The organism is Oceanobacillus damuensis (genome assembly GCF_001618145.1).
GTDB classification, from domain to species: domain Bacteria; phylum Bacillota; class Bacilli; order Bacillales; family Amphibacillaceae; genus Oceanobacillus; species Oceanobacillus damuensis.
Map to the genome: position 1 here is coordinate 1 of NZ_LQNF01000032.1, position 53,787 is coordinate 53,787.

Annotated in this window: 55 protein-coding genes and 1 tRNA gene; 4 read left to right on the forward strand and 52 right to left on the reverse strand. The window is 40.8% G+C overall.

What is annotated here, in order from left to right:
* Positions 1-436 precede the first annotated feature (436 nt).
* The 16 genes from lysS to spoIIE form a co-directional block, all read right to left on the reverse strand.
* A complete protein-coding gene (gene lysS / locus A4245_RS15760; RefSeq protein ID WP_199860698.1) occupies positions 437-1,924 on the reverse strand; it encodes a lysine--tRNA ligase in 1,488 nt (495 codons plus the stop codon).
* 135 nt (positions 1,925-2,059) lie between these two features.
* Positions 2,060-2,215 (reverse strand): hypothetical protein, encoded by a 156-nt coding sequence (locus tag A4245_RS20215; protein ID WP_157087744.1) that lies wholly within the window; start codon positions 2,213-2,215, stop codon positions 2,060-2,062.
* Between the two features lie 84 nt (positions 2,216-2,299).
* The gene (locus A4245_RS15765) at positions 2,300-2,527 is read right to left on the reverse strand and encodes a helix-turn-helix domain-containing protein (protein ID WP_067729647.1); all 228 of its coding nucleotides are present in this window, start codon (positions 2,525-2,527) and stop codon (positions 2,300-2,302) included.
* Positions 2,497-3,009, reverse strand: a complete 513-nt coding sequence (gene folK / locus A4245_RS15770; RefSeq protein ID WP_067729649.1) for a 2-amino-4-hydroxy-6-hydroxymethyldihydropteridine diphosphokinase — start codon at positions 3,007-3,009, stop codon at positions 2,497-2,499. The genes A4245_RS15765 and folK overlap by 31 nt, the downstream gene beginning before the upstream one ends.
* On the reverse strand, positions 3,006-3,371 hold the full coding sequence (gene folB, locus A4245_RS15775) for a dihydroneopterin aldolase (RefSeq protein ID WP_067729650.1): 366 nt from the start codon (positions 3,369-3,371) through the stop codon (positions 3,006-3,008). The genes folK and folB overlap by 4 nt, the downstream gene beginning before the upstream one ends.
* Positions 3,364-4,194 carry a dihydropteroate synthase gene (gene folP / locus A4245_RS15780; RefSeq protein WP_067729652.1) on the reverse strand — a complete coding sequence of 277 codons (831 nt, stop codon included), beginning with the start codon at positions 4,192-4,194 and terminating at the stop codon, positions 3,364-3,366. Before folP ends, folB begins: the two co-directional genes overlap by 8 nt.
* 109 nt (positions 4,195-4,303) lie before the next feature.
* A complete protein-coding gene (gene cysK / locus A4245_RS15785) occupies positions 4,304-5,233 on the reverse strand; it encodes a cysteine synthase A (protein WP_067729653.1) in 930 nt (309 codons plus the stop codon).
* Positions 5,234-5,357: 124 nt separating this feature from the next.
* Complete coding sequence (locus A4245_RS15790; protein WP_067729655.1) at positions 5,358-6,260, reverse strand: peptidylprolyl isomerase; 903 nt, start codon at positions 6,258-6,260, stop codon at positions 5,358-5,360.
* Positions 6,261-6,278: 18 nt separating this feature from the next.
* Positions 6,279-7,148: an Hsp33 family molecular chaperone HslO gene (gene hslO / locus A4245_RS15795; RefSeq protein WP_067729657.1), complete on the reverse strand. Its 870-nt coding sequence runs from the start codon at positions 7,146-7,148 to the stop codon at positions 6,279-6,281.
* 17 nt (positions 7,149-7,165) lie between these two features.
* Positions 7,166-7,942, reverse strand: coding sequence for a type III pantothenate kinase (locus A4245_RS15800; RefSeq protein WP_067729659.1), 777 nt, complete (start codon positions 7,940-7,942; stop codon positions 7,166-7,168).
* A 129-nt stretch (positions 7,943-8,071) separates the two neighbouring features.
* Positions 8,072-10,078 (reverse strand): ATP-dependent zinc metalloprotease FtsH, encoded by a 2,007-nt coding sequence (ftsH, locus tag A4245_RS15805; protein ID WP_067729661.1) that lies wholly within the window; start codon positions 10,076-10,078, stop codon positions 8,072-8,074.
* A gap of 172 nt (positions 10,079-10,250) precedes the next feature.
* Complete coding sequence (hpt, locus tag A4245_RS15810; protein WP_067729749.1) at positions 10,251-10,793, reverse strand: hypoxanthine phosphoribosyltransferase; 543 nt, start codon at positions 10,791-10,793, stop codon at positions 10,251-10,253.
* 26 nt (positions 10,794-10,819) lie between these two features.
* A complete protein-coding gene (tilS, locus tag A4245_RS15815) occupies positions 10,820-12,217 on the reverse strand; it encodes a tRNA lysidine(34) synthetase TilS (protein ID WP_067729663.1) in 1,398 nt (465 codons plus the stop codon).
* A 57-nt stretch (positions 12,218-12,274) separates the two neighbouring features.
* The gene (locus A4245_RS15820; protein WP_067729665.1) at positions 12,275-13,213 is read right to left on the reverse strand and encodes a protein kinase domain-containing protein; all 939 of its coding nucleotides are present in this window, start codon (positions 13,211-13,213) and stop codon (positions 12,275-12,277) included.
* On the reverse strand, positions 13,176-13,916 hold the full coding sequence (locus tag A4245_RS15825) for a VWA domain-containing protein (protein WP_067729667.1): 741 nt from the start codon (positions 13,914-13,916) through the stop codon (positions 13,176-13,178). Before A4245_RS15825 ends, A4245_RS15820 begins: the two co-directional genes overlap by 38 nt.
* A 476-nt stretch (positions 13,917-14,392) precedes the next feature.
* The gene (gene spoIIE, locus A4245_RS15835) at positions 14,393-16,846 is read right to left on the reverse strand and encodes a stage II sporulation protein E (protein ID WP_067729670.1); all 2,454 of its coding nucleotides are present in this window, start codon (positions 16,844-16,846) and stop codon (positions 14,393-14,395) included.
* 368 nt (positions 16,847-17,214) lie between these two features.
* Here spoIIE and A4245_RS15840 point away from each other — a divergent pair, with 368 nt between their 5' ends.
* The 3 genes from A4245_RS15840 (at position 17,215) to A4245_RS15850 (ending at position 19,415) form a co-directional block, all read left to right on the forward strand.
* Positions 17,215-17,661: a MarR family winged helix-turn-helix transcriptional regulator gene (locus A4245_RS15840; RefSeq protein WP_067729672.1), complete on the forward strand. Its 447-nt coding sequence runs from the start codon at positions 17,215-17,217 to the stop codon at positions 17,659-17,661.
* A complete protein-coding gene (locus tag A4245_RS15845) occupies positions 17,658-19,199 on the forward strand; it encodes a DHA2 family efflux MFS transporter permease subunit (protein WP_067729674.1) in 1,542 nt (513 codons plus the stop codon). Before A4245_RS15840 ends, A4245_RS15845 begins: the two co-directional genes overlap by 4 nt.
* Positions 19,200-19,341: 142 nt before the next feature.
* Positions 19,342-19,415 (forward strand) — tRNA-Met (locus tag A4245_RS15850).
* Between the two features lie 778 nt (positions 19,416-20,193).
* Here A4245_RS15850 and A4245_RS15855 read toward each other — a convergent pair.
* The 25 genes from A4245_RS15855 to metG all read right to left on the reverse strand — a co-directional run bounded on the left by A4245_RS15855 (position 20,194) and on the right by metG (position 45,313).
* Entirely contained in the window at positions 20,194-20,577 is a 384-nt protein-coding gene (locus tag A4245_RS15855; RefSeq protein WP_067729676.1) for a S1 domain-containing RNA-binding protein, read from the reverse strand.
* Between the two features lie 69 nt (positions 20,578-20,646).
* Complete coding sequence (locus tag A4245_RS15860) at positions 20,647-21,027, reverse strand: FtsB family cell division protein (protein ID WP_067729679.1); 381 nt, start codon at positions 21,025-21,027, stop codon at positions 20,647-20,649.
* A 5-nt stretch (positions 21,028-21,032) separates the two neighbouring features.
* The gene (gene yabQ / locus A4245_RS15865; protein WP_067729681.1) at positions 21,033-21,632 is read right to left on the reverse strand and encodes a spore cortex biosynthesis protein YabQ; all 600 of its coding nucleotides are present in this window, start codon (positions 21,630-21,632) and stop codon (positions 21,033-21,035) included.
* Positions 21,629-21,931, reverse strand: coding sequence for a sporulation protein YabP (gene yabP, locus A4245_RS15870; RefSeq protein ID WP_067729683.1), 303 nt, complete (start codon positions 21,929-21,931; stop codon positions 21,629-21,631). Before yabP ends, yabQ begins: the two co-directional genes overlap by 4 nt.
* Before the next feature lie 56 nt (positions 21,932-21,987).
* Positions 21,988-22,245 (reverse strand): RNA-binding S4 domain-containing protein, encoded by a 258-nt coding sequence (locus A4245_RS15875; RefSeq protein ID WP_067729685.1) that lies wholly within the window; start codon positions 22,243-22,245, stop codon positions 21,988-21,990.
* Positions 22,246-22,250: 5 nt separating this feature from the next.
* Complete coding sequence (gene yabN / locus A4245_RS15880; RefSeq protein WP_067729687.1) at positions 22,251-23,702, reverse strand: bifunctional methyltransferase/pyrophosphohydrolase YabN; 1,452 nt, start codon at positions 23,700-23,702, stop codon at positions 22,251-22,253.
* Positions 23,699-25,288 carry a putative polysaccharide biosynthesis protein gene (locus A4245_RS15885; RefSeq protein ID WP_067729688.1) on the reverse strand — a complete coding sequence of 530 codons (1,590 nt, stop codon included), beginning with the start codon at positions 25,286-25,288 and terminating at the stop codon, positions 23,699-23,701. Before A4245_RS15885 ends, yabN begins: the two co-directional genes overlap by 4 nt.
* A gap of 1,148 nt (positions 25,289-26,436) precedes the next feature.
* Entirely contained in the window at positions 26,437-26,970 is a 534-nt protein-coding gene (gene spoVT, locus A4245_RS15890) for a stage V sporulation protein T (protein ID WP_067729690.1), read from the reverse strand.
* Positions 26,971-27,106: 136 nt separating this feature from the next.
* Positions 27,107-30,631, reverse strand: a complete 3,525-nt coding sequence (gene mfd, locus A4245_RS15895) for a transcription-repair coupling factor (RefSeq protein ID WP_067729692.1) — start codon at positions 30,629-30,631, stop codon at positions 27,107-27,109.
* A 77-nt stretch (positions 30,632-30,708) separates the two neighbouring features.
* Positions 30,709-30,939, reverse strand: coding sequence for an anti-sigma-F factor Fin (locus A4245_RS15900; protein ID WP_067729694.1), 231 nt, complete (start codon positions 30,937-30,939; stop codon positions 30,709-30,711).
* Between the two features lie 92 nt (positions 30,940-31,031).
* The gene (pth, locus tag A4245_RS15905) at positions 31,032-31,595 is read right to left on the reverse strand and encodes an aminoacyl-tRNA hydrolase (protein WP_067729696.1); all 564 of its coding nucleotides are present in this window, start codon (positions 31,593-31,595) and stop codon (positions 31,032-31,034) included.
* A gap of 124 nt (positions 31,596-31,719) precedes the next feature.
* Complete coding sequence (locus A4245_RS15910) at positions 31,720-32,355, reverse strand: 50S ribosomal protein L25/general stress protein Ctc (protein WP_067729698.1); 636 nt, start codon at positions 32,353-32,355, stop codon at positions 31,720-31,722.
* Between the two features lie 225 nt (positions 32,356-32,580).
* Entirely contained in the window at positions 32,581-33,534 is a 954-nt protein-coding gene (locus A4245_RS15915) for a ribose-phosphate diphosphokinase (RefSeq protein WP_067729700.1), read from the reverse strand.
* A 15-nt stretch (positions 33,535-33,549) separates the two neighbouring features.
* The gene (gene glmU, locus A4245_RS15920) at positions 33,550-34,929 is read right to left on the reverse strand and encodes a bifunctional UDP-N-acetylglucosamine diphosphorylase/glucosamine-1-phosphate N-acetyltransferase GlmU (RefSeq protein ID WP_067729702.1); all 1,380 of its coding nucleotides are present in this window, start codon (positions 34,927-34,929) and stop codon (positions 33,550-33,552) included.
* Positions 34,930-35,163: 234 nt separating this feature from the next.
* The gene (gene spoVG, locus A4245_RS15925; protein WP_067729704.1) at positions 35,164-35,454 is read right to left on the reverse strand and encodes a septation regulator SpoVG; all 291 of its coding nucleotides are present in this window, start codon (positions 35,452-35,454) and stop codon (positions 35,164-35,166) included.
* A gap of 158 nt (positions 35,455-35,612) precedes the next feature.
* Complete coding sequence (gene purR / locus A4245_RS15930; protein WP_067729706.1) at positions 35,613-36,443, reverse strand: pur operon repressor; 831 nt, start codon at positions 36,441-36,443, stop codon at positions 35,613-35,615.
* A gap of 65 nt (positions 36,444-36,508) precedes the next feature.
* Positions 36,509-37,360: a 4-(cytidine 5'-diphospho)-2-C-methyl-D-erythritol kinase gene (ispE, locus tag A4245_RS15935; RefSeq protein WP_067729708.1), complete on the reverse strand. Its 852-nt coding sequence runs from the start codon at positions 37,358-37,360 to the stop codon at positions 36,509-36,511.
* A gap of 176 nt (positions 37,361-37,536) precedes the next feature.
* Complete coding sequence (locus A4245_RS15940) at positions 37,537-37,716, reverse strand: small, acid-soluble spore protein, alpha/beta type (RefSeq protein WP_067729711.1); 180 nt, start codon at positions 37,714-37,716, stop codon at positions 37,537-37,539.
* Between the two features lie 172 nt (positions 37,717-37,888).
* Positions 37,889-38,152 (reverse strand): biofilm formation stimulator Veg, encoded by a 264-nt coding sequence (gene veg, locus A4245_RS15945; RefSeq protein ID WP_067729713.1) that lies wholly within the window; start codon positions 38,150-38,152, stop codon positions 37,889-37,891.
* Positions 38,153-38,384: 232 nt separating this feature from the next.
* Positions 38,385-39,260, reverse strand: coding sequence for a sporulation peptidase YabG (gene yabG, locus A4245_RS15950; protein WP_067729715.1), 876 nt, complete (start codon positions 39,258-39,260; stop codon positions 38,385-38,387).
* Positions 39,261-39,400: 140 nt separating this feature from the next.
* Complete coding sequence (gene rsmA / locus A4245_RS15955) at positions 39,401-40,279, reverse strand: 16S rRNA (adenine(1518)-N(6)/adenine(1519)-N(6))-dimethyltransferase RsmA (RefSeq protein WP_067729717.1); 879 nt, start codon at positions 40,277-40,279, stop codon at positions 39,401-39,403.
* On the reverse strand, positions 40,272-40,838 hold the full coding sequence (gene rnmV / locus A4245_RS15960; protein WP_067729719.1) for a ribonuclease M5: 567 nt from the start codon (positions 40,836-40,838) through the stop codon (positions 40,272-40,274). The genes rsmA and rnmV overlap by 8 nt, the downstream gene beginning before the upstream one ends.
* 115 nt (positions 40,839-40,953) lie before the next feature.
* Complete coding sequence (locus A4245_RS15965; protein ID WP_067729721.1) at positions 40,954-42,198, reverse strand: G5 and 3D domain-containing protein; 1,245 nt, start codon at positions 42,196-42,198, stop codon at positions 40,954-40,956.
* A gap of 269 nt (positions 42,199-42,467) precedes the next feature.
* Entirely contained in the window at positions 42,468-43,235 is a 768-nt protein-coding gene (locus A4245_RS15970) for a TatD family hydrolase (RefSeq protein ID WP_067729751.1), read from the reverse strand.
* A 56-nt stretch (positions 43,236-43,291) separates the two neighbouring features.
* Positions 43,292-45,313: a methionine--tRNA ligase gene (gene metG, locus A4245_RS15975; protein WP_067729723.1), complete on the reverse strand. Its 2,022-nt coding sequence runs from the start codon at positions 45,311-45,313 to the stop codon at positions 43,292-43,294.
* Positions 45,314-45,663: 350 nt separating this feature from the next.
* Here metG and A4245_RS15980 point away from each other — a divergent pair, with 350 nt between their 5' ends.
* On the forward strand, positions 45,664-45,939 hold the full coding sequence (locus A4245_RS15980) for an AbrB/MazE/SpoVT family DNA-binding domain-containing protein (protein ID WP_067729725.1): 276 nt from the start codon (positions 45,664-45,666) through the stop codon (positions 45,937-45,939).
* An 83-nt stretch (positions 45,940-46,022) separates the two neighbouring features.
* Here A4245_RS15980 and rsmI read toward each other — a convergent pair whose 3' ends face one another.
* The 11 genes from rsmI to A4245_RS16035 form a co-directional block, all read right to left on the reverse strand.
* Positions 46,023-46,898, reverse strand: a complete 876-nt coding sequence (gene rsmI / locus A4245_RS15985; RefSeq protein WP_067729727.1) for a 16S rRNA (cytidine(1402)-2'-O)-methyltransferase — start codon at positions 46,896-46,898, stop codon at positions 46,023-46,025.
* Entirely contained in the window at positions 46,876-47,166 is a 291-nt protein-coding gene (locus A4245_RS15990; RefSeq protein WP_067729729.1) for a GIY-YIG nuclease family protein, read from the reverse strand. The genes rsmI and A4245_RS15990 overlap by 23 nt, the downstream gene beginning before the upstream one ends.
* A complete protein-coding gene (locus A4245_RS15995) occupies positions 47,156-47,899 on the reverse strand; it encodes a tRNA1(Val) (adenine(37)-N6)-methyltransferase (RefSeq protein WP_067729731.1) in 744 nt (247 codons plus the stop codon). Before A4245_RS15995 ends, A4245_RS15990 begins: the two co-directional genes overlap by 11 nt.
* Before the next feature lie 128 nt (positions 47,900-48,027).
* Complete coding sequence (gene yabA / locus A4245_RS16000; protein WP_067729733.1) at positions 48,028-48,375, reverse strand: DNA replication initiation control protein YabA; 348 nt, start codon at positions 48,373-48,375, stop codon at positions 48,028-48,030.
* Between the two features lie 14 nt (positions 48,376-48,389).
* Positions 48,390-49,214 carry a PSP1 domain-containing protein gene (locus A4245_RS16005; protein WP_067729735.1) on the reverse strand — a complete coding sequence of 275 codons (825 nt, stop codon included), beginning with the start codon at positions 49,212-49,214 and terminating at the stop codon, positions 48,390-48,392.
* Positions 49,215-49,218: 4 nt separating this feature from the next.
* Entirely contained in the window at positions 49,219-50,208 is a 990-nt protein-coding gene (holB, locus tag A4245_RS16010) for a DNA polymerase III subunit delta' (RefSeq protein WP_067729737.1), read from the reverse strand.
* 65 nt (positions 50,209-50,273) lie between these two features.
* Entirely contained in the window at positions 50,274-50,705 is a 432-nt protein-coding gene (locus tag A4245_RS16015; protein ID WP_067729739.1) for a YaaR family protein, read from the reverse strand.
* Between the two features lie 33 nt (positions 50,706-50,738).
* Entirely contained in the window at positions 50,739-51,068 is a 330-nt protein-coding gene (locus A4245_RS16020) for a cyclic-di-AMP receptor (protein ID WP_067729741.1), read from the reverse strand.
* Positions 51,069-51,083: 15 nt separating this feature from the next.
* The gene (gene tmk, locus A4245_RS16025) at positions 51,084-51,710 is read right to left on the reverse strand and encodes a dTMP kinase (protein WP_067729743.1); all 627 of its coding nucleotides are present in this window, start codon (positions 51,708-51,710) and stop codon (positions 51,084-51,086) included.
* Positions 51,711-51,726: 16 nt separating this feature from the next.
* Positions 51,727-53,142: an aminotransferase class I/II-fold pyridoxal phosphate-dependent enzyme gene (locus A4245_RS16030; RefSeq protein WP_067729745.1), complete on the reverse strand. Its 1,416-nt coding sequence runs from the start codon at positions 53,140-53,142 to the stop codon at positions 51,727-51,729.
* Between the two features lie 109 nt (positions 53,143-53,251).
* Entirely contained in the window at positions 53,252-53,443 is a 192-nt protein-coding gene (locus A4245_RS16035; RefSeq protein WP_067729747.1) for a sigma factor G inhibitor Gin, read from the reverse strand.
* Between the last annotated feature and the right edge of the window lie 344 nt (positions 53,444-53,787).

Genomic DNA, 53,787 nt, shown 5'->3' on the forward strand with positions numbered 1-53,787 from the left:
TTTTCTTCCTTAACATACTGGTTGTTTTGTTCAGTTTTCAAAGAGCAAATTTGTAAGCCGCTTTTCAAATTGGCGACTTTATTAATATAACACCTAGAGTTTTGAAAGTCAACTCTTTTTTAAAATTATTTTAAACGAATATGTTTCGTTCTCAACTTGGTGTTTTGTGTGTTTCGTTAAGACAACGTTAATAAATTTAACATGTTTATAAGATGAAAGCAAGAGAAATTTACAAAGAAATAACTGGAAATTATTATTTATATAATTTAATCAATTAATACAACTGAATAGAGATAACCAACGAGAGACCTGAGCAAACATTTCAGACGTGCAGCGGCTATAAAATAATGTGGATATTACATTAAAATACCCTGCATCATTAAACAATGAACCTTTAATACAAAAGCCGCTGCAGGCTATTTTGCAGCGGCTCCCATTATTTATTACGCATTTGAGGGAAAAGCAATACATCACGGATGGAAGGCGAATTAGTCAATAACATAACAAGACGATCTATACCGATTCCAAGTCCGCCTGTTGGAGGCATCCCGTATTCAAGAGCTTCCAGGAAGTCATCATCCATCAGATGCGCTTCATCGTTTCCTGCATCTCTTTCCTTCACTTGTGCTTCAAAACGTTCACGCTGATCAATTGGATCATTTAATTCACTAAATGCATTTGCATGTTCTCTTCCTACTATAAATAACTCAAAACGATCGGTGAAACGCTCGTCTTCTTTATTTTTCTTGGCAAGTGGCGAGATTTCCACTGGATGACCATATATAAAAGTAGGCTGAATTAATGTTTCTTCTACCTTTTGCTCAAAAAATTCATTCACGACATGGCCAAAAGTCATCGTATCTTTAATCTCTACTCCGTGTTCTTTGGCAAGAGCACGTGCTTCTTCATTGGTCATTTGCTGCCAGAAGTCCACACCGGTCTTCTCTTTTACTGCATCTACCATATGAAGTCTTTTCCATTCTGGTTCTAGTTCTATCTCATATTCTCCGTATATTACGTTTGTGGAACCAAGAACGTCTTTTGCTATATGAGCTACCACATTCTCTGTAAGTGCCATGATATCATGATAGTCTGCATATGCTTCATATAATTCTATCATCGTAAATTCAGGGTTGTGACGGGTCGAAACACCTTCATTACGGAAAACACGGCCGATTTCGTATACTTTTTCCAAACCGCCGACAATTAGGCGTTTTAAGTGCAGTTCAATCGCAATACGCATATATAATTCGATATCCAGCGCATTATGGTGGGTAATAAACGGACGTGCAGATGCTCCGCCAGGAATGCTATGCATCATCGGTGTTTCCACTTCCAGAAAACCTTGTCCATTCAGATATTCCCGCATGGATTGAATAATTTTACTGCGTAAAACAAATGTTTCCCTGCTTTCCATATTTGTGATAAGGTCCAAATAACGTTGGCGATAACGTTGCTCAATGTCCTTAAGGCCGTGATATTTCTCAGGCAATGGACGAAGTGATTTTGAAAGCAGCTCAAATTCTGTAGCTTTAACAGACAGCTCCCCTACATTCGTTTTGAACATTACACCAGTGATACCGACGATATCCCCAAGATCAGTTGTTTTAAACACTTCATAGGCATCCTCACCGATTGCATCTTTACGAACATACAATTGAATCTGCCCGCTCAAATCCTGAACGTGTGCAAAGCCTGCTTTCCCTTTCCCGCGTTTCGTCATCATTCGGCCAGCGATAGTAACCTTATCTGTCATTGCTTCCAGTTCCTCTTTGGAATACTTATCATATTTCTCGATAAGTTCTTCGGCCAAATGTGTTCGTGAATATTTCCCGCCAAATGGATCAAGTCCTTTTTCCCTGTAATCATTCAGTTTGTCACGACGTACACGCATCTGTTCATTTAATTCTTCTGACACCTTCATCACTCCAGTCATTAATAATAGTAAGTATATAGTAAATTGCTAATTCTTTCACGCGGATACCCTTAACCTGCGCTTTTGATTAAAGCAGAAAAACCTGCCGGTAATAAACCGACAGATTAGAGGTACGATTAATAATTACGAAGCTTGATATTCGGCATCCAATTTGTCTGCAATTGTATATAAGATACCGAGCAATTCTTCACGTGTTTCCGCTCCATTACTGTTTTTTCCTACACTTCCGTTCCTTTTCATGCCTTTTAAGTACCAGGAAGCATGTTTGCGAATTTCCATTACCGAGCTTTTTCACCTTTAATTTGAACAGCGGGTTGAAATATATGTTTCCAATGTGAAACACCTTGATGTCATCCCTATATTTTACTCTTCCGACTGATTACCGGAGTTTTCCAACGTAATCTCTTCTCTCGGTATGGATAGCTTTTCAGCAATCTGATCAAGTAAATCATCAGAAGCTGCCTTTGTGCCCCGTTCTATATTTCCAATTAATGCGGTGGGAACATCCAGTTCCTTTGCAAAATCTATTTGTGTATATCCCTTTAGTTTACGAAAAGCCTTTACTCTTTTTCCAACCCGTTTAGTGTCCATTTTCTTACATCCTTTATGTCTGTATCAGGAAGCTCATGAATAAGTTCCACAACACTCTTGTTCCACACAGGCAGTACAAAGTCTGGTGCAATCTCCTGCAACGGGATAAGCACAAACGCTCGTTCATGCATCCTTGGGTGTGGTATTATCAATCGTTCTACTGTACTATTTTCTTGATTATATGTCAAAATGTCAAGGTCTATTGTTCGCGGGCCGTAGCGAATCTCCCTTTTACGGCCTAATTGTCGTTCCACTGACTGGCAACACTCCAGCAGTTCCATGGGGGACAAGGATGTCTCTACTAATATTACCATGTTCAGGAAATCCTCCTGATCCATGTAACCGACTGGTGCTGTTTCGTAAATGGAAGATCGCTTTAAGATGTTAATGTGGTTATTCGACTCCAGTAATTGCAATGCTTCCCTTAAATACTGGTGCCTCGTTTCAATATTGGTCCCTAAAGCCAAGAAAGCTGTATTCATACGGTTTTCTCCCTGTAAATTTCTACTGCTACCGACTGATAATGGCCGGGTATCGGCGGATCAGGTTTAACAACCTTCACTTTGCATGCTTCCAGCAGTTCAAAAGAGGAAAACAATTGTTTAGAGATCAGCTCAGCTACTGCCTCAATAAGGTTCTTCGCTTCCCCTTCCACCACTTCCTTTACAACATCGAAAACATGACCGTAGTGAACCGAATCATACATATTATCTGTATTGCCGGCGTTTTTCAGATCCAAATAAAGCTCTAAATCAACATAGAAACGCTGCCCTAGTTTGTTTTCCTCGGGAAGCAACCCATGGAATCCATAAAATTGCATGTTATTCAGTAATATCTTATCCAACTTTCGTACCTCCCGCAGCAAGAATGGCGTCTGTCATTTGAGCAATCTCTCTATTTAATTTCACATTATGCACGCGAATCAGATGGGCACCTTTTACGATGCCTAAAGCGGTAGTAGCTCCAGTACCATTGTCACGTTCCGCTGCCGGAAGATCCAGTACGCCACCGATAAATCTTTTTCGAGATGTTGCTAACAGAAACGGAAATCCCATTCCAACCAATTGCTCAAGGTTATTCATAACGACAAGATTATCCCTTGCAGACTTGGCAAAGCCTAAACCTGGATCAAGTATAATATGATCTTTCGGTACACCCGCCTGAAGGGCAATTTCGATACTTTCTTCCAGATCAGTTTTCATATCATCTATGATGGAGTGGTAATCTTCATCCGTCCGGTTATGCATCAAGATTATCGGAACACGATATTCTGCAGCAACATTGGCTATTTCCGGTTCCCTTTTGGCTCCCCACACATCATTGATAATATCCGCCCCAGCTTCTACTGCTTTTTCAGCGGTTTTCGCTTTATACGTATCAATCGAAATAGGAATATTAAGTTTTTCCTTTAATGCTTGAATTACAGGCACAACACGATGAATCTCTTCCTCCGCCGTAACTGGAGCATGACCCGGACGAGTCGACTCTCCCCCGATATCAATAATATCGGCGCCTTGCTTTTCCATCAGAACAGCCTGCTCCACAGCTTTTTCAATGGTTGTATAACTTCCACCATCTGAGAAGGAATCCGGCGTTACATTTAAAATCCCCATAATATGTGTTCTTTCAGATAAGTTTAGTGTCTTCTTATTTGTTTTTAAAATCATATGTACGAAACCTACTTTCTTTGACCGATATATACATTTATCCTACAGCATATTCACAGATAAAAAAAGACCAGCATATATATAATGCCGATCATTTCTTCTTGTTATTTTACTGATTATCTTCAAATTGATACAAAGGAGTAGATAAATATCGCTCTCCATTATCCGGGAAGATTGCAAGCACTTTTTTGCCTTTTTCTAATTGCTTTGCAACCTTTAAGGCAGCAGCAATTGCGGCACCGGCTGAAACTCCACCAAGAATTCCATTCGTTGTTGCCACTTTTCGCGCTGTATCGAAAGCTTCGTCATTTTCAACCGTTAGAATTTCATCATAGATATCATTGTTCAATACATCCGGGTTAAAACCTGCACCAATTCCCTGAATTTTATGTGGTCCTGGTGAGCCGCCTGACAATACAGGTGAAGCTGCAGGCTCTACCGCATAAATCTTAATACCCTCGAAATTTTCTTTTAACACCTTGCCCGCTCCAGTGATTGTTCCACCAGTTCCGATACCAGATACAAACGCATCCAGGCCGTCACTCATTTGCTCGACAATTTCTTTACCGGTAGCAATCTCATGGATTTCAGGGTTGGCAGGATTACTGAATTGTTGTGGCATAAAATAACCATTTTCGTTTTTTAGTTCTTCCGCTTTAGCAATGGCGCCTTTCATTCCGTCTGCCCCAGGCGTCAACACAAGCTCCGCCCCATATGCACGCAAGAGATTGCGACGCTCCTGACTCATTGTATCCGGCATTACCAAAACAGTTTTATATCCTTTAGCAGCCGCAACCATCGCAAGCCCAATTCCAGTGTTACCGCTTGTCGGTTCAATTATTGTATCGCCTTCTTTAAGGCCGCCGTCTCTTTCAGCAGCTTCTATCATCGCCACTGCTATCCGATCTTTTACGGAACTTCCAGGATTCATAAATTCAAGTTTTACATACACATCCGCACTATCTGGGTCTGTAAGATTGTTTAGTTTAACAATTGGAGTTTCACCAATCAAGCCTGTAATATTATCAGCAACTTTCACAAAAACCCCTCCTAATTCCTAGTACTTTTATATGATTTATTTATAATGTACGTTGTTTTCAAATCAATGTCAACTCATTGGTCTGAAAATTCTTAGTGATAAAGGATTGATATCTGCAGACTACTTACTCACCATATATCCATTCAACATCAACCTGTTCCCATAAAGGGTCCGCAGTTAAATTCTGTTCCAGTTCCTGCATGGCCAATTCGCTTTCCATATATGGCTTTATCTCTTCATATGTAAATTCAATTGACGGCAGATTTCGGTGAAGATAAATTACCGCAACTCCACTTTCGGCCCGAAACGGTTCACTATATGAATGGTCTTCCATTTCTAAAGCAACTTCCTCGTAACTGTTCGGAAGAAACTGACTCGATGTATAAATCGAACCAAGATAGCCACCATTGTTTTTAGTTTCCTCGTCCGTTGAATACTCCCTTGCCAGCAATTCAAATGAGGCACCCTCGTCAAGTTCAGAAACGACTTTTTCGGCGGTCTCAAAATCGTCTACAACAATATGGGAAAGCTGTACAGACGATGAGAAATTATATTGATCCCCATAACTATCATAGTAACTTTGTAATTCATCTTCAGGAATTGACATATCCGCAGTCAGTAATTGTTCCAACTGATAGCGATAAATAATATCCTCTCTCCATCCTTCTTCCTCTTTGGAGGATTCTTCTTCCGTCATGACTCCTTGCATCGTATGTAAAAAGGCAATATCACGCTGGATGATCTTTTCGTCTATTTCAATCTTTTCTTCCTCTGCCAATTGTTCGACCACTTCTTTATCAATCATTGTTTTTAATTCTTTTTCCCCATGTCCTGTCCTTAACGCATCCATCCATTGCTGGTAGGTTATTTCCTCACCGGCAATGGATGCAACAGGCTCTGTGCTATTTATTTGCGTATCTTCATCTTCGCTTATGACACGCTTTTCTTCCTGGTTCCAAAACAGCAGTGAAGCAATATTCGTGATAAGAAGTACAACAATTATCCCAAGCAGTAATTTTTTCGACATGATTGTTAACTTCCTTTCCTACTGTTTCAGTTCTTCCAGTTCTTGTTCTGTAAAGTGATATGTTTCGTTACAGAAGTGGCAGCTTGCTTCAGCACCATGATCCTCATCAATCATGCTTTGAATTTCTTCCTTGCCAAGGCCGGTAATGGCATTTGCCAATCGTTCCTTCGAACATTTGCAACGGAATTCAATTGGCATGGACTCGTGAATCTTAACCTCTTCGTCTTTAAACAATTGCTGCAATATTTGCTCAGGGGTTTTTCCTTCGCGTATAAGACTGGAGATTGACGGGAACGTTTGAATTTGCTCCTCAAGTCTTGTGATGATCTCTTCGTCAGCTCCAGGCATTACTTGAACAATGAACCCGCCTGCAGCCAGAATCGTATGATCGGGATTAACCAAAACACCAGCCCCTACTGCTGAAGGTACTTGTTCCGAGGTAGCGAAATAATAGGTGAAGTCTTCACTGATTTCTCCGGAAACAATCGGTACTTCACCTGTAAAATATTCCTTCAACCCTAAATCCTTAATAACACTTAGAGTTCCTTCCGTCCCTACAGCACGGGCTACATCCAATTTTCCTTTTTCATTTAATTCAAAATCGACATGGGGATTGTTAACATATCCACGTACATGTCCCTTTGCATTTCCATCAGCAATGATCGCACCTATTGGTCCGTTTCCCTCAACTTTTATTGTATTGGAGTCCTCGCCCTTAAGCATGGCTCCCATCATTGCTGTAATTGTTATGGTTCTGCCGAGTGCAGCAGAAGCAGTCGCCCATGTATCCTGTCTTCTTCGTGCTTCTTCCACAGTATTTGTTGAAGTTACGGCATACGCCCGAACTTTTCCATCAAATGTTGTTGCTTTAATAAGGTAATCTTTCATGTGAAGGTTCTCTCCTTTTATCGCTGGTGGTTTATTTCCTGGTAGATTAAGTGAAGTCCTTTTAGAGTCAGATGTGGGTCAACAACATCAATCGTTGTTGAATCATGCCCTATCATTTTGGCCAATCCGCCTGTAGCGATAACTTTTGGATTGGTTTTTTTCTCTTCCTTGATTCGATTAACCAGACCATCAACTTGTCCTATATATCCGTAGAAAACCCCGGATGTCATTGCTTCCACAGTAGTCCTCCCAACAATTTTATCGGGAGCCTGTATTTCTATTTTCGGAAGCTTTGAAGCCTTGCTGTACAAAGCTTCCATGGATACACTAATTCCGGGAGTAATAATGCCTCCCGAGTATTCTGCTTTCTCGTTAATATAGCAGAATGTTGTAGCTGTCCCAAAATCGATAATAATCAGTGGTGACCCATGCTCTGCGATTGCCCCTGCAGCATTGACGATGCGGTCTGCACCTATTTCCTTTGGATTCGGGTAGTTCATTTTCAGGTAGGTATGGAAATCCTCTTTGCCAACAACCATTGGGTCTAGCTCAAAATAATCTTTGCACATTTTCTCAAGTGCAAACATGATTGGAGGAACAACAGAGGATATGATGACTCCATGTATATCCGAAAAAGCGACATCCTTATGATCAAATAGAGATTTAATCAGCATTCCGAATTCATCTTCTGTCTTATAGCGGTCTGTTTTAATACGCCATTCATACTTTAAGTTATTTTTTTCAAACACTCCAAGTACGGTATTAGTATTCCCTACATCAAGTACAAATAACATGTGTCACCATGCCCTTCCTATCATCTCTATTTTTTAATATAACATACTTTGGAATCCATTAGAAATGCTAGCTTTAGGCTGTAAAACCAAAACAGAAGCAGCCCCGTAAAGTGGCTGCTTCTTAATTCCTTATTTTTTATCTTCTGGATCTGTGTCAGGATTTTTATCGTCCATAATCGGATCATTGATATATTTCTTCTCTTCAGATTCAGCTTTTTCTTTAGCTTCTTCAAAAGATAATGTTTCTGCATCGTCATCCTTTGAATTGATATTCACTTTAACATCCTCTGAATCAACAACTTCAGGATCCGGCAGCTTGCCTTCTTCAAACAAGGATTTAATCTGCTTCGCATCCAGCGTTTCCACTTTGAGAAGCGTTTGTGCTACAAGCTCAAGCTTATCTTTGTTTTCAGTAAGGATCTTCTTGGCCCGGTCATAACAATAATTAATAAAGCTTTGCATTTCTTTATCAATATCATGGGCAATCGCATCACTGTATGTTTGCTCATTTTGGATATCACGGCCTAAAAAGACATTTCCGCCTCCACCACTGCTGAATTGCAATGGACCGATTTTATCACTCATACCGTATTCCGTAATCATTTTATGGGCAATATTTGTTGCACGTTGGAAATCATTGGATGCGCCTGTGCTGACTTCACCGAAAATGATTTCCTCAGCCACTCGTCCACCGAGCAAGCCGGTTATTTTATCAAAAAGTTCCGGCTTTGTCATGAAGTAACGGTCTTCTCTCGGAAGCATTACTGCATATCCTCCAGCCTGTCCGCGCGGTACAATGGTAACTTTATGCACGACATCCGCATCGTCAAGAACCATACCAATAATGGTGTGGCCACTTTCATGATACGCAACAATATTTCTTTCTTTTTTGGATATTACCCTGCTTTTCTTAGCAGGCCCTGCAATAACACGGTCAATCGCTTCGTCAATATCCAGTTGGTTAACTGCCTTGCGGTCGTCCCTTGCAGCAATCAGAGCTGCTTCATTCAGCAGATTCTCCAGGTCTGCACCAGAGAAACCTGGCGTTCGCATTGCAATGGTTTTTAGGTCTACTGTATCATCCAGCGGTTTATTACGGGCATGAACATGCAATACCGCTTCACGTCCTTTAACATCTGGACGGTCCACCATAATCTGTCTGTCAAAACGACCAGGACGAAGCAATGCTGGATCAAGAATATCTGCACGGTTTGTTGCAGCTATAATTATAATTCCTTCATTTGCACCGAATCCATCCATTTCAACAAGCAACTGATTCAATGTTTGCTCACGTTCATCGTGACCGCCGCCGAGACCTGCACCACGTTGACGTCCAACTGCATCAATTTCATCAATGAAAATGATACATGGCGCATTCTTCTTAGCATTTTCGAACAAATCACGTACACGGGAAGCACCAACACCGACAAACATCTCAACAAAGTCTGAACCACTGATTGAGAAAAATGGTGTTCCAGCCTCACCGGCAACAGCGCGGGCAAGCAATGTTTTACCAGTACCCGGAGGTCCTACAAGCAGAACCCCTTTAGGGATACGTGCGCCGACAGCTGAGAACTTACGCGGATCCTTCAGGAATTCAACAACCTCAACCAATTCCTGCTTCTCTTCATCTGCACCGGCAACATCTTTGAAACGTACTTTTTTCTTGTCTTCCGTATACATTTTAGCCTTGCTTTTACCAAAGTTCATGACACGGCCACCGCCGCCTCCACCTTGTGCCTGACTAAGAATGAACAGGAAGAAAAGTCCAATTAATAAGAACGGAACGATTCCTGTCAGGAAGGTGAGCCATGGACTTGGCTGCTCTTCTTCGGCAACATTCAGTATGCTCTGTTCTGTTGCTGTATCTGTAATTTCTGAAATGATTTCTGCATTATCTGGTACTTGAGCAACAAATGTTGTTTCACCATCTGTAAGTGTTCCGGTAAAGCGGATGATTCCATTTGAAGGCTGGAATGTTAACTCTTCAACTTCACCATTATTTAAAGTGTCCATAAATTGCTGTACATTATACTGTTCTGTTTCTTCACCTTGTCCGTTGAATACTCCTATTACGCCAATGATGACAAAGAAAATGAGCATCCAAAACAGGACATTACGAAATATCTGACTCATTGCCAACCTCCTCCCAAGCGGGGAAAAACTATAGTACATCGTATCATATGAAAAAGTTGAAATACAACTGATATAACCTGAAATCCGGATTTATTTTCCCCCTGGCAACATATAGCCCACCCGGAAGAAGAATACTCCCTTCTTTCCATTGAATCCGCTTAAACTGCGGGTCCTATTCTCCACTGTATACTTCTGGTTTCAGCACACCGATGTATGGCAGGTTACGGTAGCGTTCTGCATAATCCAAACCATAACCAACAACAAATTCATCCGGTACTTCAAATCCAATTAAATCTGCTTTAATGGCGGCAGTCCGTCCTGACGGTTTATCAAGCAAGGTCACAATCTTGATTGACTTCGCCTTGCGGTATTTAAATAAATCTACAAGATAACTAAGTGTCAATCCGCTATCGATAATATCTTCAACAATGATCAGGTCGCGGCCTTCAACTTTTGTGTTCAAATCTTTGACGATTTTCACTTCTCCTGATGAGCTTGTTCCACTACCATAGCTCGAAACATCCATGAAGTCCATTTCAAGATGGATTTCCGTGTAGCGAAGCACATCGGACATAAACGGCATTGCACCTTTCAGTACACCAATAGCAAGCGGAAATTTACCATCGTATTCTTCCGAAAGCTGCCGTCCGATCTCCTGGCATTTCGATTTTATTTCTTCTTCTGTAACTAAAATATGGTCAATTTCACCATGCATGTTGTCCTGAAGCATCTTAAGTCCTCCTAATTTTTCCCTTTTTCATAAAGCAAATGGATGGTCGCTCCTCGTACCAGTCCTGATGTCGGCTGCCCCTTCTTCAATCCGATAAGCCAGATTATCTTTCCTTCATCATCAGTAATGACGGGCCAGCTCTCCCTTGCACTCAAGGGTATTTTAGCATCTATAAATATATCCTTCAGCTTTTTGCTTCCATTTAATCCCTTCCAGCTCATTCGATCCCCCGGTTTTCTCGTCCTGATATGTAATGGTAATTTAACCTGTTCCGAAGAGAAAATGTAGGAAAGAGTGTTTTGTTCGGTATTTTTTTCTGCGAAGTTTGCTGTAATTGTAGAGCCATCCGGCAATTTAAGTTTACCTGGGATATCCAACGTGTAGTGATAAGAAAGGTTTGGGTCCTCATGGTGTTCCGCGAAATAAAATGTCATTCTACCATAGGAATTCTCCAATTTTAAAGCAGATGGAAAATCAAGTTGGGCATTTCCTTCCTTACGCTGCAATAAAGCGAAAAACTGTTCTTCATGCCCATAGGATAAATCCTTTGGCAATACATCGTATAGATAGTTTAATATTAGATGATAGGCACGCCTTTGTAAAGCTTGGGCGCGGTTTTTAAACAATTCCGCATGAAAGGTAACCATACCGTTTTCCCCCTGGAAATCGACGAGTTCATCAACCATTTTTTCTGCTTCTTTTCTTAGGAATTCTTCATCTTCAGAAAGTGTTTCACTAAGATGTTGAACGGTCATATGTATATTGCTGTTTTTCTCCTTTATTAATGGCATGACCTTATGACGATAAAAGTTCCGTGTATATTCGGTTTCAAAATTTGTGGCATCGATTCTAGCCTCAATATGATTCTCTTTACAGTAGTTCTCCAGAATCTCTTTGGTTATACAAAGAAATGGACGAATGATGTAACCTGTTGAAAATTCCCGGTGAACGGGAATTCCATTGAAGAAGCTTGAGGAGGCAGTGCGTGACATTTTCATCAGCATCGTCTCTACCTGGTCGTCCCCATGATGGCCAAGTGCCAGAAAATCTGCCTGATAAAGTTCCATCTGCTGTTCGAAAAAACGGTAGCGTAGTTCCCTGCCGGCCAGCTCCGTCCCAATTCCATGCTTTTTCCTGTAGGAAGCTACATCCAATGAAGCTCCGACAAACTCTGCTCCCCACTCATTGCAAATCCTTTCGACATACCGCAAATCTTCAAGGGATTCTTCTCCTCTCAGTTGATGGTCAACAGAAACGGCAACAATGTTCAAATTCCATTCATGCTCCAATGAAAGCAGAAAATGCAGTAATGCCATAGAATCCGGTCCACCTGATACTCCTACAAGAACGGTTGCATTTTTCCTGAGCAGCTGATGTTTTTTTATGAATGTAAGTACTTCCTGTTTCATCGATTGCCAACTCCAGCACTGATTTCAATTCGTATCTCTATCCTATCATAAGTGAAACTACTGAAAAAGCAGAGAGAAAAGGTAAAATAGCAATGCAAGTACTCCAATTCCTCCGGGTTCCACCAAATGCTGGTGCAAAGACAGCTTTGATTTTTTTCGATGATAGGACTGTCGCCTTTTCACTTCATTTATGGCAGTAATGATTTCTCTTTTCATATCTGCACTTGAATGATAGCTTCCCTTTACTGCTCTTTTCAAGATATTTCTATAAGGGTGGAGGTCTTTAACATGATCGATTTTCTTAAAAAGCAGCTTTTCGGACTGATCGCCTGTCTTAACAAATCTATTTGGATAATATATATTTAAGAATACCATAACAAATGCAAAAAGGTCATAGCTCGGTTCAGCACGCCTCGTACCCATTCCCCAATAACCACGGTCATAAAACTCGGTATACTCCTTAATTGCCCTTCCGGCACGGGTTGTTCCGCCCACATCGACCCACCGTATTCTCGGGGGTGATGAAACAACAATTAAGTTCTCTGCTTTCAAATCTCCAAAGATCCACCCAGTCCGATGCAACCTTTCCAGATCCTCAAGTAATTGAACCATAAAAACACCGATCCAGTCCTTCCCATGGGTTCCGATAAAATGTGCCAGTGTCTCACCTTGAAGGTACTCCATGACATAAAATGATAATACGTTCCCTGCAGGTGTAACCCAGTCATCTACATCAAGCAAAGAAGGTCCAAGCCGATTTCCTTGGACCTTCTCCAATGACTTTAATACGTTAACCTCCACAGTCATCGAAGTGCCTTTTTCACTGATTTTCAGAGCAGCAGGCTTCCCTTCGAATTCACATAGATAAACAGCCCCAATTGCACCAGCACCAAGTTTCTTTTGAATGGTATATTTATTGAGATGCCATTTCCCCGTGATTCGGGTACCTGGTCTGAGTTCAATAACCTGCTTCTTCCATGCCGGATTCATCATCATGCCTGAAGCTCCTTAATAAGCTTTTTTTGCCAAATTGATACATTGCCTCCCGAATCGCAGGTCCTGTAGGTGTAATGCCCCCGCTCGTCAGTTTAGGAAAAACGGCTGAAATGGAGTCAAGCTTTGGTGACCAATCAAACACTTTTTGAATAGCTTTACGTTTTCCAGGAAAACTATATATACAAAAACGATTTCTGCCAATCCTTGAGTTAAGACTGATGGAAAGGTCAATTAATGCCTCTTTAACTGTAGGAAGCTTCCCGTGCATACTTGCACTTGTATCGACAAGTACCAGAACCTCCAGATCACTCGTTTCACCAAGATCCTCAACGACCTCCATAATCTCACCGCGTTTTTCCGGTTCCAGATCTTCAAGACTCTGATCGGAACCAAGAATTTGTCTAAGTTCTTTATTTACAAAACCTTGCAGTGTTTGTGTCATCGCTTGTCTTGTCACCATTTGTACCGTTTGTGATAATGACTCACTGTACACAATTTGGCTGACACCCCCGCCTGATAAAGCAATATCTTCCACTTCCTGTAATCCATCCGGACTCTCTGTCTGATCATCATCGAGAATTCCAATCACATTCACTGTTATACCTTGCTGATATGCAAGTGCTGCAGTGGCAGAAGGATCTTCTCCCTTATTTGAGCAGCCATCCGTCAACAATAAAATTTGCTTCAAAGTCCCATTTTTCAACGCCCAAACCTCCCTATCTATTCCACTACCAATCATCACCAAAAAACAATAAAAATATACACAGAAAGGTGGAGGCGACTGGGCAGAAACGCAGGCATAAGCAAGGGACCGGAAAACGCTTGCCCTTTAGCGTTTGGAGTGTCCATTGCTTATATCCGGAGTTTCTAGGAGCCGCAACCGGACACAGAAAGGTGGAGGCGACTGGGCAGAAACGCAGGCATAAGCAAGGGACCGGAAAACGCTTGCCCTTTAGCGTTTGGAGTGTCCATTGCTTATATCCGGAGTTTCTAGGAGCCGCAACCGGACACAGAAAGGTGGAGGCGACTGGGCAGAAACGCAGGCATAAGCAAGGGACCGGAAAACGCTTGCCCTTTAGCGTTTGGAGTGTCCATTGCTTATATCCGGAGTTTCTAGGAGCCGCAACCGGACATAGAAAGGTGGAGGCGACTGGGCAGGGGGCGTGAGCCGGACTTCCTCTACAATGCCTTGTTCGCATATACCGGAACTGCTGCCCACTCCGGAGTGTTCTTGGCAATTTTGGCAACAAGTACTGTCATATCATCTTTTATTTCTCCGGATCTTGTTCGTATCACTTCCTCAAGCAGAAGATCGGCCACTTCCTGTGGGTCGTCAGTTGCCATTTCCCTAATTTTCCTCTTTAGCCAAAGATCAATATTTTCCACATGTTTCGGCCCTTCGAATATTCCATCGCTCATCATAATAAGTAAATCATCGGAACTTAACTGGTCACTTACTATCTCCACATCGAATTCTTGAATGATTCCCATAGGCAAATTACTTGCCTCAACCTTCATCATTTTATTTCCTCTTTTAATGAAGCTCGGTGTTGACCCTATTTTTAAAAAGCGGACAGAGGCATCATGCAAATCAATGACGGCCAAATCAAGCGTCGCAAAAATCTCATCAGTCGTCCGCAAAGACAGAATAGAATTGATCGACTTGATTGCCACTTTTTCAGGGATTCCAGTCTGGAGTATTTGCTGCAATAACCGCAGTGTCTCTACGCTTTCTTCCCTTGCTCTTTTACCATTTCCCATCCCATCACTAATTGCCATTGCAAATTTACCTGCTCCCAGTTCTATCGTTGTAAAACTATCTCCAGAAACCAAGCCACCTCCTTTTGCGGCACTGGCTGCTCCTGTTTTAATCGTGAATTCTTTAGCAGAACCGAAAGCCAAGTAACTGTATCCATTCGGAAATGGTGAAATTTCCTCCTGTTTGACAATAATCATTTCACCAAGGATATCTGAGAGAACCGGGGCAATTAATTTGGCTCCTTCGCCGCGATAGTCATAAAACGTTGCTGTCATCTCAATATCGACACTCCCCTTTTCCAATTGATAAATATCCAGCTTTTCCAGATCAATCCCGATATGCTTTAAGGCCTCGATAATCTGGCTTTCCTGGAGTTCATGGTGCTGGCGCTCTTTCAGGATTTCTTTTGCAAAGTCGTCCATAACTTCGGAGACTCCCTGCAATTGATCTGCAACTAATCGTTTGCTTTCCATTACTTGCTTTCTAAGCTTTTGGTTGGCCTCATAAAAGGTCATTTCCTCCTTCATTGCTTCCACAACTTTTCTTGATTTTACGCAATGATTTTCAAACTCCCGCATCACCTTCCTGTTCGGCTCAATGCCTGTTGTTATATCATCTTTCATTTCCTCCATCAATGCATAGGTTTGATCAAATTCTTTCTGCCAGCAGCGATCCTTCATAAAACAATTCTGACATGTTTTTTCCGTAACCTGGCTTAGAAAATAATCCGTTTCCCTCCTTGCCTCCTGTTCATCTGACGGCATTGAATCGGACACGGCAAAACTCTTTGACAAAGCATGGAAAACACCGGAAAACTGTTCTACCCGTCTTGCTGTGACATTTCGCACCTTCTGCAAGTACTGTTCCTGCTCATGGGTGTATTCCTCTGTACCTGGTATATATCTGGAAATCCTGCTAAACCAGGACGCAGGAGTTAACAGAAATAATAAAATTGCGATGGATGATTCAATAAGGGACGGTATCAATGTAACGGTATTTCCATAAATAGCTATTAAAGAAGTACCTACAAGAAGGCCCATAGCAGTACCAGGTTTCTTTCCTTCTTTCAGCAGTCCCCCAAGCAATCCGGAAAATGCAAGCAGGCTCATTTGATATAGATTAGCCACATTTGCAAGCGATAAAATCAATCCTGCAACGACACCCACAGTCGAACCAATGGCAGCACCACCAATGTAAGCAAACAACAATACAAAATACCGAGAAAATACTTGCTCTGCTGAAGCACCATAAAACTGCCAGCCAATCATACCTGTTAAAACGGAGGCAATAAGAATGATCATACAGACGATCTCCTCATTCTTTAATGCAGGTTTATATCTTTTAGGTGATAATAGAGGAATGCTTTGCATAAATATTAATACCAGGACTGTTCCCAACACGCCTTCAACAACCAGCAGCAACCATTCATAGGGTGTAATGGTATCACGGATCGAGTATAGAAACATTCTCGGCAGCGATGTTGCAGCAAACACTGCAATCGGCAATATAACCTGCTGATTTTTCATCTTCTTGCTTATGGCTGCAAGCAGAATGAATACGACCATGGAAATGCCGATAAAAATAGAATGCGTCATAGAGTAGCTCAATGCCCCTGCTAACACAGCAATCATCGCTTTAAAGCTTTTTTCCCTGTGGATTAACCACATAGAGGCAATAAAGGCAACTGCGAACGGAGACACAGCGGATAAAATAACAGCTCGTCCGAGTAAAAAACCCGCAATATAAAAGAGCCAACCGTTCTCTAGCAGAATAACCTTCATCTTCATATAGATTCCTTTTCGGACTCTTCCTTTTTTCTCGGTGTTCTCTACACCGAAACTCCGTGATTCTACCCTTGGAATTGAACCTATCATCTTTAACCACTCCCATCTTTCAAACTAGTAAACCATATTATTCATTCTTTTTTTGTCAAAATCACAAAGTACATTCAATAATTCGTTCGACGACATTCTAGATAAGAAGCAAATATCAACATGAAGCATACAGAGTGGTTTACGAGTATAACTCTATCTTTCCGGTATATCTTTCATTTCATGGTAAAGTTCAGAAAGCATTTTTTTGCCGAATCTCTTGGTGTTCTGGCGAAATCAGCAACTAACTTAATAGAAATTGCAAATATTACACTAATCATTCATCTTGCAAATATTACACTGTGCAGGTATAGTAGTTCTTAGCCGAATTGTTCGCAGATGAACTTTTCCATTTTCGAAGGAGTTGCGAGATGGATACAGATAATAAAATAACTAAAATTATTTACTCTTTTCGTGAAATAGATAAATTCTTTTATAAGCAGATGTGGCATCATGCCAATGAACTCGGGATCACCATTGTTCAACTGCAGATTCTGAAACTTATATCACTGGAGCCCAACTTGAGCCTGCAGGAGCTGAGCCGGAAAATGAATCTCAGTAAAAGTACGGTCAGCAGCACAGTAGATCGTTTAGTAAAGGCTTCTTATATTAAGAGGGAGCAATCGATGACTGACAGAAGAGCAATTGTACTCAATCTGACAGAGTTGGGGAAAACGAAAGAAAAAGAAGGCCAGCAATTATTTCACCAGCGTTTACGTAACTTAAATGATATAAGTGATGAAGAGATAGAGAAGTTGCTTGAGCTTCATCAATTGGTAAAGGAAAAGATTAAAGTAAATGGAGATGAACAAAATTGAAAGATAGAACAGCTTTTGTAGATGCTGCAGAAGTACCAAAAGGGCCGATAATTTTTGTAATGGTGCTGGGGGCATTTGTCGCAATTCTCAATCAAACGTTATTGAATGTTGCGCTTCCCGTAATGATTGTTGACATGGGAATGACCGCTAATGCAGCTCAATCGTTGACAACGATTTTCATGCTCGTAAACGGTATATTAATACCGATTACTGCTTTTTTGATGGAGAGATTTTCGACAAGACATTTATTTCTTACCGCCATGTCACTCTTTGCAATTGGAACATTGATCTGCGGAGTATCTTTTTCATTTCCTGTACTGCTTGTCGGAAGGGTCGTCCAGGCAGCTGGCGCCGGAATCATGATGCCGCTATTAATGAATGTGGTTTTAAGTCTTTTTCCTTTAAATAAACGAGGATCTGCGATGGGCTATATCGGGCTCGCCATGATGTTTGCACCGGCAATCGGTCCCACTCTCTCTGGAATCGTTGTACAAACCTTCTCCTGGAGAGTTTTGTTTTTTATCGTATTGCCGATCGTAATCATTGATATTATTCTTGCCTATTTCCTTTTGCGAAATGTAACAAGGTTATCCAATCCAAAAGTCGATTACAAGTCGATTATTTTATCTACTTTTGCATTTGGTGGATTACTCTACGGCTTCAGCAGTGCGGGTGAACAAGGTTGGGGCAGCCCATTAGTATATATACCACTTGGAATTGGGGTTGTCGTGATGATATTCTTTGTAACCCGGCAGTTACGATTAAAAACACCAATGCTTGAATTCAGGGTATTTCAGTATAATATGTTCTCGTTGACTACGGTCATTAGTGTCGTTGTTACCATGTCAATGTTTGCTGCAATGATTCTTATTCCGATTTATTTGCAAAACATTCGAGGGTTTACTCCATTAGAATCCGGGTTGCTATTATTACCGGGGGCCCTTGTATCTGCAGGCATGTCTCCAATCACAGGGAAATTATTTGACCGTATCGGGGCACGCCCTCTGGCATTGGTAGGCCTGGGCATTACCGTTGCTACAACATTTTTATTTGCCAACCTGACCGATGAAACCGGGTATTATTTTATGATGTTTGCCTATAGCTTGAGAATGGTTGGAATATCGATGATTATGATGCCGATTATGACTGCAGGGCTTAATCAACTGCCGAGAAGGTTATATTCCCATGGTACAGCGATGGCAAACACCTTGCGCCAAATGGCAGGTTCGATCGGTACTGCTTTTCTCGTAACCGTCATGAGCAGCCAAACAGTAAAGCATATGGCCGATTCCATGCCTGCATCAGGCATGGCTACCGAACAACAATTAACCACTCTTGAAAACCTTGCAACGATTCAAGGGATCAATGACTCTTTTATGGTTGCAACGTTATTTGCCATTTTAGGATTTATTTTATCCTTCTTCATCAAGAGAACAGATCCTGTTGAAGAAGATAAAGAGTACAATAACCAAATGGCAAATAGGGGCACGGCCAAAACAAATCAATCCCAAAAGGTAAACGTCACACAATCAAGATAGAATAACCATGCTGCCCATAACAGGACAGCATGGTTATTAATAAAATAAAAATTATTTGTCCCTAAACTTAAATTAAATTTATGAAATATTTTATTGACACATTTGCCGTGCTGTTGTATTATAAATTCTGTTGACTTATTTTGGCGGCGTAGCTCAGCTGGCGAGAGCGTACGGTTCATACCCGTGAGGTCGTGGGTTCGATCCCCTCCGCCGCTATCAATATAAATACCTATTTAACATTAACGATGTTGAATGGGTATTTTTTTTGTTAAAAAGATTCTTTTCGTAAAGTTTGGTGTTTTATAAGCAGTGGAGTTGATATAAAGTGCGACTTAACATCTATGTTGGGTCTCTAACCTGGTAATGGAAGTAAGTTACTTCGGCAACCGCAGCCCGTATACACTTCGCTTTCCACGGGCGGCTGGTGAGCTCCTTCATGCTAGCGCATTTCAGTGTCTCACCTATGCCTTTCCTCCCGTTGGAGTCTCCGTGTATACGGGCTGCTGATATGGATTTTTTTCGAAAAAGAATTCTGCGCAAGAACAATCAACACATTTGATTTACTTTCAGCGCATCCAGCATTTTTGAAATAAACGACATAAATTCTTCCTTAAACATTAGCTATTTCAAGGATAATAATTGGCAGTAATCTTCTAACCAGCTCTGGGAAATACACGGAGACTTCTGCGGGAGCAGAGGCATAGGTGAGACAACGCAGCGCTTTAGCGCAAGTTGGCTCACCAGCCGCCCGCGAAAAGCGCAGTGTATTTCCCAGAGCGGTAGCCGAAGTTACTTGCTTCCATTATCAGCTATAAATTTATCGGAAATAGGCAGTTACTTCGCATTTTACATATATTGCATCACTAACAACAGCTTATGGGAAGAGTGACTGCAGTTCTAATCTTTTAAAAATGGCCATCAAAAAACAGGCACACGTTTTTTTCTGTGCCTGTTTTATATAGTATATTAGAGCATTGTCCATAGACAGCAAGTGCTATCCTCTTTTAGCACCCCGGCCCCCGCGTTTGGATTCTGTGTGCTTTTTCAGAGAGGATAAACGATCCTCTGAATCTTTGAGAAAACGATTCATTTTTGATTCGAAATTCTCAGTTCGTTCCTTTGGACTTTTTTGACGGACTGGTCGATCCTTTGCTTTTTTTATGGATAAACCAATTTTGCCGTCTTTTTCGACATTAATGACTTTTACTGTTACCTCATCACCAACACTCAAATGTTCGTTAATGTCTTTGACATAGTTATCGGCAACCTCACTAATATGGACCAGACCCGTTTTTCCCGCTTCCAGCTCCACAAACGCTCCAAAATTAGTTATTCCGGTTACCTTACCCTGCAGCTTGCTGCCTACTTCGATTGACATAAAAAAAATGCTCCTCCTTAAAAGATTAGATGTAGTTATCATATAGTATATTAATCTGATTCAAAAGTGTCAATAAGAGGGATCTTCGTCGGGAATCCTGAAGATCAGTTCCCCTTTTTTCGAGAAGAAATAGTTCGTCCGAGCTACATCCAGCACATAATCTTCATCTTTCAGCAACTCAATTTCCTCTGTAAGATTTTGTTCCTCTTTTTTCAATGTTGCCAGCTGTTCCTCCAACTGTTCATACTGCTCTATTTTTTCTGCCTGAAGTTCCCGTTGATTTAAATGGTATGCAGCCATCATCCCAATTGCAATGGCTATTACAATAGAAAATAACACAAGACGACGAATTAGCCGCTGCTTTTTCCTCTTCTGTCGTTCTATGTATGCGTCGTACTGCTGCATATAATTCGAGTCTAATCTTGTAATCGTTTTTTCCTTTGAAGACAAAGCTGCTACCTCCTCTTAAATTTTAGATACTTAACGCATTTATAACATATATTCTTCATTGTACTATAAAATCCTGCAATTTTGTGCAAAATTTTTTTTAAATTATTGGGAAGGACATGGTATATACCCTTACCAATCCATTTAACAGGTGTAAAAAGCCCTTTCAAAACAGAAAAAACAATTGTAATTAAAAGGGTTATCAAGGATAGAACGAGACGTATTACCAGCCCGATTGTCCAGGTGATTGGAGTTATAATGACACCATTAATAAGACTTCTGAAAAACCTGTAGATAGCTGCCAAAATTGTTATGAACCGTTCCAGTATCCGTCTGTATATTGCTTTTGCAAAAACCTGATAGATTGAAAAACCGAGAAGACAGGCGAGGAAAATATATAGTCTTAGTTCACCAGCATTGACACGGTATAACACATAAAAAATAATTGCTGTCTGTGTAATCCAGAAGCTTATTTCAAGAAAGTATGTCAAAAATATATTATTCTTCCAATAGGGTGTAAAACGGCGGAAGGTTTCTTGTATTATTCCCAAATAAAAGCCACTTGAAACCATAGCAATCAAAGTCAGGAATTGGACGCTCAATGTCATCGGAACAACTTGCTAAAGAATCCTTTAGCTTTATCCTGCTGCTGCTCGTCAACATAAGAAAGCTCGTAGATTTTCCCTTTAATTGTAACGACACCCTCCGTCACATCAAGATTCTTTAACTGTAGATTTTGCCCGCGAATAATCAGGTAGCCCATTACTGTCTCCAGCAAGAACTCCTCATTATCAAAACTGTCCACTTCTTTTACACCAGTGATCTCCAGATTTTTACGGTTATTCAATTTCACAGAATGGTCCGTTTGCACACGGTTTATCGTTTCTTTGCTCTCATAATAGTTCATAAAAAAATCCCTCCTTATCATTATAAATTTATGATAGGGGGGACAAGTATAGAACTCTATTCAATCTTTTCTTCTTTAACAATTGTATATAATGTTTCAGCTTCATCTTTTCTTACATTTTCCCTTAAATCATTCACTTTCACTGTTACGAGTTTCTGACCGAAACGGATAACAAGCTCATCCCCTGCAGAAAGAGTAGTTGCAGCCTTTGCAGGATTTCCATTCACCGTAATCCTACCCTGGTCAGCAACTTCCTTTGCCAAGGTTCTACGCTTTATGATTCGTGATATTTTCAAAAATTTATCCAGTCGCATCCTGTTCACTCTCTTTCTTTGGCTTGGTCCCAATATGCATCCATTTCTTCCAATGTTGCCTTATTGATGTCCTGTCCCTGCTTGTTCAACTGTTCTTCAATAAAGGTAAATCGCGAAATGAATTTCCGATTCGCTCTGTTTAAAGCTATTTCCGGGTTAATTTTATAATACCTTGTAAGGTTTGCCAGTACAAACAGAACCTCTCCGAACTCATCCTCTATCTCATCTGTTGACTTCCTCTCGATCGCTTCCTGAACTTCCTTTATTTCCTCATCCAGTTTCGTCCAGATGTCGCTTGCATCATCCCAGTTAAAACCTACTTTTGCAGCTTTTTTCTGAAGTTTGAAAGCCTTTGCCAGCGATGGCAGGTGCTTAGGAACACCGTCCAGTACTGATTTTCTTTGTTCACCTTTTTCCTCTTTTTTAAGCTGCTCCCAATTCTTAGTGACATCCTCTACAGAATCTACCTTTGTATCGGCAAAAACATGCGGATGACGGAAAATCATCTTGTCTGTAATCGAACGAATAACATCATCGATGGTAAAAAATCCGTCATCTTCTCCAATTTGACTATGGAGCATCACATGCATGAGGATATCACCGAGTTCTTCTATCATATTATTATCATCTTCAGCATCAATCGCATCTATTAATTCATATACTTCCTCAATAGTATACTCCCGTAATGATTCATGTGTTTGTTCCTGATCCCAAGGGCACCCGCCAGGCCCCCTTAATCTGGCCATTACTTCCCTAAGACGATTGAATGTGTGATTCAGCATCGTTTCATGTGCAGGAGGAACATAGACACTTGTCAAGTTACTGATTTCCATGGAATGATCAAGCTCCTCCAATGGAACACTGACTATCTTTTCTTGTTTACTTCCAGCCGCTTCCACGATTGTTACTACATAATCAGGGGGCAGATCTTCCAACAAAGCCAGTTTCACTTCAGATGCAACAAAGCGGTCATACACCTGGCAGAATATCAGATGATGCCGATAATCCAGGTCGCTTCTGGCAAACGATGTGCCATCTGCAAATTGAAATCCTTCAATCGGATCTATTTTAAGAGAGGTAAATAAGTCATCCAGGTAGCTTTGTCCACCTGCAATCTCCACTTCCACCTCCGTTTGATCCAATAACAGCTGAACCGTTTTTTCGGCAAGCATTGGATGTCCCGGTACGGTGTAGATAAGTGTCCCGTCATGTTCCTTCGCATATCCGATCAATGCATTGGCAATTCGATCATAAACCGCACCAAACTGCTCTTCCGCTTCATACATCGCATCAAACGCTTCAAATCTCACACCTTCTGTAAGTAATGTTTCGATTACCGGATGATCAATTGTGCGGGTATAAATCCTCGTATTGGACTGTGTCAGTTTTTTATAAATACCTAAAGGAAGCTGATCTACATCCCCGGCACCAAGTCCTATAACTTCTATTCTATTCATTTTTTGTTCCTCCCTCTATAAATACGGATAAACAGCCTTGATTTAGGCAGCATTATCAATTCATCCTCTGTAAATGCCCGGCTTCTCACAAGAATGACAATAAACATGATCCCACCGGTAGTTGCAACAAACAAGACATAAAATAATAATGTTAAACGAGACAATGCAGCAATATCAGAAAAAAGCCAGTCCATCAGGAGAATATAAACAACCATCCAGATACTTGATCGGATAAGTGCCCGCCAATTAATCCTGCTTAAAATGCCAAGTTCCGGTAATTTCCTTTTCAGCTCATACATGACGATAAGGTACAATATCATCAGGCTCAAAACAGTTGCAATGGCACTGCCCATTATCCCCCACAACGGTACAAATAATTGGTTTCCAGTCCATTTCACGAAAAAGGCGACTAAAATGAATCCTGCTGTCCGTTTTATAAGACCCAAGCCTTGCAGGATGGAGGATGCCGTAATTGCCATCGAACAGAGGAATATGGCAGCTACGAGAATTTGCAATTCCATCGTACCCTTTTCATTCTGGAACAATAAAAGATTCGTTTCCGGAAAAATACTGATTAACCCAATGGTAGCACCTGCAGCGAGGTAAAGACTGAAAAGCAATGCAGCACGAATATACTTATAGAAAGTTGTCGGATCCTGTTCAAGCTTTTCCTTTGATATGGAAGGAATCATGGCGAGTGCAAAAGATGAGCCAAGCACTGTACCCAACTGAATCAGCGGTTGCCCACGATCAAAGACACCTTTCGCTTCCATTGCATCTACTTGTGATAACCCGTATAGCTTTAAACTCTGAATCAACGTAAATGCATCGGCAAACTGAATGACAAGCAACACCATATGATTCAGAGCGGCAACAATTCCCAGGATGAGCAATGTTCTTATATAATAATTCCAAGGAATTTCAAATTGATTTCCTGATACAGGTCGTTTCTTAAGAAAGAATAATGCCAAAATAAGAATTGCGGCAATTGACCCGAAAATAGATGCAATTGCTGCAGAACGCCCAATCTGATACAAGTCATGATTCCCAAAGGCAACGTACATTGCTGTCAAAATGATGATGAACACCCGGACAAACTGCTCGCCAATTTGCGAATAAGCAGTAGGTTTCATATAATAATTACCTTGAAAGACCCCTCTTAACAAAGCGGAAAAAGGTACAAGCAGAAAAGCAAACGCTGCAAACTGATATGTACGTCCTAAAAGCTCATCTCCAACCCACCCAGCAATTGCCTCCGCATTTAAAACTAAAAACAGGAACACAGCTCCATTAATGGCCGCCAGAATTAAAAACACAGGAAGATAAAAACTTCCAAACGAAAGGCTTCTGCCTGCAGCCTTTAATTCCACCGTCATTTTGGAGATTGCAGCAGGGAAACCGTACAACGAAAGGATAAGGGCAATCCCGAGAATCGGATATACTTGCTGGTAAATATAAAAACCTATATCCCCTGTCAGGTTCTGCAATGGAATCCGATACCCTGCACTTAAAATTTTACTGATGAGCCCTGCCAAAGTCAGAAGCAAAGCGCCCTTCACCAGCCTATTATTTTCATTCCCGTTCATAATTAGCGTCCTTCACGTAAAGTTTTACTTAAGTATAACACAGCTTTCGAATGCCTTCGCTTCGTAGAAACGTAAAAGTTCAGCGTCTAAAATGGGGGCTTGTGTAAGAATTGATTGCTGCCTAAATTTATACTTTACTTATTTCTCAACTTTCGCACCAAGAATATTAGCTTAAACAGTTAACTGGGTTAAACTTGGAATGTCTCCAATGATCCCCTTGCGAACCTGATGAAAATAAGGCTATGGTCAATGGTTATGAACCAACTTCTTCTCCTTGAGAATCTAAAAGATAGGGTTTTAAAATACTTAGAGTAAGTTTGAACTTACACACTTTATTTGACAAACCCAAGGCTATTTACAAGATGGTTTGCTTTTAAATTATTGCATAGTTGATAGAGAAAATGCGAAGTAACTGGAGATATATCACCGAAATTGTCCTCTTGTCGCCGTCCGGGATCGCTCTGGGCGGATGCTTTCCGCGGGCACGGCCTCAGCCCCGAAGAGAAAACCACTCTTCTGGTCTTCGGACACGTGCTTTTCCCGCAGGAGTCACCGCCCGCCGCTCACCCGGACTGGTGAAATTGTGTAATTAGAATTAATCGCTCTAATGAATGAAATTTATTGCCAGCAAGCTAAAACCAGCTCTGGGAAATACACGGAGACTTCTGCGGGAGCAGAGGCATAGGTGAGACAGCGCAGCGCTTTAGCGCAAGTTGGCTCACCAGCCGCCCGCGAAAAGCGCAGTGTATTTCCCAGAGCGGTAGCCGAAGTTACTTGCTTCCATTATCAGCTATAAATTTATCGCAAATAGGCAGTTACTTCGCAGTTTACAGAAACTGCGAATAAAAAGCTGTGAAACTAAAAGAACGATGTGGGCCAGGTGTATTCAGGCTGCTCAGTGCAAATAGTTAATCCAAAGTCAACTTGAGCAGTGCAACTCACGCCATCCTAATTATGCCAAGGCTTATTTATCCATTTCCTTCTGCGAAAGTTGAGTTATTTTATTAGAAAACTTGGGTTGTCACCAATCCTTTCCGTGACTGCCTTAGTTGCACTTATGCAGATAGGAAGGTTTAAAATTTCCTGCCTGCTAAATATAAAAAGCTGCCTCAGAAAAAAATCCCGAGACAGTCACGACCGATTAAGTACTATTCCATCTGTTTAGCTAAAAATCCTGCAGCTGTTTCTGCAGCTTTCTGTTCTATCTTGCTGAGTTTTTCTTCTTTGGAGAATATCATGACACACCCGATAGGATCCCCATTTGCAATAATAGGACTGATGCAGTAGGATTGGAGTTCCAATTCATGACCTTCGATTATTTCCAGACCGGCAGGATCCAGTTCAAATACCTGGGACCTTTTCTCAATTGTTTTTGTCAATTGATCACCGATATTTTTATTTAAGAAATCCTTTTTTGATTCTCCTGCAATAGCTATTACCTCATCCCGATCACTTATGATAACGGGTGAATGCAGTGAATTAAATAGCGCCTCAGCATATTCCTGGGCAAAGTGACCCAATTCATTTATTGGGGAGTACTTTTTTAAAATAACTTCCCCTTCTCTATCAACAAAGATTTCCAGTGGATCTCCTTCACGTATGCGTAAAGTTCTTCTGATTTCTTTCGGGACAACTACTCTGCCTAAATCATCAATTCGCCGTACAATTCCTGTTGCTTTCATCTCTAAGCAGCCTCACTTTCTAATGATGATTACTCTTGTTCCGTTTTCCAGCACGCCTTTAGCGTGTGTAAAAATCACCAGGTGTGGTTTTAGTATAAATCAACCAGAAATAACTATACATTCCATTGATAATATTTTAATTGTCCCGATTGACTCCATCCAGTTTCATAATAAAGTTTTCCACTAATTCATATCTGGTATGTTCGCTTTCATTGGTCCATTTAAATACGATCTTCAGTTTCTTGTTCTCCGTTCCCAGACCAACATTTCGACCAAAGGAATTTGCCAGTTCGAAAAGCTTGGAACCGTCAATTTGCTGGCTGCGGACTTCTTCAACGAGCAGCTCAATTTTCTTGTTTCGTTCCGTAATCGACTCCACTCGCTCTTTTCTGGCAATCATTTTCAATGAAGACACAGTAAACAAATTAGCGACTTCTTGTGGATAATCGCCAAAACGATCGATCAGTTCTTCCTTCAGCTCTTCCATATCCTCCATGAGACTCATCCCTTGGAATTGCTTATAAATATCAATTTTCTGCTTTTCATCCTTAATATATTCATCGGGAATATATGCATCAATATTCAAAGCAAGCTCAGGTTCAAAAGGTGTAATGTCTTCTATTTCCTTGCCTGCCATACGAGCATCGATTGCATCTTTCAGCATTTGGGAATACATATCAAAACCGACCGAATCGATAAACCCATGCTGTTGTGCGCCAAGCAGGTTACCTGCGCCTCGTATGGAAAGGTCCCGCATTGCAATTTTAAAACCGGAACCAAGCTCTGTAAACTCTTTAATGGCCTGCAGACGCTTTTCGGAAACTTCTGTAAGCACTTTGTCCTTCTGATAGGTGAAATAGGCATAGGCCACACGATTCGAACGCCCTACACGTCCCCGTAACTGATACAGCTGACTTAATCCCATGCGATCTGCGTTGTTTACGATTAAGGTATTCACATTGGGAATATCAACACCTGTCTCAATGATGGTTGTGCTGACAAGAACATCGTATTCACCTTCGAGAAATCCAAAAATAACATTTTCAAGTTCTGTTTCATTCATTTGGCCATGGGCGACCGCGATTCTTGCATTATCTACAAGCATACCGAGATCACGTGCGACTTTGTCGATATTTTCCACCCGATTATATAGGAAAAACACCTGTCCACCCCGTGCCATTTCTCTCTCGATTGCCTCACGAATGAAAATTGGATTATATTCCATGACATATGTCTGAATTGGGAATCGATTTTCCGGTGGTGTCTCGATAACGGACAAGTCGCGAACTCCAAGCATGGACATATGGAGGGTTCTTGGTATAGGAGTTGCCGTCAGTGTCAGTACATCAATGTTTGTTTTTAGCTGTTTGATCTTTTCTTTATGCTTTACTCCAAATCGTTGTTCCTCATCGACGATCAGAAGTCCTAAATCACGATACTCAACATCCTTGGATAACAGTCGGTGTGTACCGATAACCACATCCACCGTTCCTTTTCTCAGGCCGTCAAGTGTATCCTTTTGCTGTTTTTTTGTGCGGAAGCGGCTGAGGATACCAATATTAATGGCATGATCCTGAAACCGTTCCCGGACAGTCTCAAAGTGCTGCTGTGCTAATATCGTTGTAGGAACTAAGATTGCAACCTGTTTTCCATCTGCAACTGCTTTAAATGCCGCGCGGATGGCAACCTCGGTTTTTCCATAACCAACGTCCCCGCAAAGCAGCCGATCCATTGGACGTTCCCTTTCCATGTCCTGCTTGATCTCTTCAATACAACGGAGCTGATCCTCTGTTTCCTGATAGGGGAAAGATGCTTCAAATTCGCGCTGCATCTCGGTATCTTCTGAAAAGGAAAATCCTTTTTTTGCTTCGCGCTCTGCATACAATTTAATTAAATCATCCGCAATATCCTCGACAGACGACTGCACTTTCCGCTTTACCTTTGTCCATTCCGAACCGCCAAGCTTATATAATTTGGGCTCTTTTCCTTCTGAACCGGTAAATTTCTGTACAAGATCGATTTGGTCAATTGGAACGAATAACTTGTCGTCGCCAGAGTATTTGATCAGCATATAATCTTTATGCAAATCATTTAGCTGAAGTGTCTCAATACCGAGGTACTTTCCGACCCCGTGATTGGCATGTACAACATAGTCACCAATTTTTAATTCCTGATAACTTTTAATCCGCTCAGCATTTGATATTTTCTGCTTCCTTCTCGGGCGCTTTGAACGTTTTTTAAACAGTTCATTTTCTGTAATGACTGCAAGTTTATGCATTGGAAACTCAATTCCATTTGTTATATTTCCAACCGCTATTGTCGGCATATCCACAGGTAGGTTCAGACTCTTGGCAACGGTTGATTCTATATCATAATCTGCAAGAATAGAATGGATTTTCTCCGCACGATTTTTGTTTGGGGCAAGGATTACAACAGAGAAATCCCCTTTTTCCCACCGTTTTAACTCATTCTTGAATAAGTGCATCTGTCCATGAAACTCTTGCATAACCCTTGTAGATAAATTAATAATATTTTGTGGCTGGGTATTTGGAATGTGCCTGAGAAACACAGACATATAAAGCCGCTGGTGTTTCATAGCTTCCAAAACCGTATTCCAATCCAATGAAAATCTGCTGTTTTGCACCATCTGACTGGATTCAAGCAGGCTGCTGTACCACTCTGCTTCTTCAGTGTCCAGATTTGTAGCCGCTTCCTGAATTCTGCTCATCTCATCAAGGACGATAAGCCCATCTGATGGCAGGTAATCTAATAAACTAGCAGGCTTTGCATATAGATAGCCGATATATTTATACATTTCCTGATAACGCTCGAAATTTTTAAGTCGGCTGATGTCATGCTCCACCACTTCCATCAGTTTTTCTTTCGCATCAGATGCAATCATCTTTTTAAGTGTCACAGCTAGAGCCTCTTCCAATCTCTTGGATGCTGTCAGAATGTCTTCATCTGTTAGAAGAAGCTCTGTTGCGGGTCCGATAATCACCTCATCCACTTTATCCATTGAGCGTTGTGTCTCAGCATCAAAATAACGGATCGAGTCAATCTCTTCGTCAAATAATTCAATCCGGATTGGATGCTCCTCGGTGATCGGATAAATATCGATAATCCCCCCACGCTGACTGAACTCTCCTGGTGTCGTCACCATCGAGCCTCGTTCGTATCCCATATCAATTAAAGAAGAAAGGTAAGAATCGATGTCTATTTCTTCACCATTTCCGAAGCGCAGCTGATACTTGCTCCAATAATCCTGAGGAGGCAGAATTCTCTTTAACGCTGCTACAGGAGCAATTAAGATCCCAGCTTTTTTCTGGGACCACGCTGTCAGTGCCTCAATTCGCTGCGCTCTTAATTCCGGGCTTGATATCGATATTTCAGAAGCTATTAATTCATTGACCGGATATAAATAAACCTTGTCATCCCCTACCATTTCCGATAGGTCCTCATAAAGCTGCTGTGCCTGAACAAGCTGATGGGTCACCAGCAGCACAGGTTTATTGATGGATTGATTGATTACTGATACAAGCATACTTCTGGCAGAACCTGAAAGTCCTGCAATCAGTTGCTCCTGCATCCCTCCGGAAATACCATTGATTATCGATTGAATATCTTCTTTCGTTTGTAGATAGCTGTTAATGCCTTTCATCGCTTTACCCCTTTTAAAATGCGTATATAAGCGCAAAAACGCCTTGGTTTACAGAACCAAAGCTTTTGCTGCATATGTTATTGTATAAAAAAATCCAATTCATGATAATTCGGATGCTGGCCCAGTGCTTGTTCACAATTCTCACAAATTGTATTTATTTGTATATCACCATTACTATCATAATGGATCATTTCTTTCTTTTCCTTTTTGCTTAACTGATCGAAACCAAGCATTGATGCATCGACCACTTTTTGCTCCAGTTTCCCGATTCTTTGACCGCAATGCCTGCAGTTATAAATAATTGACATAGTCACCCACCTCGAATAATCTTTCTTTTTAGAAGTTTATCCGGTTGATGATATATTATACATCGACTGCTGAACATGTATAAGCCTATGTATCAATTGTTATATTCATTCATCACTTCTATGAATGGTGTTCCCTTCAACCAAGCCTCACAGGCATCTGCGGAATTTCTGATGCTTGATACAACATCATCATGTTCTGCTTTCGGAAAAGAACCCAGAACATAGTCCACTACCGGAATAGGTGATGTTGGTCTCCCTACACCTATGCGAATACGCTTAAATTCTTTCGTGCCTAGGTGATCGATTGTCGATCTTACCCCATTATGCCCGCCATGGCCCCCTTTTTGACGGAGACGGATCTTTCCAGTTGGCAGATCAAGATCATCATAAATGACTAGGACATCATCATGCTCCACATTATAATAATCCATCAAAGGGCGAATCGATTCACCGGAGAGATTCATATAGGTTTGTGGCTGAAGAAGAATGACCTTTTCCCCTTCAAAGATTTCCATCGAGTAATCGCCATTGAACTTTGATTTGTTAAGACTCCATCGATTACGCTCCAAAAGCTCGTCAATAACCATAAAACCAATATTGTGCCTGGTGTGCTTATATTTTTTTCCTGGATTGCCTAGTCCTACTATACATTTCATTTTACTTCTTCCTTCTCCAGTTTTATAAATGGATCCAAAACAACAATCCCTCCTGCTAAGAAATCGATATTCTCTCAGCTTCTTAAAGGAGGGTCTTTCGTTGCTATGCTATAAGGATTTATTCTTATTTTTCTTCTTTTTCTTCTTTTTCAGCTCCGACCAGTTCTGGTTCTGCACTTTCATCAGCATCTGAGTCGAAATCTTCTTCCTTCGTAGGCGGTAATACTGTAGCGATGGTTGCATCTGAATCATCAAGAATTTCATATGTCCCACCGGAGGTTATATCGGCAATAGTAAGACTGTCTCCTATATCCAACCCAGACACATCAACCGTGATTTCTTCAGGGAAGTTACCTGGTTTTGCTCTTACTTGAAGCTCAAAGTATGGCTGCTGCAAGACCCCGCCTGCTTTGACACCTTGCGATTCGCCTTCCAGTCTGATCGGAACTTCAACATCCATTTCCTCAGACATGTTGACAATGTAAAAGTCAGCATGTATTAACTGGTCCTTAATAGGATCGATTTGATAATCGTGAAGCATTACATCCACTGAATCGTCATTTTCTACTTCTAATGAAATTATAGCATTTTTCCCTTCATCACGGACCGTTTTTATTAATTCAATACTATCTACCGCAACATTTTTCGGGTCCTTTGCCTTGCCGTAGATAACCGCCGGAACATGCCCGCTAAGTCTGATCTCTTTTGTTGCTGACTTTGTTAGATTTTCCCGTTTCGTTGCTTTTAATTTTACTGCCATAGTAATCATCCTCCATATTTTTTAAAACATCATTTCAAATAGTTAAGTATTCGTCTTTCTATTCTTTCACATATGTTCATTCGTGGAGTCAAAACGTGTCAGTATCAAGAAAAAAACTGGGTGTCATCAACACTTTCGGTGACAGCCTTAGTTGCATTTATGCTGACAGGTAGGTTTAACTTTCTACCTGTCAATTAATACCCCAAATACGGTCTATCTAAACAATTAATCGAATAAGATACTTACAGACTGCAATTCATGCACCCGGATAATTGCTTCCCCGATTAACGGTGCTACGGAGAGAATCGTTATTTTGCCGCTGTGTTTTTCTTCCGGAAGCGGGATCGTGTCTGTAATAACCAATTCTTTTATTTGCGAATTGTCAATACGCTCAATTGCCGGCCCTGATAGTACTGGGTGTGTACAGCAAGCATATACCTCTTTAGCTCCATTTTCAATCAATGCATTTGCTGCAAGGGTAATCGTTCCCGCTGTATCAATAATATCATCAATCAAAATAGCAGTTTTTCCTTCGATATTTCCGATAATATTCATGATTTCCGCCACATTCGGCCGTGGACGGCGCTTATCGATGATTCCAATAGGTGCCTTCAGGCGGTCAGCCATTCTGCGAGCTCGGGTCACACCGCCATGATCCGGTGATACGATAATGGGATCTTCGAGGTTTTTCGCTTCAAAGTAGCTTGATAAAATGGGAACACCCTGCAAGTGATCGATCGGGATATTAAAGAATCCCTGAATTTGCGGTGCATGCAAGTCAAGTGTAATAACTCGGTTTGCTCCTGCAGTTTCGATTAAATCTGCTACCAGTTTAGCGGCAATCGGCTCACGTGATCTTGCTTTTCGATCCTGTCTTGCATAGCCATAATACGGCATTACAATATTAATCGATTTTGCTGATGCACGCTTCAGTGCATCAATCATGATTAACAGTTCCATAATATGTTGATTAACCGGAGCACATGTTGATTGGACTACATAAACGTCGCAACCACGAATACTTTCCTCAATATTGATCTGGACTTCTCCATCGCTGAATCTTGATACCGTACATTTACCGAGTGTTGTCCCTATATGAGCTGCGATGTCCTCTGCCAATTTAGGGTTGGAATTAAGCGAGAACACCTTCAACGATGGATCCTTGTAGCTAGATGCCATGAAATATAACCTCCGTTAATCTTTTTTTCTGTTTTTTAATTTTGTTACATAGCCTTCTTTGTTTGTCTGTCTTGCTCTTGCAACTGACAGAGCATCTTCTGGCACGTCTTCTGTAATGGTTGATCCAGCTGCAATATACGATCCTTTTCCGACGGTAACTGGAGCAATCAGGTTGGAGTTACAACCGATGAATGCGTCATCTTCAATTGTGGTCAGGAATTTATTCGCTCCATCATAGTTTACTGTTATTGTACCACAACCAATGTTCACATTGCTTCCAACTTCCGCGTCTCCGATGTAACTCAGATGGGACACTTTACTTTTGTCGCCCAGTACGGTCTTTTTAATTTCTACGAAGTTACCTAATTTGGCATCATCACCAACTATCGAATCCGGTCTGATATGGGCAAATGGACCAATTTTTACGCGGTCACCAATTTTACTGTCATTTGCTACACTCTGTTTTACAACCGTTCCTTCTCCAATATGGCAGTTGGAAATTTCACTGTTTGGTCCAATCTCAGCATCAGACTTTATCATCGTATTTCCTTTTAAGATGGAGCCTGGATAAATCGTGACATCCGATTCAATAACAACATCCGGTTCGATGTAGGTTTGGTCAGGGTCGATAATAGCTACACCGTTACGCATATGTTGTTCATTTATACGTTTTTTCATCGTCTTTTCAGCTTCTGCCAATGCGACACGGTCATTAACGCCCAACGTTTCTTCAAAGTCGGGTGTTAAGAATGCACTGACCTTTTCCCCTTTTTTCTTCATAATTTCAATAACATCTGGTAAATAGTATTCTCCCTGTGCATTATCATTGGAAACTTCCTGCAATGCAGCAAATAATGCCTGGTTATCAAAGCAATATGTCCCCGTATTAATCTCATTGACCAGAAGTTCATGTTCATTTGCATCCTTATGTTCAACAATCCGCTCCACTTCATTCACGTCATTCCGGATGACTCTTCCATATCCTGCAGGCTTGTCTGTCTTTGCAGTCAGAATAGTCGCACTTGCCCCTTCCTGTTCATGATGATTGAACAGTGCCTGGAACGTTTCACCTGTAATTAATGGGGTATCACCGCAGGCGACAATGGTAGTACCTTCTTTATCTTTCAATAAATCTTCTGCCTGTTGGACTGCATGTGCTGTTCCCAGCTGTTCTTCCTGGATAACATATTCACTTACCTGTCCAATCTGCTCTTTAACCTTTTCCGCTCCAAAACCTACAACTGTAACCATTTTATCTAATTTTACTGTATTTAACTGATCTATAACATGTTGCACCATTGCACGACCTGCAACTGGATGTAAAACTTTATAAAGCTTTGATTTCATTCTAGTTCCTTGCCCTGCTGCAAGAATAACGGCAAAACGATTAGTCATAAGGAAACCTCCATCATTTCTAAATATCCACCTTAAAATATATCGTAAAAAACATATGATTTCAACAGAAGACAGCGGTGAGGCATTACTCAAATGAGAAAAGTGAAGAAGTTGTGAATATTGTTTCCAATATTTACCCAACCAGGAGGATAATAACTACAGAAGACAAAAAAAGAAGGCCAACCTTTAGCAGATTTGACCCGTCTTCATCATCATAATTATTTTAAATCTTTTTTAAGAAGCCCCAGCTTCTTCATAGTTTACTTCACTTTCACCCGCACGACGGTATTCTTCCAAAACTGCATCTTGAATTTTAGAACGTGTTCCTGAATTAATCGGATGTGCTATGTCCCGAAATTCCCCATCAGGAGTTCTTTTTGACGGCATTGCAACAAATAATCCACTATTACCGTCGATTACGCGTATATCATGGACTACAAACTCCTGATCCAACGTAATAGATGCAATAGCTCGCATTCTGCCCTCTGTATTAACGCGGCGCAATCTAACGTCAGTTACTTCCATGATGTCTCACCACCTTTTCCCTTTTGAACTTACTTTAACTATTTCAACAAAACAATTTGAAATTCCTGCTTAAAATTGAAAAAAATTAAATATTTTAAATATGTGATATGCATCAAAAGGAAAAAGCTCTGGGGAATTGTCTCTAGTTAGTGCACTTATTACTCAGTTTCTTTATGATTTTCTACATAATTACCGGCTTGAATTTCAATTTTGTTTTCCTTGATATCGACATTCGATATTTTTACTAAAGAGGTGTAATTACTGATCACACGTTCTTCTTCTTCATCATCCGCTTCTGCAAGCACACCAATTGCCTGAACCCTCGCATTGAATTCTGACAGCAAATTAATGATACCTGTAATTGTTCCGCCCGCTTTCATAAAGTCATCGATGATACATACGTTTGCACCTTCTTCAAGACTTCTTTTTGGCAATACCATCGTTTGTATTTTACGGGAAGAACCAGACACATAGTTAATGCTCACGGATGAGCCTTCTGTCACTTTGGGGTCTCTTCTTGCTATTACGACCGGAACGTTCAGAAATGCCGCGACAGCATATGCCAATGGAATCCCCTTTGTTGCAACCGTTACAATTACATCAATGTTCATTTTTGAAAATGCTGAAGCAAAAACACGCCCTATTTCCCTAACTGTTTTAGGGTCTCCCAGCAAATCACTCATATACAGATAGCCACCAGGCAAAATCCTCGATGAATCCTCCAGCTTCTTCCGTAATTTTTCGATAAATTCCTTGCTGTTTGTATGTGAGAATTCGGGAATATATTTCACGCCTCCACCAGCGCCAGTGGATCGCTGAAGATAACCCATACCTTGGTTCTGGAAAACGTCATTAATAATATCCAAATCCTCACTGATGGAAGATTTAGTCGTCTTACAAAGACTCACGAAATATGGTAACTGGATATGTTTTCTCGGGTTTTCCAGGAAAAAATCAGTTAATACAACCAATCTATTGCTTCTTTTCATTATTACACCCCAAAACCGTATATTTAAATAATAATATATCATTATTATACGTATTTTGGCAATGTTTACCCCAATAATCGAACTAAGTATACTTCATCACAAAAACCGCGCATGCCATTATATATGCGAGTTGCCTTATTCTGCTGCTCAACCAGTCCATAAACTGTCGGTCCGCTTCCGCTCATAAGAACTCCCGTAGCCCCTGCATGAACCATCGCCTCTTTAATGCGCAAAACTTCCGGATGTAAGCCAAACGTTATATCCTCCAGAGAATTGCCTATATTTCTGCACATTTTGCTGAAATCCTTTTCTTTTAAAGCTGCAAGTACTGCATTCGTGTCAGGATGCGATATTTTCTCCAGTTCAATGTGCCCGAAAACCGTCCGGGAAGAGACACCAATGTCCGGTTTTGCCAAAATAATCCAGCATGGGGGAGGAGAAGGCAACTTTTCGATTTTTTCTCCATATCCCCTTGCTATCGCTGTGTTCCCATATACACAAAAGGCAACATCCGCTCCAATCGTTGAACCAAGATCTGCTAACTCATCAAATGGGATATTTAATGACCATAATCGGTTAAGCCCCCGCAAAACAGCCGCAGCATCTGCACTTCCGCCTCCAAGGCCGGCTGAGACTGGTATACTCTTTTCAATGCTTATATGAACGCCTTCCGTAATCCCGTATTTATTTTTGAATGCCCGAGCAGCTTTATAAGCTAAATTCCGTTCATCACTCGGTACATATCTGCTCTCCAGAGAAATATCAATTCGATCTTCATTCAACCGATCCAACTCAATGCGGTCAGCCAGATCTATCGATGTCATAATCATCTCGACATCATGGTATCCATCATCTCTTTTTCTTAATACATCCAGAGATAGATTAATCTTCGCCGGGGCTTTCTCTAATATAGTCATTGCAATCACCACCTACCTTGTCCGTCCTCGAAAATATAAATAATTGTACCATAATAAAAATTCATAGGCGAACAGAGTGTAGTTAAGAGCTTATTTGGATATGCACTGAACAGTCTCCACCGCTTTTGTTCGTACGCGACCGCTCTGTTATTTTTTTATGCAAAAAGGCAAATCCTTTAGGATCTGCCTTTTTGCATATTTTGCTCGGCTATTTCAATAGCCCGTTTCACCATATTTCCGGCATCCCTTGACTTAATGCCGCCCCAGCCTTCCTGTTGCACCGTGTCGTAAAAACCTAACTCTTTGGCAATTTCTTCTTTCAAACGGTCTGACATGATCCCTCTGCGTCTTCCCATGAAAGAACAACCCCTTTCTGTTTGAGTTCTTCTTACGACATTGTTAGCTTGTGCCGATTTCTTAGATAAACACCAGTCAGAAGTATGTAGTAAAGGAAATATTTAATACTTCAATCAGATAAGTATCTTGTCAGGAATGAAGGGGAAAATAGAAAAAACAGTAGACAGATGCCTACTGTTCCATTAATAACGCTTTATTTCCTTCAAGGAAATTTAACTCTACCGTTTCTGTTAAAATGTCTGCATAGCTGTATGAAACACGTTCGAATGCATTCTCGTCTTGGTCAAGCTCAACGATAAAGACGGAAGGATACGTTTCTGCCAAGACTCCCGAACGAATTATCGTTTTCCTTCTGCCACCGTTGGCTTTTAATTTCAACCTTTTACCTACATGACTTTCAAGACCTTGCTTAATTTCGATTAATGTTTTAGCCACTAGACTCCACCTCACTAAGTTTATTCTAACATAAACACGTCCAACAGTCAAATAAAACTTAATATTATATCAGTAAGTTATTTTTCCTGTCAACAATAAAATTTGTCTATTTCCTATATTATTTGTAATTATTAACAATATATGTATGATTTTGCCGAAAAATTTTATTCATACTTGTCCATCCAAACCATTGAAGGCCCTCTCCCTTTTCATCAAAAAGGAGTGGCCTTTTTCACTCTTGTTCTTCTTCATTTTCCGCAAGATAAGGCATACCAGTCCGGAGCAGACCTCTTGTCTCAACTCCACCCATTCCCTTATCTCCGGTAAGTGTATTCCTCAGTGCATCCCATACACTGACACTTTCCATAAAAGGAGTATAGGCAATTTTTGCTGCAATATAAACAGGGTCGAGAGCGTGAATATTTACCCTTAAAGGAGAGCTGGCAAAATTAGCACCTGCACGGATCAGCGATTCAAAATGAGATTGACATGCTCCAGCAAAAATGATGAGCTGATCCAGATTGGGATTGATTCTCCTTGCCTCTCTTACCGTTTCGGCAAAATACTTCGAATGTCTGTATGCATGTAAGTCGTTTTTTAATCCTTTGTTTTTTGAATAGGAATCGTGCCCTGTAATAACAATAATATCAGGCTGTATTCGCTCCACCAGATTTCCAATCTCATCAGGCATTTCCTTTTCATGGATATGGATTCCATGAACCTGCAGACCGATACGTTGATATAAAGAAATGCATTTTCTTAAATATGTCTGATCTCCATCCAAATGAAGGACTTTAGCAGGCAATTGAAAGAATTTCCCCTCATTCAGGTAACCGTCAGTTGATTGATAGGTTCTTTTTTCCTTCATCAGCTGAAAATCCTGCCGGAACAAGCGATAGGAAAACTCCTCTTTCTCTTTTTCCTTCTCCTGCCTTTTAATAAGCTCCCTTCCATTCGCTATGACCAGGTCATCCATTGGGGCATCTGCCTCGAGGCGCATTTCCGCTCCCTGTATGATTGCTATATCCTTTTTAATTGCCGCTACACGAAACAGCAGGTCATGATTATAAGATTTGCGTGTAACAAGTTCACCAGTCGTTATACCCATATATCCACCTCTTAGACTTCAATCTTCTATAGACTATGAGTAGGGAAGGGCTCCTGTTCCTTACTGGATACATAAATGGAATTGTTTAGGCGAATAAGAAATAGCCACTGCTTCCAAGGAGGCAATGGCTTTTTTCTAGGTCATTGATTGATGTTATAAAACGTATTGGCGAGAAGGGCGAATTCTTCCATATTTAGCGACTCTCCACGTCTCGTTCCATCAATTCCAACCGTTTCAAGAACTTCGTTAATTTTATCTTTTGTATACTGTTCCTTGAAATAACTGGATAAATTATTGCGCAATGTCTTTCTTCGTTGTGCAAAACTTGCCTGAACAAGATTAAAGAAGAAATCCTCATCTTCTACTTGAACAGGTGGTTGTGCACGTATAACCAGTCGCAGAATGCTTGAATCGACATTCGGTTGTGGCATGAACACTCCCTTGGGCACGCTCATAACGATTTTCGCTTCCGTATAATACTGTACGGCAATCGTCAGTGAACCATAACTTTTACTATTTGGCTGTGCTGCCATTCGTTCTGCTACTTCCTTTTGGATCATCACGGTCAAACTTGTAACCGGTAACTTATCCCGTACCAGCTTCATTAAAATAGGCGTCGTAATATAGTACGGCAAATTTGCTACTACATGAACAGCCTGTCCTGGTCTGAAATGGCTGTGAATCACTTCAGCCACATTTGCCTCTAGGATATCCTGGTGGATGATTTCGACATTCGAATAATCCTGTAACGTATCTCGAAGTATGGGCAAAAGCCTCTGATCAATTTCAAAGGCAACAACTTTATCAGCGTGTATAGCCAGCTGTTCCGTCAATGCTCCCATTCCGGGACCAATTTCAATGGCTCCTGCAGAGTTGTCTATTCCTGCGTGCTTAATAATATTTTCCAATACATTTACGTCTACTAAAAAATTTTGACCTAGACTCTTTTTAAAAGAGAACTTGTATTTATTTAAGATTTCTTTTGTTTTGGTAGGAGTAGCTATATATTTTTTAGACATCTTTTTCCTCCTGTTGCACTGCTTTTACTGCCTGCTCAAATTGCTGTTTCGTAATTTGGAATTGATTTAGCCGCTTTAGAAGCTGTTTTCCGTTAGTATGTCCGATTTGCAGCCGTTCACCAAGCTTTGCCCTTAACACACTTGATGCAGCTCCTCCAAGCAGCCCATATGTGATTAAATCTTCTTTAGTTATTTCAGTTTCGCTTATTTCCGCTAACTCATATACATCTTGCAATGCGTCCCGTATCGCTTCAATGGACGCATGCTCAATTCCAAGGCTTTTGTTCTTTGTTTTCTTTGATCTGGCCTGGTCCCTTGTAAGAAACGCATGCTTGCATCCCGGAACAGCCTGATCGACGATATGTCGTATACGCTCACCGGGATAATCCGGGTCGGTAAAAATAATTACACCACGCTTTTCTTTCGCGTGTTTTATTTGAATCAGGGTATCATTATTAATTGCTGAACCATTCGTTTCAATCGTATCCGCATCAACTGCCAGACGGATTCTTGCAGTATCATCTCTTCCTTCAACAACAATTATTTCTTTGATTTTCAAAAATATTTCCTCCAATGAACATTTACATGACTGAAGCTTTCGTACAAAATAAAATAATGCTCTTATCATCATAGCATGATAAGAGCATTTTATCCCATTTTTTACAAACATATAATTAGTCGATAATTTTTACTTGCACCGTCTTAACTCCCCAGGAATAGGCGTCAGATTTGTTTGGAACATGGATATCAATACGATTTCCTTTTATATGCCCGCCAGTGTCACCAGCGATCGCTTCTCCATAACCCTCCACCCATACTTTGGTTCCAAGAGGGATTACAGTTGGGTCAACGGCAATTACCTTCCTATTCGGATCTGCCTTCAGATTAATGCCTGTAGCAGTATACCCCGAACAGCCACTGCACTCTGCAGTAAACGCACTGGCGGTCATTGTCATGGTTTTCCCACCTGCACTGCTGCTTCCAGAGGAGTTAGCTGGACTGTTTGATTCCTTACTTGATAATGTTACAAGATTTGCTTCTGACTTTGGCTCCGGTTCTTTCTTTGTACCGACAGCAACCACACGATTGACACTTTCGGTAACATCCTCGGTGACAAGCTCGCGTTCCACTTCTTCCCCATTGTGTTTCGTAATTTTATAGATCTTTTCGACGAATCCTTTTTCACCCTCAGAAATGACTTTTTCGTTTCCTTCTAAGAGAGTGTCGTCTTCACGTTTCTCCGTGTCAAATGCAAGTGTTTCGGTAACTACTTCTTCATCTTCACTGACACGTACGATTGTAATTGGATTTCCTTTTGATACTTCTGCATCAAGTGCAGGTTTAACGATATCATTACTGTTTTGATCGAATCTTACTTCAGCTTCATCGAGCAGATCTTTCACCGTGCCGCCTGTTGCCAATACCTTTTTTTCTTCACCACCGTCATTAATGGTAACTTCGTATGCTTTGGAAATTTCTATATGTAAACCATCCTCGGTTGCTTCTGCTGTATTATGTGAAATGGAATCATGATTGGAAAATGAAAGCTCTGCTTCTTCAAAAAAAGCTTCTATTGTTTCAGCAGTCGTATGATAAATCTCTTCTTCCCCATCAATACTGACAATTACCTTCTTGGCAGTATCGTAATTGATGGTCATTCCACTTTCGATAAGCGTATCCATCTCATGGGATAATGCATCGTGTTTTCCAACGGTTATTCCTAACTCTTCAAGCAAGCTGCCTACTGTATTTGTGTGTGTTGTTACCGTTTTTTCTTTTCCGTTATCTGCAAAAACTACTTCCGCTTTCGTTGCTTCAAATAGTACAAATCCAGAAAATAGAATTAGCGCTAAAACACCAATACTTGAAATAACCAGCTTCTGTTTCGATGCCGGCATTAGCTTTTGAATTAATCTCATGCTTTTGCCTCCTTTATTCCCAACCGATTATATAGACAGAAATATTTGAAGTCAAAGCAATTCCGTTTACGATTAGTTTACAATTTCATTACAGGGGGTCGTCCAAATGCTAAAATTAACCAAATTTAATAGTCCCAACCGTTGCTATATGAGGATTTATCAAATATTACAAAACACGTAAAAAAAGAGGAGTGATGTAAGCATCAATCCCCTTCTCCAGCCGGTGTGCTGTCAATATATGACATAGTTTTACATTCCTATGTTAAATATTACGTAATGTTAAATAAAGAAAGTCCATTTTTTGTGGTGATTTCACTCAGTTCATTAACATCCATTTCTCTTAGTTCAGCTATTTGTTCCGCTACCAATTTGACATAGGCTGGTTCATTGCGTTTTCCGCGATTCGGATGAGGCGCCAAATATGGTGCATCGGTTTCTATCAAAAGTTTATCCAATGGTACTTGTTTGGCAACTTCTTTCGGTAATGGAGCATTTTTGAAAGTAACAGGTCCACCAAGGGAGATGTAAAAATTCATATCCAAGCATGCCTGGACATAATCTGCGGAATCATTGTAGCAATGCATGATACCCCCTACTTCGGCAGCGTTTTCCTCACGCAGAATCTCGATGATATCTTCTGTAGCCTCCCGGTTATGGATGATAATTGGCATCTTGACCTTTTTGGCCAGGCGGATCTGCTTCCGAAATACGTCTTTTTGAATATCTTTCGGTGATTTATCCCAATGATAATCCAATCCCATCTCACCAATTGCTACAACCTTTGGATGTGCTGACAATTCTTCTATCCATTCAAGATCCTGTTCAGTCATATCAATCGCATCAACCGGATGCCAGCCGACCGCCGCATAGATTGTCTCCTTCTGCTCTGCGATTTCTATGGCAAGTGGAATGGTTTCCCGGTCAAAACCTACAACAACCATATATTGCACACCTGCATCAAACGCACGCTGAATGGTTTCTTCCCGGTCTTCCTCAAACTGTCTTGCATTTAAATGTACATGGGTATCAAATAACAATGCTATCCATCCTTTCATTTAGAAACCCCACTGAACGTTCAGCAGGGTTTCTGACATTATGCTATTTCAGAGCCATTAGGCACATCGGACGGTGCTTCGATCACCTGTAATTTACCTTCTTTTTCGGCAGACAGAATCATGCCCTGACTAATTTCGCCACGCATTTTACGTGGTTTTAAATTAGCTACGATAACAACCTTCTTACCGATCAACTGTTCCGGATCTGGATAAGAAGATGCAACACCCGACAATATCTGACGGTGGTCCTTGTCTCCTGCATCCAGACGGAATTTTAATAATTTATCGGCACCCTCGACTTTCCCACAATCAATGACTTCTGCCACTTTTAATTCAACTTTATCAAAGTCATCATATTTAATTTGTTTCTCTTTTGCGGAGAGGAGTTCCGTTTCTGTCGGATCCCATTCCGTTTCTTCTTCCTCAGAAGCTTCCGGCGCTCCTCCAGCCATTTGCTCGCGAATATATGCTGCTTCTTCTTCCAAATCCAGACGAGGGAAGATAGGTGTTCCTTTTTTAACTACGGTCGTATTCTCCGGGAATCCGCCAAAGTTAACTGTTTCCCAATTTCCTGCTGCATCTCCATCCACACCCAGTTGCGTGAAAATCTTTGTCGGTGCATGGGTCAGGAACGGCTGGAGCATAACAGCCGATACACGTAAGCTTTCTGCCAGGTGCACCATCACACTTGCTAATTCCTTCGCTTTTCCATCTTCTTTCGCAAGTTTCCACGGTTCCGTTTCATCTATATATTTATTTGCACGGGAAATCAAGGTCCAGACATGGCTGAGTGCACTGCTGAATTGCATTTCTTCCATTTCTTCCTGATATGCTGCGATTGATTTCTCGGCAGTTGCTTTTAACTCTTCATCAAAGGCAGTTACATTTCCCTTATATGCTGGGACGTTTCCATCAAGATACTTATTAATCATAGCTACCGTACGGTTTAACAGATTACCTAAATCATTTGCCAGGTCGTAATTCACACGGGAAACAAAATCTTCCGGTGTAAAGACGCCATCACTGCCGAATGCAACCTCACGCATCAGGTAATAACGCAGTGCGTCCAAACCATATCGTTCCACCAGCATTTCCGGATAAACGACATTTCCTTTGGATTTCGACATTTTTCCATCTTTCATTAACAGCCAACCATGGCCGAAGACTTTTTTCGGTAATGGTAAATCCAAAGCCATCAGCATAATCGGCCAATAAATTGTATGGAAACGTACAATTTCTTTACCAACCATATGTACATCCGCCGGCCAGAATTTGTCGAAAAGTTTCTGATCCTCCGTACCATAGCCAAGTGCAGTAATATAATTCGCTAAAGCATCGATCCAGACATAGACTACATGTTTCGGATTGCTTGGTACCTTTATTCCCCAGGAGAAGACAGTCCGTGATACAGCCAAATCTTCCAGACCCGGTTTAATGAAATTATTGATCATTTCGTTCTTGCGTGACTCAGGCTGAATAAAATCAGGATGTGAATTGTAATAATCCAGCAAGCGATCAGCATATTTGCTCATTTTAAAGAAGTAGGATTCTTCTTTAATCAATTCAACCGGATGCCCACTGTCTGGTGATTTACCGCCAATGACGTTCCCATCGGCATCACGTTCGGTATCAACGAGTTGTGTTTCTGTATAGAAAGTTTCATCAGGGATAGAGTACCAGCCCTCATACTCATCGAGATAGATATCTCCTTGTGCCAAAAAGCGTTCAAAGATATCTGCAACTACTTTTTTATGGACCGGGTCTGTTGTGCGAATGAACTTATCATTACTGATTTCAAGTAATTTCCATAAATTCTGCATTCCCTCAGCCATATCATCTACATACGCCTGGGGTGTAGTATTCAACTCATTTGCTTTTTGTTCAATTTTTTGTCCGTGCTCATCACTGCCTGTCAAATAAAAGACATCAAAGCCTTTCATTCTCTTGTAACGTGCCATGACGTCACAGGCAATGGTGGAATAAGCATTACCAATATGTAGCTTACCACTCGGATAATAAATTGGTGTCGTTATATAGAAAGTTTTTTCCTTTTTCGACATACATATACCTCCTTCATCCATACCATCATTATGTTATAAAATCTATTGTAGCTATTATAACGTAATTTGCCAAATACTGTGCAATATCTGAGCAGATTGGCAGGCTGTTTGAATATCATCTAATTTCACCAAGTTTCAACTGCATTAAACCGTCATTAAGTAAAAAAAATTTTCTTACTAATACTACAATTTTATTGACACGACAAATTATTGTTGGTATTCTATTTCTGATATAGATGTCGAAGTGTGACGTTTTTTTTATAACAAAGAAAAATATACAGGAAAATATGAATGAAAGCCCCATTTGAAAAGCTTTTATCCGTATTTTACAAACCTTAGGGGAGGAAACAATGAAGTCTACTGGAATTGTGCGTAAGGTCGATGAACTAGGCCGAGTGGTCATACCAATTGAACTTCGTCGTACACTGGATATCCATGAGAAGGATACAATGGAAATTTACGTGGATAACGATAAAATCATTTTGAAAAAGTATAAACCCAATATGACTTGCCAAATTACGGGTGAAGTTTCTGAAGAGAACCTCTCATTGGCAAATGGGAAGCTGGTGCTCAGTCCTGAAGGTGCACAGGCACTACTGGATGAGATACAATCACGATTAAACTAACCCGCCATATATCAAATAATGGCAAAACAATACTTACAGCGCAAAGAGAGCTGACGCCTGCATACGGCACGTCAACTCTCTTTTTATTTAATATGATAGTGTTGATAGACATCCCGTTTCGGTATGCTTCTATCTACTGCGGCCTGTTTGACAGCTTCTTTATTGGAAAGTCCTTTTTCTACTATATAATGGTCAACATGTTCCACAATGGTTAGATCCTCCCACCATACAGAATCCTCATCGTCTTCCGCTCCATCGTTCTGACCTTCAACGACAATGACAAATTCGCCTCTAATCTCGTTTTCTTCAGCCCAGGAAATCAATTCTTCACTTGTTCCACGTACATACTCTTCAAACCGTTTCGTTAGTTCACGGGCAATTGTAACGCGCCTTATACCAAGCTGTTCATGGATAGCCTTTAATGTATCTTTGATTCGATAGGGTGATTCATAAAACAAAAGGCTGGCACGCACTCGTTTCAACCGGTTTAATTCTTCAGCCTTGTCTTTCTTTTTCCTTGGAAGAAATCCGTAGAAATAAAATTCTCCAGCAGGCAGACCTGATCCGACAAGTCCGCATAAAGCGGCATTCGCACCAGGAAGGACAACAACACGTTGATTCCTGTCAATGGCAGCTTGGACGATTTCATATCCAGGATCAGATATTGCCGGCATTCCTGCATCACTGACTAAAGCAATCAGCTCCCCATTATCGATACGGTCAAGCAACTGATCTTCACGTGCAAGTTTATTGTGGTCATGGTAGCTGATTAAGGATGTTGGAATTTCAAAATGATTTAGAAGCTTTTTTGTGTTTCTTGTGTCTTCTGCAGCTATCAGATCAGCAGAGCGTAAAATGTTCAATGCGCGATATGTGATATCTTCCAGGTTTCCAATCGGTGTTGGAACGACATACAATGCACCTTTGGTTTCATCCTCAAAGCTTTTTTGTATTTTCATTCGGTAAACCTTCCTTCGATAAATCCCGGATGAGTGCCATTTTTTCATTTCGGGAAAGTTGTTTGATCTGGTATTCCTTCTGCATGGCCGCTTCCTTCTCCGTAAATTTTTCGACAAAAACTACCTCGAATGGCCCTCTGCCTCTCGTATATTTTGCCCCTTTACCACTTTCATGCTTTTTCAGTCGTTTTCCCAGATCATTCGTATATCCAGTATAAAGTGTATCATCTTTGCATCGCAGTATGTATACGACATGTTCAGCTGCCATAAATAATATCCTCTGCTTCTTTTGTGTAAGACCCGTTTTCTTCGTATATATATAATGGAGGTAATATTTTCAAATCAGCTTTTCCATCACGGATACCTTCGACCAAAAGCATATTGGCTTCTTTTCCTTTCTTTGGGTAAACAAGCTGCATACGTTTCGGTTCCAATTTATATTTCCTGAAAAGTTCCATGATATCAACAAGCCTTCCCGGCCGATGAACCATTGCCACTTTCCCTCCAGGTCTGACATGCAATTTGCAGGCTTTGACGACGTCTTCCAATGAACAAAAAACCTCATGCCTGGCGATAGTCAAATATTCATTGTGATTATGCTCCGTGGTTGACGGTGTTTTAAAGTATGGCGGATTGCAGGTTACCACATCAAAGCTGCTCTGTCCTAATATGGGCTGCATCTCTTTCAAATCTCCGTGAATCATCTGTAGTTGTTCATTTAACTTATTCAGCTCTATGTTTCTTTTAGCCATTTGAAAGATTCTTTCCTGTATCTCTACGCCTGTAATGCTCGCATTTGTTCTTTTTGAAAGCAGTAGCGGGATGACCCCATTTCCCGAACACAAATCCAAAATAGTTCCTCTTTTTACCGGAACATAGGCAAAATGTGCAAGTAATACGGCATCAAGGGAAAAGGCGAAAGCAGTGGGACTTTGGATAATCTGCATGCTTTCGTCAGCCAATAAATAATCAATTCGTTCATCATCAAATAACTGTACCATCATTTACTCCTTATTTACATCCAATTTAATATGAAATGCCCGGAAGTTTGTTCCTTTTAGTGAAAAGAAAGCTGCCTCTAATTTGAGACAGCAATGGAATACTTTCTGCAAGCAGTGCAGAAAGAAATTTATTTTGTTTTATCGAAGAAATCAAGACAGAATATACAGTCCTCGTTCCTTCGCGGGCTGCCAAATTCCAAATTGCAAATATGGAAACCTTCTTCATATAATCGTGCAAGGTTGTCATATCCTTCACCAGGAAGACTTCCTTTTGCAGAATCCTTTTGTGAAGATTTCTCTGCAACTGCTTCTGTATGGTCCAGATGGTTGCGCAAGTTGTGATTCTCAACAGCAAGACGATGATTTTCCTCGAGAAGATCACTTAATCTTCCTTTCAAATCACCAAGCTGCTCATACAACTCGCCAATTTGCTTTTCCATATCGGATACTTGATCAAATATTTCTCTGTTCCCCACGCCCACTCACCTCATCATTCTGTGGCTTGCGCTAAAATTCCTTCATCTATTAGTTCATCTAATGTATATTCCACAACGCGTTCTTTTTCCGGAATTTCAATTTGGACAAGTCGCTCAAGTATATTCAGACCGACTACTTTTCCTTTTCCGTATGGGGTTTTAATAGCTTTCCCAATATCCGGCAAATCACGCTTCGCTGTTTCATAATCATCGTTTTCATACTTGAGGCAGCACATCAGTCTTCCGCATAATCCGGAAATTTTCGCCGGATTCAAGGAAAGGTTTTGATCTTTTGCCATTTTGATTGATACCGGTTCAAAGTCTCCCAAAAAGGTCGAACAACAGAGCATCCTTCCGCATGGACCAATACCACCGAGCATTTTTGCCTCATCACGTACACCTATTTGACGCAGTTCAATTCTCGTTTTGAACATGGAAGCAAGATCTTTTACAAGGTTTCTGAAATCGACCCGGCCGTCTGCCGTAAAATAGAAAATAATTTTGTTCCGATCGAATGTATATTCAACCTCTACCAGATTCATATCCAGCTTGTGCTGTACAATTTTATCTGAACAGATGTGAAAAGCTTTTCCAGCTTGTTCCTGATTCTCTACTACGGTAAGTTTATCCTTCTCATCAGCAACACGAATCACCTTTTTTAAAGGAAGGACCACATCTTCTTCATCGACATGCTTATTGGTTATGACTACCTTCCCAAATTCAATGCCGCGCACGGTCTCTACAATCACGTAACTATCCAGGGATATACTCTCTTTCCCCGGGTCAAAATAATATATTTTACCCGCTTTTTTAAAGCGAACACCTATAACTTCTATCATTATTTCACCTCTGTATTTGAAGTGCCAGTTGTTCAATCACAAGTGTGGGTTGAACATTTTGCTTCAATTTCCTTTTAGCCTTCAGGACGAGATTCAAAATATTCACCAATTGTTCCTGGGAAAAGGACATTGCGGCCTTCTCGACCAATTCATCATTCGGGGTAAAAAAAGCATATGCTTCATCATTTCCTATGTGATAATATAGGATATCTTTAAAAGCCAAAAGCAATAAATCCAATCCCTGCTCCTGTTCTTTTCGTTCTTTAAAATGAGGAACCCAGTTATTGTGAATAAAGAGATAGACGTCTTCCGGCTTTATCGTAAACAGTTCAACCAATTGTACCATTAATTTTCTTGCTTCTGCAAACCACTCATCTTCATTCCATCTGAAAGCTTCATCGAGATTATTTGTTAAGGCACTCATTAAAACGGCGTCATTCTTTGCCATTCCCTGCTCCATAAGCAGGTTTTGAAAATAACCTGTATTCAACGGTTGCAGGTCGACAACCTGGCAGCGTGAGCGAATCGTCGGAATAATGGACTGACTGTTCTCTGTCAGCATGATTGCTGTTGTCTGTTTGCTAGGTTCTTCCAAAAATTTGAGAATCCTGTTCGCTGCATTGACCGTAAGTGTATCTGCATCTTTAATAATATAAACTTTTTGATTCGATTCCACACCTGAATAAGTGAATTCCTTTTGCAGATTTCTCACTTGTTCTATTTTGATTGATTGCCCTTCCGGTTCAATCCAATGAACATCCGGATGGTTACCAGAAGCTATTCGCTTGCAGTTGTTGCATTCATTACAGGGCTCAACTCCTGATTTATTTGTACAGAACAGCCCTTTCGCAATCAATAATGCGATTGCTCCTTTTCCTGTTCCACGATCACCTTGAAGCAAATACGCATGAGAAACCCGGCCTTTTTTTATGCTGTTTGTTATAATTCTGCTAGCTAACGGCTGCAATTCTGCAACCTCAGACCATTTCTCCATAAGTACCCGCCCCAAGTCTAAACTTTCCTTGACACTACATCATTTGTCAGTGTTCGAAGTTAAAGTTACGTATATATATTAATCAGTAATCCTTTAATTTCTCCAATTATTCCCAGGATATCTACTGTCTTCTTTTCTTGATTCATGATTTCTTCCGTAAGTTCTATTAATTTTTCATCAACTTGTTTGAAAATAGTCAAATTGCGATTACCGTTTAAACCAAAACTGTGTGAGTTCTGCATACTATAACCATTGTTTACTGTTTCCTGCAAGAAATCTTTGACCATTCGCTTAAATTTTGCAAGCTCCCGAAATGATCGGTAGCGGGATAGTTTGTTTCCTTGTACAGTGATATTTTGAATCAGCTGCTGTAATTCCTGTTGCTTTAAGCTTTGTGTGTGTGACTGAACCATTCTGTTGAAACTCTGGTTATCTGTATTCGCCGGGCGTGTGTACTTCGGCTCTGTCTTCGTTTGTATCTCATTGGTGATTTTCACTGGTTCAGCCCCCCTCATAGCTATTGTTTATAATTAAAACTGAAAGAATGATTCGATCGGCAGAATAAATACGGTTGCTCCACCTACTTCAACTTTAACAGGCTTCGGTATATAGGAGTCTGCATTTCCTCCCATTGGTGAAATCGGAGCTACCATTTGTTCACGGTGTGAGCAGTTATCCTTAATAATCTCAAGGGCATCATCCACCTCATCATCATTACAACCAATCATTAGGGTGGTATTGCCTTCTTTCAAAAACCCTCCAGTCGTCGCAAGCTTTGTAGTCTTATAATCGCCTTCACCCAAAGCATTGACAAGTCGATTGGAATCCTTATCCTGAATAACGGCTATGATCAATTTCATGTACATAAGCCCCCTTTATTTTATATAAGAGATAATTCGATCAAAAGCAGCCTTTTCGACAGCCTCCATCGTTTGGTCCGCATCAATCGTCCGGATACGGTCCGGAAATCGTTCTGCAAGGATCTGATAACCTTCATAAACTAAATTATGGAACTCGATATTTTCGAAATCCAGACGATTTCTTTCTCTATCTTTATTCGCTGCGATACGGTCCAAACCCTTTTTTGGATCGATATCAAAAAATAAAGTCAGATCTGGCATGCAATCTTTTATGGCAAATTGATTCATGGTAAAAACCTCATCCATCCCCAAGCCCCTTGCATGCCCCTGATAAGCCAGGCTGCTGTCTATAAAACGGTCACAAAGAATTATCTTCCCCTCTTCAAGCGCAGGCAGTACCTTTTCCACCAGATGCTGTCTGCGTGCTGCTGCATAAAGAAGTGCTTCTGTTCGTTCTTCCATTTCGGTATTTTGCCGGTTAAGGATTATGCTGCGAATTTGCTCAGCTATTTGAATGCCGCCAGGTTCGCGTGTCGTTATTACATCATATCCCAAACTTTTTAGTTTTGTGTTTATTGTATGGAGAATTGATGTCTTACCTGCACCCTCGCCACCTTCAAATGTTATAAAATAACCGCTCATGTATGTGTCTCCTTCATCACTTGCTGAAAATCCTGATTCCTTTTTCGCGCTGCTGGATTCTGACACCCTGCTCACGAAGTTGTTCAATTATTTCTATATGTGCTGCCGTAATCATTTCGCCCTTAAGAATGAGGGGAATTCCCGGCGGATATGGTGTGACCGCCTCAGCTGCTATATGTCCGATGCCTTCCGTGAAGGACACGTGTCGATATGGTAATGTATTCATTTCCTGATAGGACAAAGCCAATTCCTGGATTGGTTGCGGAAAAAGCTTTGCTATCTCTATTGTAGCATGATTTGGACGATTTTTTAATTGTTCCTCTATGCTTTTTATTGTTTTTTTCAATGCTTCGACTTGTTTCAATGGTTTTAGACCGTGAATGAATAATATTTGATTATGTGTCACAAGTTCAGGATAAATTTTCCTCTCCTCCAATAACCCCGCGACTTCTTTGGCGGAGAGGCCTTGTTTCACGTGAAACGTTATCTTTAGCGGGTCATCTGCGACAAGCACTTCCCCATAATTTGCAGTTTGCAATAGATCCCTTACATTTTTAGTGCTGTGCAGGATGGATGTTATCTGTGCGGAATCTAAAGTAGCTAAATAGGAGCGCGCAATATCCAATGAAGCCATTAGCGGATAAGATGGGCTGCTGGATTGAATCATTTGCAGGAAATGGGCAATACGCTCTTTTTTTATTAAAGTTGATTTTATATGTAAAAAGGAAGCCATTGTCATTGCCGGTGCCATCTTATGGGCAGACTGAACGACCACATCGGCTCCTAAATGCAGTGCAGATAAAGGAAAAGGCTCCCCTAACGAAAAATGTACGCCATGTGCCTCGTCCACAAGAACCGGAAGATGGAACTCGTGTGCCAAATCTATCATTTCCTTGATTGGATATGTTTTTCCAAAATAATCCGGGTAGGTTAGTACCACTGCTTTTGCATCGGAATGTTTTCGGATCGCCTCACGTAATGCAGACATACTTGGGTTAGTATATCTGTCTGCCTCTTTATCATACTTCGGAGAGACAAAAACCGGCCTGGCACCGCTCAATTCCAGCCCATTTATAATTGATTTATGGCTGTTTCTCTGTACAATTACTTTATCTCCAGCAGAACAAACAGCTAATATCATTGCCAAATTTCCAGCAGTACTCCCGCCAACCAGAAAAAATGTATGATCGGAACGGAAAAAATCGGATGCTAAACCTTCCGCTTCAGCAATCGAATCATTAGGAGCATGAAGATCATCAAGACCAGGCAGCTCTGTTACATCCAGTTTCAGTATTTCTTCAAAGTATTCATAAGGGCCATGCGGGAATACAGTCCCATTCTTATGTCCAGGCACATGGAAAGATAGCGGCGAATCAGCTGAAAATTGTTTTATTCTTTGGAAAATCGGCGTATTGCGGTGATCAGCTTTCATTTTTAAAGCTCCTTCCCTTGCTCTTCATTTCTTTTTATATACTAATTCAACAAAAAAAGCCTTTGCAAGCAAAGACTTCCATTAATCTTGTTTTGATTTGATTAGAATTCTATGAAAATAATTTCGGTTGATTGATATTTTTTAATTTATGCAGATAGTAATTATATTTTTCTTCTCTTGGCTCGGTATGAATCATATTATACTCGCATTCTGTACAAATAAACATCGTATATAAATGGATGCCCTTTGCTTTTTCTTCCTCACAAATCCCACAATGCTCAAAGGAATCAGCTTGTTTCATTTCCCCACCTCCGTTTTAAAAATAGTATCTCCTAATTCAACGGAATTTATACAGGAAAACTTTGAAACAAGGAAACAAATGTAATGTTTCATATTTTTATGGTTTGCGGGTCATCAAAAGGTCTCTAGATGATTACGTTCAATCCCTAAGCTTGTTTAAATAAGGCTGTTTTCTAAAAAAATGTGTTAGTGGCACAGTATCTTTAAACTGCGACGTAACTTCTGTTTACGATAAATCTGTAGCTGATAATGGAAACAAGTTACTTCGGCGACCGCTCTGGTCATTTTCGCGGGCGGCTGGTGAGCCCCTTCAAGAATCACGCATTTCAGTGTCTCACCTATGCC

What these genes read in the sequence shown, in the direction of transcription:
- A4245_RS15910 (WP_067729698.1), bottom strand. Translation starts at nt 32,355, where the DNA reads ATGGCAGTAAAATTAAAAGCAACGAAACGGGAAAATCTAACAAAGTCA.
- A4245_RS16035 (WP_067729747.1), bottom strand. Translation starts at nt 53,443, where the DNA reads ATGAAACAAGCTGATTCCTTTGAGCATTGTGGGATTTGTGAGGAAGAA.
- A4245_RS20215 (WP_157087744.1), bottom strand. Translation starts at nt 2,215, where the DNA reads ATGGAAATTCGCAAACATGCTTCCTGGTACTTAAAAGGCATGAAAAGG.
- A4245_RS16030 (WP_067729745.1), bottom strand. Translation starts at nt 53,142, where the DNA reads ATGAAAGCTGATCACCGCAATACGCCGATTTTCCAAAGAATAAAACAA.
- purR (WP_067729706.1), bottom strand. Translation starts at nt 36,443, where the DNA reads ATGAAAAGAAGCAATAGATTGGTTGTATTAACTGATTTTTTCCTGGAA.
- holB (WP_067729737.1), bottom strand. Translation starts at nt 50,208, where the DNA reads ATGGAGAAATGGTCTGAGGTTGCAGAATTGCAGCCGTTAGCTAGCAGA.
- A4245_RS15990 (WP_067729729.1), bottom strand. Translation starts at nt 47,166, where the DNA reads ATGGCAGCTGAACATGTCGTATACATACTGCGATGCAAAGATGATACA.
- yabP (WP_067729683.1), bottom strand. Translation starts at nt 21,931, where the DNA reads ATGAACTATTATGAGAGCAAAGAAACGATAAACCGTGTGCAAACGGAC.
- A4245_RS15765 (WP_067729647.1), bottom strand. Translation starts at nt 2,527, where the DNA reads ATGGACACTAAACGGGTTGGAAAAAGAGTAAAGGCTTTTCGTAAACTA.
- yabQ (WP_067729681.1), bottom strand. Translation starts at nt 21,632, where the DNA reads ATGACATTGAGCGTCCAATTCCTGACTTTGATTGCTATGGTTTCAAGT.
- A4245_RS16020 (WP_067729741.1), bottom strand. Translation starts at nt 51,068, where the DNA reads ATGAAATTGATCATAGCCGTTATTCAGGATAAGGATTCCAATCGACTT.
- A4245_RS15875 (WP_067729685.1), bottom strand. Translation starts at nt 22,245, where the DNA reads ATGCGACTGGATAAATTTTTGAAAATATCACGAATCATAAAGCGTAGA.
- rsmA (WP_067729717.1), bottom strand. Translation starts at nt 40,279, where the DNA reads ATGTCTAAAAAATATATAGCTACTCCTACCAAAACAAAAGAAATCTTA.
- A4245_RS15820 (WP_067729665.1), bottom strand. Translation starts at nt 13,213, where the DNA reads ATGATGATGAATCCGGCATGGAAGAAGCAGGTTATTGAACTCAGACCA.
- lysS (WP_199860698.1), bottom strand. Translation starts at nt 1,924, where the DNA reads ATGAAGGTGTCAGAAGAATTAAATGAACAGATGCGTGTACGTCGTGAC.
- yabN (WP_067729687.1), bottom strand. Translation starts at nt 23,702, where the DNA reads ATGAATAGAATAGAAGTTATAGGACTTGGTGCCGGGGATGTAGATCAG.
- A4245_RS15900 (WP_067729694.1), bottom strand. Translation starts at nt 30,939, where the DNA reads ATGTCAATTATTTATAACTGCAGGCATTGCGGTCAAAGAATCGGGAAA.
- hslO (WP_067729657.1), bottom strand. Translation starts at nt 7,148, where the DNA reads ATGAAAGATTACCTTATTAAAGCAACAACATTTGATGGAAAAGTTCGG.
- A4245_RS15915 (WP_067729700.1), bottom strand. Translation starts at nt 33,534, where the DNA reads ATGGCATCTAGCTACAAGGATCCATCGTTGAAGGTGTTCTCGCTTAAT.
- mfd (WP_067729692.1), bottom strand. Translation starts at nt 30,631, where the DNA reads ATGAAAGGCATTAACAGCTATCTACAAACGAAAGAAGATATTCAATCG.
- yabG (WP_067729715.1), bottom strand. Translation starts at nt 39,260, where the DNA reads ATGGGTATAACGACTGGTGAACTTGTTACACGCAAATCTTATAATCAT.
- A4245_RS15840 (WP_067729672.1), top strand. Translation starts at nt 17,215, where the DNA reads ATGGATACAGATAATAAAATAACTAAAATTATTTACTCTTTTCGTGAA.
- folK (WP_067729649.1), bottom strand. Translation starts at nt 3,009, where the DNA reads ATGAATACAGCTTTCTTGGCTTTAGGGACCAATATTGAAACGAGGCAC.
- tmk (WP_067729743.1), bottom strand. Translation starts at nt 51,710, where the DNA reads ATGAGCGGTTATTTTATAACATTTGAAGGTGGCGAGGGTGCAGGTAAG.
- A4245_RS15965 (WP_067729721.1), bottom strand. Translation starts at nt 42,198, where the DNA reads ATGAGATTAATTCAAAAGCTAATGCCGGCATCGAAACAGAAGCTGGTT.
- rsmI (WP_067729727.1), bottom strand. Translation starts at nt 46,898, where the DNA reads ATGAAAATACAAAAAAGCTTTGAGGATGAAACCAAAGGTGCATTGTAT.
- spoVG (WP_067729704.1), bottom strand. Translation starts at nt 35,454, where the DNA reads ATGGAAGTAACTGACGTTAGATTGCGCCGCGTTAATACAGAGGGCAGA.
- A4245_RS15980 (WP_067729725.1), top strand. Translation starts at nt 45,664, where the DNA reads ATGAAGTCTACTGGAATTGTGCGTAAGGTCGATGAACTAGGCCGAGTG.
- A4245_RS15790 (WP_067729655.1), bottom strand. Translation starts at nt 6,260, where the DNA reads ATGTCGAAAAAATTACTGCTTGGGATAATTGTTGTACTTCTTATCACG.
- glmU (WP_067729702.1), bottom strand. Translation starts at nt 34,929, where the DNA reads ATGACTAATCGTTTTGCCGTTATTCTTGCAGCAGGGCAAGGAACTAGA.
- spoVT (WP_067729690.1), bottom strand. Translation starts at nt 26,970, where the DNA reads ATGAAAGCAACAGGAATTGTACGGCGAATTGATGATTTAGGCAGAGTA.
- ispE (WP_067729708.1), bottom strand. Translation starts at nt 37,360, where the DNA reads ATGACTATATTAGAGAAAGCCCCGGCGAAGATTAATCTATCTCTGGAT.
- pth (WP_067729696.1), bottom strand. Translation starts at nt 31,595, where the DNA reads ATGAAATGTATAGTAGGACTAGGCAATCCAGGAAAAAAATATAAGCAC.
- hpt (WP_067729749.1), bottom strand. Translation starts at nt 10,793, where the DNA reads ATGCATGGTGAAATTGACCATATTTTAGTTACAGAAGAAGAAATAAAA.
- A4245_RS15995 (WP_067729731.1), bottom strand. Translation starts at nt 47,899, where the DNA reads ATGGTACAGTTATTTGATGATGAACGAATTGATTATTTATTGGCTGAC.
- A4245_RS15885 (WP_067729688.1), bottom strand. Translation starts at nt 25,288, where the DNA reads ATGAACGGGAATGAAAATAATAGGCTGGTGAAGGGCGCTTTGCTTCTG.
- A4245_RS15940 (WP_067729711.1), bottom strand. Translation starts at nt 37,716, where the DNA reads ATGGGAAGACGCAGAGGGATCATGTCAGACCGTTTGAAAGAAGAAATT.
- A4245_RS15855 (WP_067729676.1), bottom strand. Translation starts at nt 20,577, where the DNA reads ATGTCAATCGAAGTAGGCAGCAAGCTGCAGGGTAAGGTAACCGGAATA.
- tilS (WP_067729663.1), bottom strand. Translation starts at nt 12,217, where the DNA reads ATGAAACAGGAAGTACTTACATTCATAAAAAAACATCAGCTGCTCAGG.
- A4245_RS16005 (WP_067729735.1), bottom strand. Translation starts at nt 49,214, where the DNA reads ATGATAGAAGTTATAGGTGTTCGCTTTAAAAAAGCGGGTAAAATATAT.
- A4245_RS15800 (WP_067729659.1), bottom strand. Translation starts at nt 7,942, where the DNA reads ATGTTATTTGTACTTGATGTAGGGAATACTAATACCGTACTTGGAGTG.
- folP (WP_067729652.1), bottom strand. Translation starts at nt 4,194, where the DNA reads ATGATTTTAAAAACAAATAAGAAGACACTAAACTTATCTGAAAGAACA.
- metG (WP_067729723.1), bottom strand. Translation starts at nt 45,313, where the DNA reads ATGTCGAAAAAGGAAAAAACTTTCTATATAACGACACCAATTTATTAT.
- spoIIE (WP_067729670.1), bottom strand. Translation starts at nt 16,846, where the DNA reads ATGATAGGTTCAATTCCAAGGGTAGAATCACGGAGTTTCGGTGTAGAG.
- ftsH (WP_067729661.1), bottom strand. Translation starts at nt 10,078, where the DNA reads ATGAGTCAGATATTTCGTAATGTCCTGTTTTGGATGCTCATTTTCTTT.